Genomic DNA, 47,820 nt, shown 5'->3' with positions numbered 1-47,820 from the left:
CTGCGCTGACACCCCCTGACGGTCGGCCGTGATCGAACGGCCGCCCGCCGTCACCCGGTCACCGGCCGGCGGTCATGGAGGCCGCCGGCCGGCTCCGTTTCGATCCCTTAGACACCGGTGCAGGCAACAGGCCTCCTTCAGCGGGGCGCCGGGATCGAAAGGCTGGCGGTGAGTTGGAACGGGGTTGCGCCGGGGCCGCGGGGCCGGCGGATGCGGGGACTGGCCGGGTTGGCGGCACTCGCGCTCCTCGGCGGCGCGTGCGCCACCGACGCGGCCGCGTCCGACAGCATCACGCTGCTGCACGGCATCACCGGCCCGGACGAGCAGGCGGCCCTGCAGGCCGCGATCGACGCCTTCGAGGAGACGACCGGCAACACCGTCCAGGTGGAGGTCTCGCCGGACTTCGACACGGTGATCATCACCCGCGTCACCGGCGGCAACCCGCCGGACGTCGCGCTCTACCCGCAGCCCGGCGTGCTCGGCCGGCTGGTCGAGCGCGGCGACGTCGTCTCCCTGCAGGAGGCGGGCGTCGACGTCCAGGACCTCGAGGGTTCGCTCATCGACGGCGCGCTCGACCCGGCCACCTTCCAGGACGAGGTGTACGGGACGGTCGTGAAGGTGAACGTCAAGAGCCTGCTCTGGTATGCGGCCGACCCGCTCGAGGAGGCCGGCTACGACGTGCCGGAGACCTGGGAGGACCTGCGCGAGGTCACGGACGGACTGGCGCAGGACTACGCCGACCAGCGCAACGCCGCCCCCTGGTGCATCGGCATGGAGTCCGGCGGCGACACGGGCTGGGTCGCCACCGACTGGATCGAGAACCTCGTCATCCGCATGCACGGCCCGGAGGTGTACGACGCGTGGGTCGCCGGGGAGCTGCCCTTCTCCTCACCCGAGATCCGCGCGGCGTTCGAGGAGGCCGAGGCGGTCTGGTTCGGCGACGGCACGGTCGTCGGCGGTACCACCGGCATCCTGCTGACGCCGTTCCTCGAGGCCGTCGACCCGATGTTCGACGGGCCACGCTGCTACTTCCACATCCAGGCCGGGTTCATCGCGGGCCTCTTCCCCGAGGACGCGGAGATCGGCTCGGACGTCGCCATGACCTACCTCCCGGCCATGGCCGACGCCGACGAGCGTCCGGTCGTCTTCGGTGGTGACACCGCCGCGATCCACACGGAGAACCCGGTCGCCGGCGAGTTCGTGCAGTTCCTCGCCTCCCCCGAGGGGCAGGAGGCCTGGCTCGCCGAGGAGGGCGCGGGTGCGGTATCGGTCCGTGAGGACATCGACACGGGCATCTACCCGTCCGAGGAACTGGTGCAGCAGGCCGAGATCCTCAACGAGGCCGAGGTGAGCCGTTTCGACGCGTCGGACGAGATGCCCGGCGAGGTGGGCGTCGGTGCCTTCTGGCGCGAGGTGGTCGCCTGGCTGGCCGGCGCGCAGGACCTCGACCGGACGCTCGAACGCATCGACGCGGCCTGGCCCGACGACCAAGGGGGCGCGCAATGACGCAGTTGCTGACGGCGTTCACGGCGATCGCCCTGGGCGTCGGTGGGGTCCTGGTGTTGTTCTGGGGGCTCAACGTCGCGGTCGATCGCACCAACGAGAAGACGCAGGACAAGCTGCGTCCGTGGGTCTTCATCGGCCCCGCGATGCTCGTGGTGACGCTGTTCCTGCTGGTCCCGGCGGTGGACACGTTCCGGCGCAGCTTCCTCGGCCCGGCGTCGCAGGAGTTCGTCGGACTGGCCAACTACGAGTACCTGGTCACCGACCCGCAGGTCCGTACGGCCATCTGGAACAACCTGCTCTGGATCCTGATCGTGCCGGCGGTGTCGGTGGCGATCGGGCTGGTCGTGGCCGTGCTCGCCGACCGCATGAGCGAGACGTGGGAGAAGATCTCCAAGTCGCTGATCTTCCTGCCCATGGCGATCAGCTTCGTCGGCGCCAGCACGATCTGGGGCTTCATCTACGCCTGGCGTACGCCCGGCACGCCGCAGATCGGCCTGCTGAACGCGATCTGGACGGCGTTCGGCAACGAGCCGGTCGGCTGGCTGCAGAACTTCGCCATCAACGACTTCGCGCTGATGGCGATCATGATCTGGCTGCAGACCGGGTTCGCCATGGTGCTGCTGTCGGCCGCCATCAAGAACGTGCCGGTCGACACCATCGAGGCGGCCCGGGTCGACGGCGCCAGCGAGATCGCGATCTTCTGGCGCGTCATCGTGCCGCAGATCCGCTCGACGATCGTCGTCGTCGCCACCACGATCCTGATCCTGGTGCTGAAGATCTTCGACATCGTCTACGTCATGACGGACGGCAACTACGGCACCGACGTCATCGCCAACCTCTTCATCCGCACGATGTTCAACTTCGGTCAGTTCGGGCAGGCCGCCGTGCTGGTCGTCTTCCTGATCGTGGTCACCGTGCCGTTCATGATCATCAACATCCGTCGCTTCCGCGAGCAGGAGGCGATGCGTTGAGCAACCAGTCACGCAGCGGGCCCGGACCGCTCGTCCCGGAGGTGCAGCGATGAGCCAGGTGCACGCCACGCCGGCGCCCGACGTCGACGAGCAGGAGAAGGCCGAGGCCGGTGTCGTCCACGGTGCCGACGAGCAGCGCCACTCGTCACCGCTCGCACGGGTCGCCCTGCTGGCGATCGTGCTGCTGTGGACGGTCCCGACCATCGGACTGCTGATCTCGTCGTTCCGCACCGAGGACGCGGTCACCTCGACCGGGTGGTGGACGGTCTTCGCCAACCCGCTCGACTTCACCCAGTGGACGCTGGAGAACTACTCCGAGGTGCTGTTCGGCAACGGGATGGCCAACGCCTTCCTGAACAGCCTCGTGGTCGCCATTCCCGCGACGGTCATCCCCATCGCCGCGGCCGCGTTCGCCGCCTACGCGTTCTCCTGGATGGAGTTCCGCGGCCGCGAGGTCCTGTTCGTGATCTTCGTCGGCCTGCTGGTCGTGCCGCTGCAGGTCGCGTTCATCCCGCTGCTGCAGGTCTACGGGCAGTTGGGCTGGAACGGCACGTTCCTGGCCGTGTGGCTGGCCCATGCCGGCTTCGGCATGCCGCTGGCCGTCTACCTGTTCCGCAACTACCTCGGCTCGCTGCCCGCCGAGGTGGTCGAGTCGGCCCGGGTCGACGGTGCCGGCCACTACCAGGTGTTCTGGCGGCTGATGGTGCCGCTGTCCGTGCCGGTGCTGGCCGCCTACGCGATCTTCCAGTTCCTGTGGGTCTGGAACGACCTGCTGGTCGCACTGGTGTTCCTCGGCGGTCGTGAGGAGGTCGAGGTCGTCACGCTGAACCTCGCCAGCCTCATCGGCGAGCAGGGTCAGGCGTGGCACCTGCTGACGGCCGGCGCGTTCATCACCATGACCGTGCCGATGATCGTGTTCTTCGCGCTGCAGCGCTACTTCGTCCGCGGGCTGACGGCGGGGTCGGTGAAGGGGTAGAACTGTCGCTCGGCCAGACCGCGGGGCGGTTGCGTCCTGCGGCCCGGCCCTGCCGAAACCCGCACCCATCCGCCGCCAGAAAGCGCCGTACCGTTGCGTTTCCAGCTCACCGCACGGACCGGCCACCCGGACTTCCTCGACCTGCCCTGGAACCAGCCGCTGGCCGAATGGGAGTCGCCGCGCCTGGTCGAGATGCCCATGGGCATCCACCGTCACGTCGTGCGCACGGTCAAGTACGAGGACCGCCTGTACCACCTGAAGGAACTGCCGCGCCGCTTCGCCGACCGCGAATGGCGGTTCCTGCGCCACCTCAAGGCCGAAGGGGTGCCCGTGGTGGACGTCGTCGGCGTGGTCAGCCGACGCGAGACCCCCGACGGCGCGCCGCTGGAGGCCGTGCTCATCACCGAGCACCTCGAGTTCTCCGTGCCCTACCGGCTGCTGTTCCTGCGCCAGGAGCACCGCCGCATCCGCGAGCCGATGGTGGACGCCCTCGTGCACCTGCTGGTCCGCATCCACCTGCAGGGCTTCCTGTGGGGCGACTGCTCGCTGTCGAACACCCTGTTCCGCCGCGACGCCGGCCGGCTGTCGGCCTACGTCGTGGACACGGAGACGGGCGAGCTCTACGACGACCTGTCCGCCGGCCAGCGCCGGATGGACGTGGAATTGGCCATCGAGAAGTGCGGCGGCGAGCTCCTGGACCTGCAGGCCGCCGGCGTGCTGTCCGCCGACCTGGACCCCTTCGAGCTCGGGGCCGAGCTCCAGGAGCGCTACGACAACCTGTGGGCCGAGTTGACCCGTGACGAGCTGTTCAGCGACGACGAGCGCTACCGCATCCACGACCGTCTGCGGCGGATCAACGAGCTCGGCTACGACGTCGAGGAGCTCGAGCTGGTCCAGGACAGCGTCGACCCCGGCCTCACCCGCATGGTGTTGAAGACGTCGGTGCTGGAGCCGGGCCGCTACCGGCGCATCCTGCGCGACCTGACCGGCCTGGACGTGCAGGAGAACCAGGCGCGCCGCCTGCTCAACGACATCCACAACTTCGGCGCCTGGCTGCAGGCCGAGGAGGGCCGCCAGCTCCCCGAGGGCGTGATCGCCCGCCGCTGGATCGAGAAGTCGTTCGACCCGATCGTCGCGATGGTCCCCGAGGACCTGCGCGGCAAACGCGAGCCCGCCGAGCTGTTCCACGAGGTGATCGACCACTGGCACCACCTGTCCGAGCTCAAGGGCGCCGACGCCGGACTGTGGGACGCGGCCCGCAGCTACGTCGACACGGTGCTGCGCTTCGAGCCCGAGGAACGGCGGGTGACGCCCGCCGAGGCCGAGGACGCCCTGGAGGGCCTGATCCCCGACGCGATGGCCGACTTCGACGCGGCCCCCGAGACGGCGAGCGTCGACGGGGCCGGCGAGCCCTGACGCCGGGCGCGGCGCGCGCGGGGTGCGCCGTCGGCGGGGTGCCGGTGCACGTCCGACGGCGCGCGTGGCGTTACGGTCGCTGCCGACACGCACCGAAGGGGGACCGGTGACCGTCGAGCCGAGGGCGATGGACGAGGCCGCGCGCCTCGACGCCCTCGCCGCGCACCTCGACGACCTGCGCTTCGACCTCAGCGCGGACGCGGCCGACGGCCTCCGGCAGGAGGCACGCGCCACCGCCCGTCTGCTGCGCGCGACCGTGGCCCGCACCGCCGACCCGGACGCGCCGCTGCTGGTGGTCGTCGCGGGCGGCACGGGCGCCGGCAAGTCCACGACGGTCAACACCCTCGCACGTGAACGGGTGGCCGCCACCGGCGTCGTGCGCCCGACGACGCACGCGCCCGTCCTGGTCTGCCATCCCGACGACGCCGACCGTCTGGCGGCCTCGCCGCTGTTGCCGCACCTGCCCCGGGTGCACGGGGACGACGGCGCCGGCGGCGGCCGGCGGCTGGTCCTGCGCACCACCCGGGGGCTGCCACCCGGACTGGCGCTGGTCGACACCCCCGACGTCGACTCCGTGGAGACCGCCAACCGGCGTCTGGCCGAGGACGTCCTGGACGTGGCCGACGCGTGGCTGTGGTTCGTGACCGCCCGCACCTACGCCGACGAGGCCGGCGCCCGCTACCTGCGCCTGGCCCGCGACCGGCAGGTGCTGACGGGCGTCGTGGTCACGCAGGTGCCCGACCGTGACCGCGCCGAAGTGGTCGACGACGTCGCGCGCCTGCTCGCGTCCGAGCACGTCGAGGTGTCGGCGCTGCTGCACGTCCCGGCCACGCAGGTCGTCGACGAGCACGTCGGCGAGCAGGACGTCGCGCCGCTGCGCACGTGGCTGGCGGAGCTGGCCGCCGACGACGCCCGCGCCGAGGTGCGCCGCCGTGCGCTCGCGGGGCTGCGGGCGGCCGTCCCCCAGGAGCTGGCGCCGTTCGTTGCGGCGCTGGAGGCGGAGGACGCCGCGGCCGAGCGGCTGGTCCTGGCCGTCGACCAGGCCTACGCCCGGGTGCCGGCCGAACTGGCCACGGAACTGGAACGCGGCATCCCGCTGCGGGCCGACGTGCTGGCCCGCTGGCGGGACCTGGTCGGCGGCGGCGAGGCGATGCTGCGCATCCAGACCGCCGCCGCCCGCGTACGCGAGATGGTCCGCGAGATGCTGGGCACCACCGACGGCGAGACCGCCAGCCCCCGGCAGGTCCGCGCCGAGGTGGCCGACACGCTGACGGAGACGATCGTGCGGCTGCTGGAGCGGGCCAGCTGGGACGCGCGCCGCCGTTTCGAGGCCGACCCGGTCGGCCGCGACCTGCTCGACCACCAGCCGGCGCTGCGGCGTGAGGACGACCAGCGCCGGCACCGGGTCCGCGCGGCCGTCGACGCCTGGGGCGAGTACGTGGCCGAGCAGGTCGCCACGGTCGGTGCCGACCGGCGTGTGCAGGCCCGGGTCTGGTCCACGGCCCTGAACGCGGTCGCGACCGGTGCGATCCTGGTCGTGTTCACCGTCAGCGGCGGGCTGACCGGCGGTGAACTGGGCATCGCCGCCCTGGCCAGTGCCGGGAGCCAGGCGCTGCTGGTCCGGCTCTTCGGCGAACAGAACCTCCGCAACCTCCTGGCCGATGCCCGCAGCGACCTCGAGCAACGGGTGGGCGAACTGATCGACCAGGACCGTCGGCGGTACGACCTGGTGGTCGACGCGTCCCGACCCGACCCGGCGGCCGCGGCCGCCGTCCGGGCCGTCGCCGGACGACGGACGTGACCGGCCCCCGCCGCACGCGTGGTCGCCGGCGCCCCGCCGGCAGCGGGCCGGGTGAGGTGGCCGACGCCCTCGACACGGTCGTCGCACTCGGGCCGGGCCGCGTCGACGAGCCGACGGTCACCGATGCCGTCGCCCTGCGGCGCCGACTGGACGAGCGTCTGGCCCGGGGCGAGGGCCTGACCGTGGCGGCGCTGGCGGGCGGCACCGGGGTCGGCAAGTCCGCCCTGGTGAACGCGCTGTTAGGGCACACCGTCACGGCCGAGGGGGTGCGCCGGCCCACCACCGCCACCACGCTCGCCGCGGTGCGGACCCACACGCCGGAGACCATCGCGTTGCTGGACTGGCTCGAGGTCCCGGCCCGCGCCGAGGTGGGCGACGACCTGCCGGACGGGCTGGTGCTGCTCGACCTGCCCGACCACGATTCGGTCGTCGAGGACCATCGCCGCACCGCGGCGCGGCTGGCCGGGCGCGTCGACGTGGTCGCGTGGGTGGTCGACCCGGTCAAGTACGCACGCGACGACGCGCACGGCGGCCCCCTGGCGTCGTTGACCGCCCACGCGGACGTGCTGCTGGTCGTGCTCAACCGCGTCGACGAACTGCGGCCGGAGGACGTCGAGGTGTGCCGGGCCGACCTGCGCGAGCGGTTGGCCGCCGGCGGGCACCCCGAGGCGCGCGTGCTCACCACCTCGGCACGGACGGGCGACGGGGTGGACGCGCTGCGCGACGCCCTGCACGACATCGCGGCGCGCCGCACCGCGGCGACCGCGCGGCTGGTGGCCGACGCGCACGTGCTGGGCCGGCGGGCGGCGGCACGGCTGGATGCGGCGCCGCAGGCCGACCCGCAGGTCGACGACCTGCTCGACGAGGTGTTGGTCGCGGTCGACGGGCACCGAGCCGCGGCCGAGGCCGCCGGTCTGTACCGGCGGGAGGCGGCACGACGGATGCGCTCGCCGTTGGGCCGCGCCGTCCGGGCGCCGGTGCGGGCCGTGACCGGCGGCTGGATCGGCCGCACCACCGCCGCGGCGGCCGAGCCGCCGCCACGGGCCAGCACCGTCGAAGGCGTGGAGACGGCGTTGCTGCGGGCGCTGGACGTCGGCGCGACGGTCGGGCGCACCCACGACGCGCTCGACCGGGCCGTGCGCCGGGCGGCGACGCAGGCCGCGCCCGCGCTGACCGACGCCGTCGCGACCGCGGAACTCGTCCCGACCCGTAGACGGTGGTGGTCGGCGATGGCCGGTCTGCGGACGGTCGCCGAGGTGGTGGCCCTCGCCGGCCTGTTCTGGCTGATCGCCCTGGCGGTCATCGACTGGCTGCGCCTGCCGGAACCGCCGCTGCCATACGCGGTCGGCGAGGTCCCTTGGCCCACCGCCCTGCTGCTGGGCGGCCTGCTGGGACGGCTGTTGCTGGGGGTGGTCTCCCGACTGTCGGCGCGGGTCGGTGCACGCCGCCACGCCGGTGCGGTCCGGCGCCGCATCGAGCAGGCGCTGCGCGCGGCGGTCGACCGGGACCTGCTCGCGCCGGTACGTCAGGAGCTCGACGACCAGCGGCGTCTGCGCGACGCCATCGCGACGCTCGGACGATCCGGGTGATGATGGCGCCGGCGCGGGACCGCATGCCCGGCAGCGTCCGGCTGCTCACCCTGAACCTGTGGGGCACCAACGGTCCCGTCGAGCGGCGCATGGCCGACCTCGTCTCGTACCTCGACGTCATCCGCCCCGACGTCGTCGCGCTGCAGGAGGTCCGGCCGTTGCGGGGCCGGCCGCAGTGCGTCCCGCTGGCCGAGGCGGCCGGGTTCACCCACGTGCGTTTCACGCGGTCGTGGCGGCGTGACGGCGACGAGGAGGGGCTCGCCGTCCTGACCCGCTGGCCGATGGAGCCGCTGAAGCCGGTGGCCCTGCCCGGCGAGAACGTCGACATGCCTCGGCAGCTGCAGCGGGTGGTGGTCGACCTGCCGCCGGGACCGCTGCTGGTCGCCAACACGCACCTGACCTGGCGGCGGCGCCACGGCGGGGTCCGGCTCGAGCAGGCCCGCACGATCCGTCACGTGTTGGCGTCGGACCCGGGCCCGAAGGTGCTGCTCGGCGACCTCAACGCGACGCGGCGTTCGCGGGCGCTGAGGGCGCTGGTGGCGCCGTTCCCGCCCGACAGCGCCCTCACCGACGTGTTCGACGTCACGGGTGAGGACGCGCCCGCCACGTTCGCGTTCGGCAACCCGTTCGCCCGGCAGCCGTGGTTGTTGGGCCGCCGGGTCGACCACGTGCTGGTGGGCGAGGACCTCGAGGTGGTCGACGCCCGAGTGGTCCTGACCGGCCTCGACCACCGGGTCGTGTCGGACCACTACGGCGTCCTCGCCGACGTCCTGGTGCAGGAGGCGGTCACCGAAGACGACGGGCCCATGATCGCGTGACCGGTGGGACGCCGCCTCGCGGCGTCGGCCGGCTCGCCGCGGCGCGTTCGGACGGCCGAGGCACTGGCGGGAGGGAGCCACCGTGCCGTTCCTACGCTGCCGCGTCCGACACCGACGACGTTCCACCAGCGGCGGGAGCCCGACCATGATCTTCATCACCGCGAAGTTCCGAGTGAAGCCCGAGGACGCCGACGCGTGGCCGGAGATCGCTCGCGAGTTCACCGAGGCCACCCGGGCGGAACCCGGGTGCCTGTGGTTCGACTGGTCGCGTAGCATCGACGACCCGAACGAGTACGTCCTGGTCGAGGCCTTCCGGGATGGGGACGCCGGAGCCGCGCACGTCCAGTCGGACCACTTCAAGGCGGCGCAGGAAAACCTTCCGCCCCACCTCGTCGAGACGCCGCGGATCGTCAGCGTCGGGGTCGACCAGGACGACTGGTCGGAGTTGGGAGAGCTCGCCGTCGACCGCCGCGGCTGAAGCCGCCGAGGCGAGGCGACCCGTCGGGCGCCCCCGCTCGGTCAGGATCGGTTCATCCGGCCGCTCCGGCCAGCACGGTGGCCTCGATGAGTTCGTCGAGCAGCTCCTGTCCCGGCGGCTGCACGCGTGGCTGTCCGGCCAACTGCTTCACGCGACGGAAGGCGTCGGGGATCGCGCCGCCGCGCAGCACCGGGCCGTGCGAGGAGGTGACCACGCTCGGACGCAGGCCGGCGATCGTGTCGACGTGGCGGGCGTAGCGCACCGGGTCCAGCCACTGGTGCCACGGCGAGATCATGCTGTTGAACGCGTGGAAGGTGTCGTCGTACACCTCGGGCGTCACGTCGCCGGCCTCGTAGCCGTCGCCGGTGAGCAGCGCCGCGAAGGCGTCGACGGCCCAGAGCACACCGCTGCGCTCGTCGAACAGCCCTCGGGTGGTCGGCCCGTCGAAGATCGGCGGCGTGACGAGCCGTAGCTGGCGGTCGCCGGCATCCAGCGTGTCGCCGTCCTCGAGCCAGCGCTGTCGGTGCTGGGGGAGCGGCCGTTCCAGGGCCTCGCGTTCGTCGAGGAAGGCGCAGGCGACCAGGGTCGCGTTGGGCGCCAGGTCCAACAACTCGTGCAGGTTGCCCTTGTGGTCGCCGTCGTCGTGGGACAGGAAGATCCAGCGAATCTCCTCGGGGTCGACCAGCGAGAAGATCTGCTCGAACCAGGTCTGGCGGTGCACCGGCGCGCCGGTGTCGACGACGATCGGCTGCTCGCCGCGGATCAGCAGGCTGCTGACGGGCAGGTAGGCGCCAGGCTCGGCTTCGACGGTGTGCGGGATCAGCCAGGTGTCGTCGGTGATCCGGTGGGGCGAGGGCTCGTAGGGTGTGCGGTCCATGTCGGTCACCTCTTGGTCGTGGGTGTCGAAAGAGGTGTCGCACGGCGGACTTGAGAGTGACTTGAGCGCGCCTTCGCCGACCATCTCGCTGGGTCCGGAGGATCCCGCCTCGGGGTGGAGGAGCGGGGGAGACCCGGTCAGTCGTGCGGAGCCCAGGCCTGGCCCGCGGTAGCAATGCCCCACCAGGCGTCCCGAGCCAAGGCAATGCCGCCTGCCCGAGGGCTCTCGGGCAGGCGGAAGTTGCTGAAGGTGGCGCGGCTGGCGGCGATCGCGTCGCCACCCACGGCGTGCGGGCGTCCCGGCGATCGAAAGTTGCCGCGGTTACCGTTTCGGGCTCGGTCGGGCGGTCGACGGATGTCGCCGCAGGTTTGGTCAGGCGGTGACCGGTTGTCGCCGCAGCGGCGGGTCGGAGGTCGCCCGTCTTCGGCCACGTTTGACGGTGACGGTCCCGTCGGCGGTCATGTCGAGTTGCCAGCGGCCTTCGGTGACGGCGGTGTGATGCCGGCGGCAGACCGCGACCAGGTTGTGCAACACCGTGTGGCCGCCGTGTTCGCGTGGGATGACGTGGTGCAGGTCGGTCCAGGCGGCCGGCATCCGGCAGCCCGGGAACCGGCAGCCCTGATCGCGGGCCAGCACCGCCTGACGTAGCCGGGCCGGGATCGACGCGGTCGGGGCGCTGATGCCCAGCACCTCGTGCCCGTCGGTCAGCACGAACTGCATCCGGCAGTCATCCGCCAGCCGTCGTAGCGCCAAGGGTGTGAGTGCCGGCGGCGCGCCTGGCAGCCGCCACAACAGTCGCGCCCGACGGGCCTGCTCGGAGTCGCCGACCAGGGCGTGGATGTCGGTGATCACCGTCATCGTGGGGCGGGCACGCACCATGGTGCCGTCGGCCCGGTGGCCGGACAGGAACACTTCGGCCAGCTTGACGAACGCATCCGCCAACTGCCGGCCCCGCGGCCGATCGAACCCCTCGCCCAGCGGATCCGACACGTCGCCGTCACCGTTGGTCGCGTCGGCGCGGCCGCTGGCGGAGGCGTGGTGATCGGCTTCCGTCTCTGCAGTGCCACCGGCGGGGGCTTCGCCCGGCCTGCCGGCGCAGCTGCCGTCGGTGCCCTCGCTTCGGCTCGCGGCGTCGGTCGCGTCGTCCGGCATGGGGTCGAGGGCGTCGCGGGTCACGTCCCGATCACCGGTCGGCGGTCCGGCGGCGGCCTCGAGCGCCTCCCGGATCAACGCCCCGTCGGCGGCCGGGAACGCGAAACTGCCACGCACCCCACCTTCGAGGTCGGGTTGGACGTGCAGATAGCGCCGCTCCACCCGCCGGACGCTGCGGGCCTGCTCCAAGTCTTCCCGCAGCCGTCCGGCCGCGACCCGCACGTGGTCGACCAGCTCGTCCGCCTGCAGCCGGTCCAGCTCGTCGAGATCGGCAAACCGCTGGTCCAACTCAGCCCGCAGCGCGACCGTCAACGGGCCGGCTTCGCATACGATCGCGCGGATCTGCCCCCAGCCGAGCGCACCGGCGTGGAATGCGGCCTTGACGTTGGGCATACAGGCGAGCACGTCCCGGACGGTGTGTAGGAAGCGCCGGTCCCCGAACGTGGTCTTGGACTGCAACGCCAGCAGCCCTTCCAACGGCAGACCGGCCCGGCGTTCGGCCAGCGAGCCGTCTTCGATGCGGTCGACCAGCTCCACCACTGCGGCCTGGCAGGTGTCAGCGGTGGCGAGCAGTTCCAGCAGCCCGGCCAGCTCCCCGTTACCAGTCACGGCCCGGTCGGCCGCCAACACCCGGACCCGCTCCATCGCGGCGGCCGCGTGCCGGATCGCCACCCGCAGGTCGCCGCCGCCACGATCGGTGTGGCCGGGCACCGGAGCGGCGTCGGTCGTGTAGTCCGGGGCGTGTTCGCGGGCGACGCTGTGGTGCGGCCGGACTCCTCGATACCCCGCGCGAGACGTGGTCGCGGGCACCGCGCTGACGGTGCTGGGCGGGGCGGCGGGGGGTGTGGGCATGGTGCGTATGGTATGTGGCGGGTTGGCGATTCAGCGGCTGGATCTGCAGTTCCTTGTGGATTCGGCGGTCAGCGTTCCACAGCCTGCAGCACCGCACGACCAAGACGACGACCGAGCCACGCGGAGCCATCCGACGCCGACCGGCGACCCGCCCCGAGGGCGACGCCGGCCGGCGACCGCGGCACCTCGATGTCGAGGTGGTGACGCACGGTCGAGCCGATGACGCACCGATGCGACGTAGGGCCGACCGTGCGCCGCTGCGCCGACCGTGCGCCGGCCGTGCGCCGCTGCGCCGACCGTGCGCCGGCCGTGCGCCGCTGCGCCGACCGTTCGACACCGAGCCGACGTCTCCTCTGGGCCCGCGGCAGACCGGCGACCGCGGCACCTCGATGTCGAGGTGGTGACGCACGGTCGAGCCGATGACGCACCGATGCGACGTAGGGCCGACCGTGTGCCGCTGCGCCGACCGTGCGTCGCTGCGCCGACCGTGTGCCGCTGCGCCGACTTTGCGTCGCTGCGCCGACTTTGCGTCGCTGCGCCGACTTTGCGTCGCTGCGCCGACTTTGCGTCGCTGCGCCGACCGTGCGCCGCTGCGCCGACGGTGCGAACCGCGTGGCGGTCAGGCGGTGGCGGCGAGCCGCACCACCTCGGTCACGGCCTCGACGGCGGCCGAGAACTGCTCCAGCGGAACGCGCTCGTCGTGGCCGTGGAAGGTGGCCAGCAGCTCCGGGTCCAGGACCAGCGGCACCCACCCGATCCCGGTCGCGCCAGCGGCCCGGAAGAAGCGCAGGTCGGTGGCTCCCGGCGTCAGCGAGGGCACGGGCACCGGCGACGTCGGCAGCCGTGCGGAGACGTGGGCGACGGCGTCGAAGAGCGGCGTTCGATCGCTGGTGCCGCCAGCGAGCCGCTGAACCTCATCCACCTCGATGCCGAGGCGCCGTCCGGCCACACGCAGCTCGAACAGCACGCGGTCGGGGTCGGCGTCCGGCAGCAGCCGGCAGTCGAACTGCGCCGACGCCTCGCCGGGCACGACGTTGCCCGCGTAGCCGGCCTGCAGCATCGTCGGCGTGACCGTGTCGGCGACGACGTGGCCGATGGCGCCGGCGCGGGCGCGCAGTACGGGCGCCAGCGGACGGATCAGCCGAGGTCCCAGCGGCCCGGCGAGCAGCTGGAACAGCCGACCCTGCGGGCCACCCGCCGTCTCCGCCAGCACCGTGAACTGCTCGCGCATCACCGGATGCAGCCGGGGGTTGCGCGGGCCACTGACGGCCTGCACGAATCGGGCGAGGTTCCGGATCGCCTGCCGGTCGGGCGGCAAGGCGCCGTGACCGGGGGTCGCCACGGCGCGGGCGCGCACCTGCAGCGGCGTCTTCTCGCCCAGCACGATCGGCATCACCGGCCGCGCGAGGAGCCCCGACAGCCCGTACGCACCCTCGCCCAGCACCTCCGGCGGCGGCTGCCCGTCGCGGAGCCCGACCAGCTCGGGCCGTTCGCGGACGAGCCAGCCCGCGCCCTCCTCGCCGCCGGCCTCTTCGTCGGCGACCGCGACCAGGACCACCTCGCGGGAGCGCTCGCCGGGTCTGGCGGCCAGTGCGGCGACGGCGTGCGCGTGCATGACCGCGACGCCCTTCATGTCGAGGGCGCCGCGGCCCCACAGCGCCCCGTCGACGACTTCGCCACCGAAGGGGTCACGAGACCAGGCGGACGCCTCGACCGGCACCACGTCGGTGTGGCTCAGCAGCACGAGCGGAGGACGGTCCGTCGGCCCTTCGAGGCGGGCGATCAGCGACGGCCGCCCGCCCGGACTGACCTGGATGTCGGTGAGGACCCCGGCGGCGTCGAGCTCGGCGCGCAGCCGCTCGGCCACCGCGCCCTCCCCGTCGGCGTCGGGGTTCACCGACGGCGTGCGGATCAGGTCGGCGAGCAGTCCCACCGCGTCCACGACGGCCCCTCGGTCGGCAGCAGCCGCGAGCCTGCCACGGCTACCGTGCGTCCGGGGTCCCGACACCTGCACCTCCGGCGGTACGGCGACGGCCGCGCCGCCTACCGGCACACGAGCAGGAGCCGTCATGTCCCACGTCAGCCTCGTGACCCTAGGGGTGCGTGACCTGCCCCGCGCCGAGGCGTTCTACCTCGCCATGGGCTGGCACCGCTCGTCGGCCTCGGTGGAGGGGACCGTCACGTTCCTCCGCGGCGGCGCGCTGGTGCTTGCCCTGTTCGTCCGCGACGACTTCGCAGCGGACGCCGCCCTGGCCGACGACGCACTCGCCGAACCGCCAGGCCCGATCGCGCTCGCCTGCAACCTCGAGACCGAGGAGGCCGTCGACGACGCCTTCCGGCGCGCCGAAGCCGCCGGCGCCCGCATCGTCAAGGCCCCGACGCGAGCGGACTGGGGCGGGTACTCCGGCTACCTCGCCGATCCCGAGGGGCATCTGTGGGAGTTCGCCCACAATCCCGGCTTCGGGCTGCGCGACGACGGTGCCGTGGTGCTCCCCGACGAATCCTGACCCCGCCGGGGCGTCCGGCGGTCGGGGGATAGGCTCGGGTGCATGAGCGCATCCGACACCGCCCCCGCACGCCATGTCCTGGTCGCCGTCGCCTGGCCGTACGCGAACGGACTGTCGCACCTCGGTCACATCGCCGGGTGCTACCTGCCGGCGGACATCTTCGCTCGCTTCCACCGCATCGGCGGCAACCGTGTGCTGATGGTCTCCGGCACGGACGCGCACGGCACACCCATCACGGTGAAGGCGGACCAGGAGGGCGTCGAGCCGGCGGAGATCGTCAACCGCTACAACCCGAAGTTCCACGAGCAGTGGGAGCGGCTGGGGATCTCGTTCGACCTGTTCACCACCACGATGACGGACAACCATCGTGAGGTGACCTGGGAGCTGTTCCGGGCGCTGCACGCCAACGGCTACATCGACACGAAGACGACCGAGCAGTTCTACGACCCGGAGGCGCAACGGTTCCTGCCCGACCGCTACGTGGAGGGCACCTGCCCGCACTGCGGCTACACCGAGGCGCGCGGTGACCAGTGCGAGAACTGCGGCAAGACGCTCGATCCGATCGACCTGATCGAGCCGCGCAGCAAGTTCACCGGCGCCACGCCGGTCCCGCGCGAGACCGAGCACTACTTCATCCTGCTGCCCAAGCTGCAGGAGGAACTGCTCACGTGGCTGGAAAGCCGGCAGGGGTGGCGGGGACACGTCATCAACTGGGCGCTCGGGTTCGTGCGCGAGGGGCTGATCGACCGGGCCATCACCCGCGACCTCGCCTGGGGTGTGCCGCTGCCGCCGGAGCTCGACATCTCCACGCCGGCCTCGGAGAAGCGCATCTACGTCTGGTTCGAGGCCGTCATCGGCTACCTGTCGGCGTCGAAGGAGTGGGCCCAGCGCTCGGGCGACCCCGACGCCTGGAAGGCCTGGTGGCTGGACCCCGCGGCGGAGAGCTACTACTTCATCGGCAAGGACAACATCCCGTTCCACGCCGTGTTCTGGCCGACCTACCTGCTGGGTGCGTCGACCGACGGCGAGCCGCCGCTGAACCTGCCGACCAACGTGCCGGCCAACCAGTACGTCACCTTCCGCGGCGCGAAAGCATCGAAGTCCCGGGGGGTCGGCAAGTCGCTGCTCGACTACCTCGACGACTACCAGCCCGACGAGTTGCGCTACGCCCTGGCGACGATCCTGCCGGAGTACAACGACACGGACCTCGCCGAGGAGGAGCTCGTCCGGCGCATCAACGGCGAGCTGGTCGCGGCCTGGGGCAACCTCGTCAACCGCGTGCTGGCGATGACCCGGAAGAACTTCGACGGCGTGGTGCCGGAGCCCGGCGAGCTCGACGAGCGCGACCGGCAGATCCTCGCCACCGTCGACCGCCACCTGGCGGCGGAGGCCGAACTGCTCGAGCAGGTCGAGCTGCGCCGGGCCCTGAAGGAGGCGCTGGCGGCGACCCAGGAGGTCAACGCCTACCTCAACGCGACCGAGCCGTGGAAGACCGCGAAGACCGACCGCGAACGTACGGCGACGACGCTGTGGACCGCGCTGCAGGCCATCAGTGGCTGCAACCTCGCCTTCGCGCCCTACACGCCGTTCGCCGCGGCGACGGTCAGCGGCTGGCTCGGTCACGACCCGGACCTCGACGGCACCGGCTGGACCCGCCGCGAGGTCGCGGCCGGCACGACCCTTGGCACCCCGAGCCCGCTGTTCCGCAAGATCGAGCCGACCGACGACGCGGCCACGAGCTGACGCAGGCCGGACGGCGGCCGCGCACGGCCCCTTCGGTGGTGGCCGGGGCCGGCGGGAGGGGGGTCAGGACCTCTTCCCCCTACCACTCGTACGGGTCGTGGCGGGCGCGCCCACAGCACGATGACGCGTCCCCGACGTGGAGAAGATCATGGATCTGGGTGCTCTCGGCCTGCTCGAGTGGATCATCGTGGCCGTGGTCGTCGTACTGGTCGTGCTGACCATCGCGTGGCTGATCACCCGGAAGAAGCGGCAGGAACGGGAAGAGACCCGGCGTCGGCTGAAGGAGCGCTTCGGCGCGGAGTACGACCGCACCCTCGGCGCGGCCCGCAACCGCCGCGCCGCCGAGGAGGACCTGCTCGCGCGCGAACGGCGCCGTCAGAGCTTCACGATTCGTCCCGTGCCCGCCGAGCAGCGCACTGCCCTCCGCACCCGCTGGGAGGAGGTGCAGGCCAGCTTCGTCGACGCTCCGAACGCTGCCCTGCGCAAGGCCGACGAGTTGCTCGACGAGGTGGCGGAGGCGCGGGGCTACCCGGACGCCGCGCGCGAGCAGCGCCTGGCGGACCTCAGCGTCGACCACCCCGCGGCGGTGGAGCGCTACCGCTCGGCGCGGGCGGAGGGTGACGACGACCAGTCGACCGAACAGCTGCGGGGGGCGCTGCTGGCCTCACGCGACCTGTTCGAGACCCTGGTCAGCCAGGGCGAGTCCGGTTCCACCGACACCCCGCCCACGCCCTTCCAGCAGCTGGTCAGCGAGGAAGCGCCCGCGGACGGCCCCGCCTCGACCGGCTCTGCTCCGACCGGCCCCGTCTCGACCGGCCCCGGCTCGAACGGCCCCGGCTCGAACGGCCCCGCCGCGACCGGTACCACTACGACCGGACCCGGCAGCAGCCCGGTGAACGGGGGGCCGAACGGCGCCCCGCCCAGGACGGGCGAGCCGATGCCCGACTCGCCGGGTGAGACCTCGGCCCGCTCGGAGACGCACGACCTGCCACCCGAGCCGCGCTAGCCGGTGGCGCTCACGTCGGGCTGCGCTTCACCGCCGCGAGCTCGATCGCCAGCCCCGTCTCGCGCAGGTCCCCCACCAGGTCGGGGTCGGCGTTGCCGTCGGTCAGCAGCAGGTCGACCTCGTCGAGATCGCAGACGTGGGCGAGTGCGACGGCGCCCAGCTTGGTGTGGTCGGCGCAGACGACCCGGCGCTGGGCTGCGGCGAGGATCATGCGCTTGACCTGCGTCTCGGGCAGGTTGACGTTGGTGACGCCGGCGCTGACGTCCACGCCGTTGCAGCCGAGGAAGGCCACGCCGGCATGGATCTTGGCCAGTACGAGGCCGGCCAGCGGCTCCACCAGCGAATGCTGCGCCGGACGCAGCGTCCCGCCGGTCACGACGACCGTGAACCGCGGCGTGGCGACCTCGAGGGCCATCGCGATCGTGAGCGAACTCGTGAAGACCGTGACGTCGGTGAGGTCCTCGCGGGCCGCGAGGGCCTGGGCGACGGCGGTCGTGGTGGTACCGACGTCGAGGATGACCGTGTCGCCGGACGCGATCATCGCCGCGGCGGCGTGGCCGATGGCCGTCTTCTCCGCCGCGGCCGTGATCCGCGACTCCTCGAACCGACGCTCGACCACCGGTGAGGCCCCGGGCACGGCGCCGCCGCGCACGCGGCGCAACAGCCCGCGGGAGGCCAGCGCGTCGAGGTCGGTGCGCACGGTCACCTCCGAGACGTCGAAGCGCTCCGCAAGGTCGGCGACGCGTATGAACTCCCGGTCCCGGACCAGCGAGAGCATGCGGTCGCGACGGATCCGGGCCGGTACGGGCGTTGCATCGGTCATGGCGTGCTCCCCGGGCGCGTATCCCGGTCCGGTCAGGCCAGCGCGCCGGCTTCGCGCCAGGCGTCGGCCACCAGGTCGTGGAGGTCGGTGTGCCGCGGCTGCCACCCCAACAGCTCGTTGGCGCGGCGGGATGATGCCACCAGTTCGGCCGGATCTCCTGGTCGGCGCGGGGCTTCCTCGGCGGGAATCGGATGTCCGGTGACCTCGCGTGCCGCCTCGACGACCTCCCGGACGCTGAAACCGCGCCCATTGCCGAGGTTGCAGATCAGGTGACCGTGGTCGTCGAGCGCCTCCAGGGCGCGCACGTGCGCGTCGGCCAGGTCGGCGACGTGCACGTAGTCGCGCACGGCGGTGCCGTCCGGCGTCGGGTAGTCGGTGCCGAAGATGGCGACGTGGTCACGTCGCCCGGCCGCGACCTGCAGCACGATGGGGATCAGGTGGCTCTCCGGGTCGTGCCGCTCCGGGCGGCCGGGGGTCGCACCGGCGGCGTTGAAGTAACGCAGGCTGGCCGTCCGCAGTCCGTGGATGCGGTGGTGCCAGGCCAGCATGCGTTCGACGAGCAGCTTGGACTCGCCGTAGGCGTTGGTCGGCGCGAGCGTGTCGTCCTCGTCGATCGGCACGCGGTCTGGTTGGCCGTAGACCGCGGCCGTGGAGGACAGCACGAAGCGTGACACGCCGTGCTCGAGCAGCACCTGCAACAGCGTGGCGCTGCCGCCGGTGTTGACCGTGAAGAACCGCTCCGGTGCCCGCATCGACTCGCCGGCCTCGATCAGGGCCGCGAAGTGCAGGCAGGCGTCGACGGGCCGGGCGCCGACGATGCCCGCCACGGTCGCGGGGTCCCGTAGGTCCCCGACCACCAGTTCCGCACCGTCGGGCACGGCGTCGGCGTGTCCGGTGGAGAGGTCGTCCAGCACGACGACGTCGTGGCCGGCCTCGAGGAGCGCGGCTGCGGTCGTCGCGCCGATGAAACCGGCGCCGCCGGTGACCAGCACGAGCACGGTGAGACCTTTCGTTGTCTTGCTCTAGGCTTCGAACACCTTACGGACATCGCACCCCTCGAAGGTGGTCGCCGTGACCCGCTTCCTCGCCCCCGGCCGCGCCAACCTCATCGGCGAGCACACCGACCACACCGACGGTCTGGTCCTGCCGGTCGCGATCGACCGCGGCGTCACCCTCGAGGCGGACCTGGGCGGCGACCGGATCGTGCTGCGCTCCGCCGACGCGGACGGCGAGGTCGACGTGGCGGCCGACGGCAGCGAGACCCCGACCGAGGGCTGGGGCCGGTTCGTCGCCGCCGTCGCCGCGGAGTTGGCCGAGGCCGGCTGCGCGCCGGTCGGGATGCACGGCGAGTTGCACAGCGACCTGCCGCAGGGCGCAGGCCTGTCCTCGTCGGCGGCCCTCGAGGTGGTGCTGGCGACGGCGCTCGCCGACGCCGCCGAGTTCGACTGCCCGCCGCTGGAGCTGGCGGCGCTGTGCCGACGGGCGGAGCGCCGCGCCGTCGGCGTGCCGTCGGGGATCATGGACCAGGCGGCTTCGATCCTGGGCCGCGCCGACCACGCCGTCCTGCTCGACTGCGGCACGCTCGAGTACCGCCACGTCCCCCTCCCGACCGACCACGTGCTGCTGGTGGCCGACTCGGGCGTGCGCCGCCAACTGGAGACCTCCGGCTACGCCGCGCGGTCCGAGGAGCTGGCGGCCGCCCTGCCGGTCCTCGACGGACGCAATCCCAGCACGGTCGGCGTCGAGGAGCTCGACGAACTGCTGGCGGACCTGCCCGAGGTGCCCGCCCGGCGGCTGCGCCACGTGGTGACCGAGAACGAACGCGTGCGGCAGACCGAGGCGGCGCTGCGCGAGGGGCGGCTGGACGACCTGGCCGTACTGTTCGCCGCCGGCCACGCCAGCCTGCGCGACGACTACCAGGTCACGATCCCCGAGCTCGACCGGCTGGTGGAGCTGGCCAGGGACGGCGGCGCCACCGCGGCCCGCATGACCGGTGGCGGCTTCGGCGGCGCGATCATCGCCCTCGTGCACCACGACCGTGTCGACGCCGTCGAGAAGACGATCCGCGACGGGTACGGGACGGCGTTCCCGCAGCACCCGCTGCAAATCCACCGCTGCCGGATCGCCGACGGGGTCCGCCGCCTGGACGGCTGACGCCCCGGGAGACGTGTCCCTGCCGGTCCCTCCGCCCCCGGGCAAGCTCGGTGCCCAGCCGCCGACGCCGTTGCCGGCGGCCAGCAGGAAGGCGGAGTGGTGCGACTCGGAGTGCTGGGCACGGGCATGGTCGGCCGCACGCTGGCGGCACGGTGGGCGGAACTCGGCCACGAGGTGACGGTCGGGACCCGCAACCCCGCCTCGCAGCTGGCCCGCAGCGACCGGGCCGAGGCGTTCTCGGCCTGGCTGGCCGAGCATCCCGGCGTCCGGCTGGCGACGTTCGCCGACGCGGCGGCGTCCGCGGAGATCGTCGTCAACGCCACCGCCGGGGGGTCGTCCCTCGACGCACTGGCACTGGCCGGCGCCGAGCACCTGGGCGGCAAGATCCTCATCGACGTCGCCAATGCGCTCGACCCGTCGCGAGGGATGCCGCCGTCGCTGCTGGTCGACAGCCACGAGTCGCTGGCCGAGCGCATCCAGCGCGCCTTCCCCGACGCCCGCGTGGTGAAGACGCTCAACACGCTCACGGCGGCGCTCATGGTCGACCCCGGCCGGCTCGCCGACGGTGACCACACGGTGTTCGTGTCCGGCGACGACGCCGATGCGAAGGCCGAGGTGACCCGGCTGCTGACCGAGCTCGGTCACCGTGACGTGGTCGACCTCGGCGACATCAGCACGGCCAGGGGCCCGGAGCTGTACCTCGTGCTGTGGCTGCGGCTGTGGGGCGCGCTGGGGACGGCGGTGCTCAACGTGAGGGTCGTCCGCTGACACCGGTGACGAGACGGCTCCGGCGGCGGCCACGGCGTCACTCGTCCGTGGCCACGGCCGGCGCCGGCTGTTCGTCGGCCTGCGGCGTCATGCCACCGCGCACGCGCGGCCAGCCGTCGTCGTCCCACTCGAGCGCGTCCAGCATCAGCACGCGACGTGGGGCGCCGCTGGGCGCAGTCGGGCGGTCCTGCTCGAAGGCGTGGTAGAGCAGCCACTCCTGGCCGTCGTCGTCGACGACCAGGTCGTGGTGGCCGGGCCCGACGAACTCCTCGCCGCCTTCGAGCAGCAGCGTGCCCTCGGACTGCTCGAGGTCGTTGCCGTCCCGGTCGAGGTACGGCCCGGTCAGCGTGTCGGCGCGGCCGACGGCCATGCGGTAGGTGCTCTGCAGGCCCTCGCAGCACGACCCGAGCGAACCGAAGAACCAGTAGCCGTCCTCGCGCGGCTCGATCTTGACCGCCTCCCAGGCGTCCCCGGCGATGCGTACGGGCTCGGAGACCACCTCGAGGCCGTCGTCGGACAGGTCCACGACGTAGATGCCGTGGAACGAGCCCCACACCAGGTGCAGGCCGGCGTCGGTGGTCACGATCGACGGGTCGATGGAGTTGGCCACACCGATCTCGTCGCTGAAGAACAGCGGGCCGAGGTCCTCGTAGGGGCCCTCGGGGGTGTCCGAGGTGGCCAGGCCGATGCCGGGGTTCGGGTCACCCCAGACCGACACGGCGTAGTACAGCAGGTAGCGCCCGTCGTGCTCGATGACCTCGGGGGCCCACAGGTAGCCGTCCTTCCAGCGTGGCCGGCGTTCGAAGGCCTCGCCGAGGTGTTCCCAGGTGACCAGGTCCTCGGAGCGCAGGACCGGCACGGGGCGACTGCCGGCGCCGTCGCCCCAGTCGTCCTCGGTCCCGAACGCGTACCAGGCGCCGTCCTCGGCCCGCACCACGCCCGGGTCGGCCAGGATCGGCTCGAAGACCGGGTTGGCGAATGTCGCCTCGGGCGCGGGGCGCCAGAACTGCGGTCCCGAGGCGCCGCAGCCGGCCGCCAGCAGGCCGGCCACGGCGAACGACACCAGGGCCCGGGCACGTCGCACGCTCATCCCTTCAGGCCCGAGCGGGCGACACCCTCGATCACGTAGCGCTGCGCGAACACGAACAGGGCGATCACCGGCACGGAGGCGATGACGCCGCCGGCCATGATCACGGGATAGTTGACGGTGTAGGCGCCCTGCAGCCGGGCCAGGCCGGGCGGCAGGGTCAGGCTCTCCGGGTTGAACAGCACGTAGACCGGCCACAGGAAATCGTTCCAGTTGGTCAGGAACGCGATCACCAGCAGCGTGGCGAGGGCCGGCTTGGACAACGGCAGCACGACCCGCAGGAAGATCTGGAACTGGTTCGCGCCGTCGATCAGCGCGGCCTCCTCCAGTTCGTCGGGCAGGCCGAGGAAGAACTGCCGCAGCAGGAACACCCCCAACGCGCCGGCGGCCTGCGGGACGATCACCGACCACAAGCTGTCGAGCCAGCCGAAGGTGTCGACGATGAGGTAGTTGGGCACCAGGAAGATGATCGGCGGGATGAACAGCGTGGACAGGATCACGCCGAACATCAGCTTCTTGCCGCGGAAATCCATGCGGGCCAGGGCATAGGCCGCCGGCGCCGCCGTGGCGACGACCAGCACCGCGTGGGCGGTCGCGGCCAGCATGCTGTTCATGAACCAGCGCAGCACCGGCGTGTCGGTGCCCGGACGGAACAGCAGCTCGTAGGCGGCCGTGGTCACGTCGGACGGCAGGAACTGCAGCGGCCAGCGTGTCGCCTCGGGGTTGGTCTTCAGCGAGGTCGACAGCATCCACAGCAGCGGCGCGATGTAGATCAGGCTGAGGACGACCAGCACCGTGTAACCGAGCGGCTTGGCCCAGGGACGGCGGGTCTGCACGCCGCTGTCGGGGGTCTCCTCGGCGGTGGTGTCGTCGGGTCGGTGGTCGAGCGCGGTCATGCGTCGTCCTCCCAGCGGCGGAAGAACCACCACATCACGAGGCTGGTCGCCATCAGGAACAGCGCGAGGATGTAGCTCATCGCCGCGGCGCTGCCGAGCCGGAACTGGCCCAGGCCCTCCTCGGCGATCAGCATCACGGCCGTGCGCGTGCGGTTGCCGGGCGCGCCCTGGGTCACCAGGAAGGCCTGCCCGAACATGTTCGCCGACGCGAGCACGGTGACGGTCACGACGAACACCAGCACCCGCCGCAGGCCCGGCAGGGTGATGTGCCAGAACCGATTCCAGGCGTTGGCGCCGTCCACCGACGCCGCCTCGTACTGGTCGCGCGGGATCTCCTGCAGGCCGGCCAGGTAGATCACGGTGTTGAACCCGAGGGTCCACCACACCGTCAGCACGACCAGCAGGATCCAGCCCCACGGCAGTGCGGTCGTCCACGGGATGTTGCTCGACAGCCCGAGACGCCCGAGCAGGAAGTTGATGGCCCCGATGTTGGGGTCGCCGAGGAACCGCCACAGCAGCCCGACAACGGCCACGCCCAGCACGTAGGGGGTGAAGTAGACCGCGCGGAAGAACGTCCGGCCGCGCAGCCGCAGGTTGAGGACCAGCGCCACCAGGAGGGGCAGGACCAGCAGCAGCGGCACGCTCAGGACGACGAAGATCCCGGTGGCGCGCATGCTCATCCAGAAGGCGGCCCCCCGCTGGGAGCCGGCCTCGAACAGCCGCGCGTAGTTCTCCAGCCCGAGGAAGATCGGGGCGCCGAAGAACTCCCACTGGTGCAGGCTGATCCACAGTCCGTAGATCGCCGGGGCGGCGACGAAGACGAGGAAGAGCACCAGGTAGGGCGCGAGGAAGACGTATGGCGCCCACCAGGCCCCGTGGGTGCCGCGCCCGGTGGGCGCGGCACCCGAGGCACCGGTCGACGGTCCGCTGGTGGTGTCGGACGTCGTCGCGGTCATGGCCGGCTCACGCTTCCCGCTGGGCGGACTCCAGCAGCTCGTTCGCCCGCGCCACGCCGTCGGCAAGTGCCTGTTCCGCGCTCTTCTGGCCGAGGACCGCCTCACCGACCGCCGTCTCCAGCTCGCCCTGCGCGTCGCCGACGCCGGGGACCGGCGGTGCGAAGCGGACGTAGTCGAGCTGCTGGGCGAAGGTGGGCTGGAACTCGAGCTGCTCGAACTCGCTGCTCTCGCGGACGCTGGCCCGCGCCGGGATCTGGCCGGCCTCGGCCCACTGCAGGGAGTGCCCCGAGATCCAGTTCATGAACGCCGAGGCGGCGCGGATCTTGTTCTCGTCCTGGCCCTGCTTGTTCATGAGCACGAAGTTGTGGCTGGACCCCCACACGGCCGGCTCGCTGCCGATCTGGGGCACCTCGGCGACGCCCCACTCCAGGTCCGGGTCCTCGCCGTAGCCCTGGATCATCCAGATGCCGTTCCAGATGAAGGCGTTGTTGTCGTTGGTGAACGCCACGTGTTCGGCGTCCTGACCGACGTCCGACGGGCTGTGGCCCTCCTCGATGAGGCTGAGGTACCACTCGAGCGCCTCGACGTTCTCTGGTGCGTCGAAGGTCGCCTCGCTGGCGTCCTCGTTGTAGAGCTGGCCACCGAACTGGTAGGCGAGCGACTGGAAGGTCAGACCGCCGGTGAACATGAACGGTGACACCCAGTGGCCCTGGATGTCGTTGCTGCGCATCGCGTCCAGCGCGTCCATGAGGCTGTCGCGATCGGTCGGCGGCGACTCCGGGTCGAGGCCGGCCTGCTCCATGACCCGCTTGTTGTAGTAGAAGCCCAGCGGGTGGATGTCCAGCGGCACGCCGTAGCGACGGTCCTGGTAGATGCCCGCCTGCCACACCGCCGGGTCGAAGTCCGACTCCTCGAGTTCGAGAGCTTCGGTGACGTTGTCGAGCGGCAGGATCACGCCGCGGGCGGCGTTGGTGCCGAGCTGGTCGAGGTGCATGACGGCGATGTCGGGACCCTCACCGCGGCTGACCGCCGGCGGCACGCTGCTGTAGAAGTCCTCCCACTGCAGCGTGTTCATCTCCACCGTGACGTTGTCGTGCTCCTGGTTGTACTGGTCGACCAGGTCACGCAGGAACGGCCCGTCGGCGCCGGTGAAGCCGTTCCAGAACGCCAGTGTGACGGCCGGCCCGTCGTACTCGCGTGACACGTCGATCTCGGCGGCCTCCTCGCCGGCGCCGCCGTTGCCGCGCCCGCAGGCGGACAGGGCGGCGGCCGCGCCGGCTCCGAGGCCGACGCGGATGAAGCCGCGCCGCGACAGGAGCGGCATGGTGCTGCGCAGATGGTTCATGAGCGTGCTCTCCCTTGGCTGCTGGTGCTCACGTCGTCATCACGTGGTCGTTGCCGCACGGGCCGACGCCGGGTCCACCTTCGGGCGGCGGTCGAAGGTCAGCAGGCCGTTGGCCTCCTGCTCGACGTCGGTCAGCTGCGTGTAACAGAAGCCCTGCACCACCTCGGAGGCGGTGACCGCCGCGATCAGCTCGCGGTAGCGCTCGAGCAGGGCGTCGGTGCTGTCGACCGTGTGGTAACCCCACGTGTCGCCCGCACCCACCAGTGCGATTCCCCCGAATTCGGTGACGAGGACCGGTTCACCGCGGTGGGCATGCCCAACGGTGTAGAGCGGCCGGCCGGCCGGTTGGGCCCGCAGCGTCGACGCGAGGTCCTCGTAGTGGCCGCGGACCGTGTCCGCGTCGCCGTAGTCGTGGATCGTGAGCAGATCCGTGGCGGCCTGCTCCCAGCCGTCGTTGGACACCACCGGGCGGGTCGGGTCCAGCGAGCGCGTGAGGTGGTACAGCGCCTGGACCAGGTCGCGGTGGCGCGGGTCCGACGCCAGCCGGGGCACCCCCCAGCTCTCGTTGACGGGCACCCAGGTCACCACGCACGGGTGGTTGCGGTCGCGGGCGATCACCTGCTGCCACTCGTCCGCGACCCGCTGGGCCATGGCGGCGGAGAACGCGTAGGCGCTGGGCATCTCGTCCCACACGAGGAAGCCCAGACGGTCGGCCCAGTACAGCCAACGCGGGTCCTCGACCTTCTGGTGCTTGCGGGCGCCGTTGAAGCCGAGTTCCTTGGCCAGTTCGATGTCGCGACGCAGGTCGTCGTCACTGGGGGCGGTGAGCAGGCCGCCCGGAAAATAGCCCTGGTCGAGCACGAGCCGCTGGTAGTAGGGCCGCCCGTTGAGCAGCACCCGCCCGTCGCGGGTCTCGATCGAGCGCATCCCGAAGTAGCCGGCGACGCGGTCGCCGATCCGGCCGTCCTCGTGCTCCAGGCTCACCTCGAGGTCGTGCAGCCGCGGGTGCTCGGGCGACCAGGTCGCGACGTTCTGCCAGTCGGCGACCGCGCCGGTGTGGCGGCCGCGTGGCGGTGCGACGGAGAAGCGGCGGGTGAGGGTCGGTTCGGTGACCCGCACCCGGTCGTCGACCAGCGTCACGTCGTCGTGACGGACGACGACGCGCGCCGTGGCACCCACCGCCGTGGGGTCGAGGTGCAGCGTGATCTCCACCTCGGCGCTGGGCAGGTTGGGGGTCAGCTCCCAGGCGTGCAGGCGCGCAATCGGGACCGGCTCGAGCCAGACCGTCTGCCAGATGCCGGTCGTCGGCGTGTAGAAGATGTTCTCGCTCTTCGGCTGCCAGAACTGCTTGCCGCGCGGGATGGTGAGGTCGTCGAGCGGGTCGAAGGCGCGCACGACGACGACGTGCTGATCGGCCGCCCCGAGCGCGTCGGTGACGTCGGCGGTGAATGGCGTGTGCCCGCCGACGTGGTCGGCGACGCGCTGGCCGTCGACCCAGACGGTGGCCTCGTAGTCGACCGCGCCGAAGTGCAGCAGCAGGCGTTCGTCGCCATCGGTGCGGGGGTCGGTGAAGGTGCGGGCGTACCAGACGACGTCGTGGCGGCCGGTGTCCCCGATCCCCGACTGCTCGCTCTGGAAGGCGAACGGGACGGTGATCCGCTGCGTGAACGGCCCGTCGTCCAGGTCGTCGACGGTCCGCTGGTACCACCGCTCCGCGAGCCCGGCGTCCTTGTCGTCGAACGCGAACGACCACACGCCGTTGAGGTTCTCCCAGCGCTCGCGGCGCAGCTGCGGGCGCGGGTACTCCGGACGCGGGATCGTCATCGGGCCTCCTCCAGCGGACGTACCTCGGGCACGGCCAGGCCCGTCCAGTCGGTGGCGGGCGGGTCGGTGGCCCGCAGCGCGGCGGCGGTGGTCTCCGGCAGCGTGTCGTTGATGAACAGGCCGGTGGCGGTCTCCACGGAGGCGCGGATCTTCAGCTTGTCGGGGCCCCGATGCGGGGGCAGGAACTCGAACGACAGGTGCCAGTCCGGCTGGTCGTGCGGCGCCTCGTGGGCGACCATCATGTAGGGCAGGTCGTGGTCGAAGAGCCGGTCGTAGCGCAGCACCAGCTCGCGCAGCGCCGCCGCCAGGTCGAGCCGCTCCACGGCGGTGAGGTCACCGAGGCGGCGGGCGCCATGGCGCCGGGCGCGAACGTGGACCTCGTACGGCCAGCGTGGGGCGAACGGGACCGTCACCGCGAAGCTGTCGTTCTCCATGACGTGGCGATCGTGCGCGGCGTCGTCGGTGGCGACGATCCGGCAACCGAGGCAGTCGCCGTGCTCGGCACGATGGGCGTGGTGGCGGTCGTTGCGCAGGGCGATCTGCGGCGGCAGGTGGTCGAACGCGTAGATCTGCCCGTGCGGGTGCGACAGCGTGGCGCCGACCCCCTCGCCGCGGTTCTCGAAGATCAGGACGAACGCGACGTCGTCCTGGCTCCAGAGGTCGCGGCTGCGGTCGGTCCAGACGGCGATCACCTCGGCGACCTGCGAGGGCTCCAGCGTGGCCAGCGATCCCTCGTGCTGCTCGGTGTAGAGCACCACCTCGCAGCGGCCCTGCGACGGTGCCGTCGGCGCGGTGACGGGGTCCTCGCCGGCGGCCGGTGTCGGCGGCTGCGCCATCAGCGACGGGAAGCGGTTCTCGAAGACGGCGGCCTCGTAGGAGAAGGGCAGCTCCGGGCCGCCCGGGCACAGCGGACACGACGGCGTGCCGTCGGGCGCGTCGGCCGAGCCGGCCACCGGCTTGGTCTGCGGGCGGGTGTTGCGGGCCGGGGAGACCGCGATCCACGTCCCCGTGAGGGCGTCCAGGCGCATGTGGAGTTGCGGCGGCTCCGCGGCGGCAGCCGGTCGGTCGTCGAGGGAGCCGCGCAGTTCGCCGTAGACGTAGAGGCGGCGGCCGCCGGGATGGCGCAGCGTGTGGCGGGGCAGGGCGGGCGAGTCTTCGACGGGGTGCGGCTGTGCGGACATGCGCCCTGTGCTCCTCGGTGCGCCGGCTCCCTGGACGCGGCCCGCGTCTCTGCGAGCCTCGATGCCGACCCTACGAGGGCTTTCGAAGACTTGTCAATACCTACGTTGGTTTACGATTCGCGGTCTGGTCCGTTCAACGCCCCGGGGGTCGGCCGATCGGCCGCAGGAGGTCGCCTGACCACCCCTGAACAGGGGAAACGCCCGGCGAGGGCGGGCCGCCACTCGCCGGGCGTGTGGGTGCCCCCGGCAAGAATCGAACTTGCGACGCACGGTTTAGGAAACCGACGCTCTATCCACTGAGCTACGGGGGCGGGCCTGTCGGGAGTCCGCGTCACGGGAACGCCGGGCCTGGGATCACCCAGGAACGGACCCGTCCGGCCCCTCCGGCGCGTATCTCGACAGGGCGGTCAGGGTAGCGGCGGCAGGGGAGGCCCCCTCGAAGCCGCTCGGCGTCGCGGCGTGTCGGGTGCCCACCCGGAAGGCGCCGGGGCGGATCCACCCGTCCCTGCCTCGAACGGCGAGGCTTCGGCCGAGATCACGGCGACCGTCCGTTCGGCACCCGGCCGTCGGGCCCGAACGGTTCCTCGCAGGCGTCGTAGCGTGGGATCGCGCCCCCTGAGGCGACCCGGGGCGCGAGGGAGCATGCGATGGCGGAGACCATGAACGCGCTCGACCTGCTGGCCAGGGACCACCGCGAGGTGGAGGACCTGTTCACGCAGTACGAGGCGACGACCGACACCGAGCGCAAGACGGAGATCGCGCACCAGGTCGTGCACGACCTGGCCGTCCATGGCGAGATCGAGGAGCTGCGGTTCTACCCGCGCCTGCGGGAGGTGCTCGACAACGGCGACGCCCTCGCCGACGAAGCCATCGAGGAGCACCTCGCCATCAAGAACACGCTCAACGATCTCGATTCGATGACGGCGGAGGACGACGGGTTCGACGACCGCATGCGCGAGCTGATGGCCGAGGTGCGCCACCACGTCCAGGAGGAGGAGGGCGAGCTGTTCACCGGACTCCGACAGGCCCTCGACGAGGAGGAACTGCAGACGCTCGGGGAGAAGCTGGAACGGGCGCGGTCGATGGTGCCCACCCGTCCGCACCCCGGCGCCCCGACCTCGCCGGGCGCCAAGGCCGCGGCCAGCCCACCGGTGGCGCTCATCGACCGCATCCGCGACGCCATCCGCAACGCCGGCGACTGACCCCCCGGCCGGCTGGCCGCGCCGACGGCTGAGCGGCGCCGGCCGGATCGGCTGGGAACCCTGTGGACGCGGCTCGCCCGCCAGCCGCTGCAGCCTGCCCGTGCAGCGGCTGCGCGGGGGCTGCCTATCCGCCGCGACGCGGCGGATAGTGCAGCTGCGGACATTTCGCCGATCCGGGGGGAACCAGATGCGAGCGTCCAGCAGTGCCGCAGTCGTCGCCCTCGTCCTCAGCGCGTCGCTGCCAGCATCGAGCGCCGTGGCCGCGCCCGAGCGACCGGGGCAACCCCGCTTCGTCGAGGGAGCCCCGGGCGTCGGCGACGAATACTTCCCGCTCGCCGGCAACGGCGGCTACGACGTCCAGCACTACCACCTGGAGCTGAGCTACGAACCCCTGGACCCCGAGGGTCCCGTGGAGGAGGCGACCGGGCGCCTGGACGGCGTCGCCACGATCGAGTTCACCGCCACCGCCGACCTGTCGCGCTTCAACCTCGACCTGCGTGGCCTGGAAGTGGAGTCCGTGACGGTCGACGGCAAGCGGGCACGCTACGAGCACGAAGGCCAGGAGCTCATGATCTCGCCGCGCCCGAAGCTGCGCGTCGGCGAGGACTACACCGTCGTCGTGACCTACGGCGGCACGACGGGCCGGCCGACGGACGTCACCGGCGAGCTCTACGGCTGGGTGTCGACGCCCGACGGCGCCATGGTCGTCAACGAACCGGACGGAGCGCCGACTTGGTACCCGGTCAACGACCACCCGACGGACAAGGCCACGTACTCCTTCGAGATCACGGTGCCCGAGGGCAGCGTCGCCGTCGCAAACGGCCTGCTGGTCGACCAGCGGACCGCGTCGGGCTGGTCGACGTTCGTGTGGGACGCGCCCGATTCGATGGCCAGCTACCTCAGCACCGCCACCATCGGGAACTTCGTCCTCTCCCAGCGCACCACCGCCGACGGCCTGCCGATCATCGACGCGATCGACCGGGACCTGCCGCCCGATGCCGCCGCTGGTCTCGCCCGGACCGACGAGATGATCGCCTTCTTCACCGACCTCTACGGGCCGTACCCCTTCGTGGCGTACGGGGCGATCATCGACGACGACTCCGTCGGCTACGCGCTGGAGACCCAGACGCGGCCGATCTACTCGGGTCCGCCACCGGAGACGACCGTCGCCCACGAGCTGGCGCACCAGTGGCTCGGCAACCTCGTCAGTCCGGCCCGCTGGCAGGACATCTGGCTGAACGAGGGGTGGGCGACCTACAGCGAGTGGCTGTGGCTCGACCACACCGATCAGCAGGACATCCAATCGTCGTTCGACGAGGCCTACGCGGTCCCGGCCGAGAGCCCCTTCTGGAACGTCGTCATCGGCGACCCCGGACCGGAGGACCTGTTCGCCGGCGCCGTCTACGACCGGGGTGCGATGACGCTGCACCTGCTACGGGAGCAGCTCGGCTACGACGCCTTCTTCGCGTTCGTCCGGGACTGGATCGAGACGTACGCCGACTCGGCGGCCACGACCGACGACTTCATCGCGCTCGCGCAGAAGTACACCGACGACGACCTCACCGCGTTCTTCGACACCTGGCTGTACTCGCCGGGCAAGCCGTCGCTGCCCTGAGGTTCCGACGAGCGCCGGGCGCGCCCACGCGGGCGCGGCCGGCGCTCGCGTGTTCGCGGCGCTGATCGGCCTCCAAGGCGCCGGGGTCACCGTCGTCCTGCCACCCCGGGTGGTCGCCCGGCCAGTGTCGCGAGATGCGGCGCGCACCCCACGGTTGTCGCACCGGTCCGACGATGAAGGAGATGCCATGTCCGTCGCACGCGTCACCGAGATCAGCGCGAAGTCCGACACCAGCTTCGAGGACGCCATCAACCAGGGCATCGAGCGGGCGACCCGCACCCTGCGCAACGTCCGCTCCGCCTGGATCAAGGAACAGCGGGTCACGATCGACGACGGATCCGTCTCGAGCTACCAGGTCAACATGATGATCACGTTCGAGCTGGAGGACTGATCACACCGGCGGGCCGCGCCGTCCTGGACGGCACGGCCCGCGTGCACGCCGGCGCCGCCGCCTCCGGTGGACGGCGCCGGCGTCCCGCTCACGGCACCTCGACCGTGACCCGGTCCCCGGTTGCGACCGCCCTCAGGCCGTCGCCGCGGATGATGGCCGTGTTGCGATGCCCGTCCCCGGCCTCCGCCCAGTTGCCGTCGTTGCCGAAGATCTGCGCGGTGTTGCGGTTGCCGTCGCGGGCGAAGGCGTTGTTCAGGTTGCGGCCGACGACGCTGGCGACGTTGCGGTGGCCCCGCTCGGCGAACGCGCCGCTGCGGTTGCCGTCGACGGTGGCCAGGTTGCGGTGGCCGGAGCGCGCACTCGCGTAGTTGTCGAAGCCGCCCCCGACCGTCGCACGGTTACGGTTGCCGTCGCCGGCCAGCGCGGTGCTGTTGCGGCCCTCGGCGAGCGCCACGTTGCGGTTGCCGCCGGTCGCCTCGGCCCGGTGGATGCCGCCACCCGCCGCGACGGCCCGGTTCCGATGGCCGTCCCCGGCGACCGCGAACGTGGCGTCGCCCACGGCACGGGCGCGGTTGTGGTCGCCGTCGCGTGCCGTCGCCCGGCTGTCATCGCCCCGAACGACCGCCCGGTTGAGGCGCCCGCGGACGGCCGCCGCCTCGCTGCGGTCACCCACCACCGAAGCGCGGTTGCCACGCCCACCCGTGGCGGTCGCAGCGCTGCCGTCACCGGTGACGACCGCCCGCGTGTCGCGTCCGCGAGCGACGGCGGCGCTGTGCTCACCGCGGGCACGCGCGAACGAGCCCGGGCCCGTCGCGGAGCAGGTCGCGGTACCGCGCTGGACCTGCACCCGTCCCTCGGCGGCGACGCAGAGGCTGTCCGGCGCCGCTGGCGCCACGCCCGTCCCGAAGCCCACCGACCACAGCAGGGCTGCGGCTCCGACCGCCCCCGCGCGCCTGCCCGTTCGCCGACCACCCATGTCCATCCCCCGTCTCGGTGCGTCGTCGCGGCGGAGCCTGCCGCCCACCGGGTCGATCGCACAGAGGCGGCTGTCCCGTGGCGAAGCGGGCCCCCGGCGTGCGCGTGGCTACGGTCCGAGGCACGGACGGCCTGGCAGGGCGTGACCGTGCAACCCAGACGTCGAGTACGCCATGAAGGAGCAGCGCATGCGCGCGGTGCAGGTCACCAGCTTGGACGGCCCCGACGCGGTCGAGGTGAACGACATCGATGAACCGGGTGCCGCCGACCGCCGGGTCGTCGTCGACGTGCATGCGGCCGGCGTGACGTTCCCCGACGTCCTCGTGACCCGCGGGCAGTACCAGGTCAAGCCGCCGCTGCCGTTCGTGCCCGGTTCCGAGGTCGCCGGCGTCGTCCGCGAGGCGCCGGAGGGCGCGGCCGTGCGGCCCGGCGACCGGGTGGCCGCCTTCCCGGGCTTCGGCGGCTTCGCGGAGACGGTCGCGGTCGACCCGCGTCTGGTCTTCCCGCTGCCCGACGAGCTTCCGTTCGCGGCCGGCGCCGGCCTGCCGATGAACTACCTCACGGTGCACTTCGCGCTCGTGCGCCGCGGTGCGCTGCAGCCGGGCGAAACCGTGCTGGTCCACGGCGCGGCCGGCGGCGTCGGCACCGCCGCGATCCAGCTCGCCAAGGCGCTCGGGGCGCGCGTCGTCGCGGTCGTGTCCAGCGACGCCAAGACCGCCGTCGCCCGCGAGGCCGGCGCCGACCAGACCGTGCCGGCCGACGGGTTCAAGGAGGCGGTCGCCGACCTCACCGACGGTCGCGGGGTCGACGTCGTGGTCGACCCCGTCGGCGGCGACCGGTTCACCGACTCGCTGCGCAGCCTGGCGACGGAAGGCCGTGTGCTCGTGATCGGCTTCACCGGCGGCGAGATCCCCACCGTGAAGGTCAACCGCCTGCTGCTCAACAACATCGCCGTCGTCGGCGTCGGCTGGGGCGCCTACTGGCTGCGCGAGCCCGACTACCCGCAGCAGCAGTGGGCGGAGCTGAGCCCCCACGTCGAATCGGGGGCGTTGCGCCCGGTGCTCGGCAGCAGCTACCCGCTCGAGCACGTGGTCGAGGCACTCCGCGAGCTCGACGAACGCCGCGCCCAAGGCAAGCTGGTCCTCGAGGTCCGTTGAGGACTGTGGGCGGCGACGTCGCCATCCACGCCGGACGTGCAGGAGTCGGGCATGGCGGTCGAGCTCGTCTCGATGGAGCGGCTGCAGTTCGGTCCCGGGGGCCCGGTGCGGGCGGCATCCGCGCTCGCGCGGTTCGGGGACGGCTGGCTGGTCGCACAGGACGATGCGAACCACGCCGCCTGGTGGCGACCCGACTCGGGGACCATCGAGCGGATCCGTCTCCTGCCGGCCCGTGATGGCCTGGACGTCTTCGGTGACGCGGACGGCACCAAACACCTCAAACCCGACTTCGAGGCCGCCTGCGACGTCGCCACGGATCCGGCCGGCGCCGTCCTGCTGCTGGGGTCGGGCTCGCTGCCGCGACGGACCCGGGGGGTCCTCGTCCGCGCCATGCCCGACTGCCCGCTCGTGCGATCGGCCGACCTCGCACCGCTGTACGAGCGGGTCCGCCATGCCCTGGGGCTCCGCCCGACACAACTCAACCTCGAGGGGGCGTGTGTCGTCGGCGACCGGATGCGCTGGTTCCAGCGCGGCCACGGCCCGACCGGTGTCGCCTCGGCCAGCGTCGACCTGCCACTCCACGACCTGCTCGCGACCATCGAGGAAGGGCGGCCAGCAGCGTCGGTCGAGATCGGCGACGTCCGTCGCTACGAGTTCGGCACGCTCTGCGGCCAGCCTCTTGCCATCACCGACGCCGTGCTCCTGCCGGACGGCCGGATCTGTGTGTCGGCGACCGCAGAGGACGCGCCGGACGCCATCGCCGATGGCCCCGTCGCCGGCTCGGTCCTGGGCCTGCTCGACGGGGGCGGCGGGTCCGTGGAGATCCTCCCGTTGGACGAGGCGGTGGCGGGCTGCAAGGTCGAGGGCCTCGCGGTACTCCCGACGCACCGGTCCCAGCTGCGTCTGCTGGCAGTCGTCGACGAGGACGATCCGACGGTCGGGTCGATCGCGCTGACGCTCGGCCTCGGCGAGGTCGCACCCGGCTGACGGCGAAGCTCAGACGAAGGGGCCGGGCGGACGCAACGGGACCGCCGTGGCGTAGAAGAGCAACCGGCCGACGAGTTCCGAGGCGCCGAAGGCCAGCAGCATCGACCAGACCATCGGCGCGGTGCCGCGCAGCGTGTCACCGCGGCGCAGACGCCACAGCAGCATCACGGCCAGGACCACACCGAGCACCCAGCCGGCACCGCGCAGGACCAGCAACCACCGATGGTCGACCGTGAACAGCGCCAGGCTCGCCTCCCCCTCGAGGCCGAGGGACGACAACCTCGACAGCTTCCAGGCCAGCGACCCGGCTTCCAGGCCCGCCCCGGCCAGGACCGTGACCGCGCGCCCCGTACGGGCAGAACGTGCACATCTTGCAGCCGATGCACACGTCGGGGTCGACGAGTACCACCCCGTCGTCGCGCTTGGTGTACGCGCCGGCGAGGTGGCGAGCAGCCGTCCCCCGAATGGCACGGCACCGGGAGCGGTCAGCCCGAGTCCGGCCGTACCCGTCAGTTGCAGGAACCGGCGGCGGTCCATGCCGAACAGGCGGTCCGCTCGGCGCTCGCCGCCGGTGGTCGGTGACGTGGCGGCATCGGCCACGGCGGCTCTCCTCCGTCGTGCCGTCGCATCGCACGTCCGGGCGGCTCGACGAGAAGGATCGGCCGTGGCCGTCGACGCCGGCAGCGAGGGAAGGCCCGAGTCGCGGGTACCTGTGCAGGACCGGTCCGAGACGTCGGCCCTGACCGGCGTCGCCACGCGCCGAGCCTCCGGGTCAGCCCTCTTCCGCGAGCACCTCGTCGATCCAGCCCATGGCGGCCACCGCCGAGGGGAAGCCGGCGGTCGTGATCGCCAGCACGGCGGCGTGTCGGATGGCGTCGGGGGAACAGCCCACGCCCAGGGCCTTGCGGACGTTCGAGCGCACCGCTCCCTTGGCGAGCGCGCCGATGGCGATGCCGAGCGTCGCCAGGCGCTGCTCGCGCTCGTCCAACGGTCCGGCGGCCTCGCCGGCCCGGCCCAGCGCGTCCAGCGCGGCGGCAACGTCCGGATACCGCTCACGGATGCCGACGTAGACGTCCGGCAGGTACTCGACGTCAGGGGCCTCGTCCACGGCCGTTTCCTCGTCTTCGGCGTGCGGCCGACCCTACTGGCCTCGCGGGTGGCGGCGCCGAAGCGCCGGTCGTGGCCCACGCCGATCCCGCCGGCTGCTCAGGCGGCGGCTCGGCCGAGGAAGTGCCGCAGGTCGCGTACCGCGATGCGGGCCGCCCGGTTGGCGCCGATCGTGCTGGCCGACGGGCCGTAGCCCAGCAGATGGATGCGCGGGTCGCCGGCCACGTGCGTTCCGGCCATGCGGATGCCGCCGGCGCGGTCGCGCAGGCCCAGCGGGGCGAGATGGTCGAGGGCGTGGCGGAACCCGGTCGCCCACAGGAGGACGTCGGCACGCACGACGCGGCCGTCGTCCCAGGCGACGCCCTCCGGCGTGATGCGGTCGAACATCGGCAGCCGCTCGAGCGCGCCCCGGGCGCGGGCCTCTTCCACCGGCGGCGTCGCGACCAGGCCGGTCACGCTGACGACGCTGGACGGGCGGCGCCCCGCGGCGACGGCTTCCTCGACCCGGGCGACGGCGGCGCGGCCCGCATCCTGGTCGAAGGGCGCGTCGCGCCAGCGCGGCGGCCGGCGGGTCACCCAGGTCGTCGAGGTGACCGCCGAGATCTCGGCCAGGTGCTGGATCGCGGAGTGCCCACCCCCGACCACGACCACGTGGTGCCCGACGAACTCGTCGGGCCCGTGGTAGTCGGCGGTGTGCAGCTGCCGTCCCCGGAAGCGTTCCGCGCCCGGGTACACGGGCCAGAACGGACGGGTCCAGGTGCCGGTCGCGTTGATCAGGGCGCGGGTCCGCAGCTCGCCATCGTCGGTCGCGACCAGCAGCCGGCCGTCGCCGGCCTCACGTACCGCCCGAACCGGCTCGGGCCGGTGGACGGGCAGGTCGAAGTGGCGCTCGTAGCGGGCGAAGTAGTCGGCGACGACCTCGCTGGCCGGGGCGTCCTGCGGCGCCTCCGCTGCCGGCGGAAGTCCCGGCAGCGGATGCAGCCCGTGCACGGCCTGCATCGTCAGGGTCGGCCAGCGGTGTTGCCAGGCGCCGCCGGCCCGATCGGCGGCGTCCAGCACGACGAAGTCGCCCTCCCTCGCGAAACCGCGCGCCGCGAGGAAGTACGCCGCGGACAGGCCCGCCTGCCCGGCACCGACGACGACCACCTCGACGTCGCGCACGGTCACGAACCGCGCAGCAGTTGCTCGAACGGGACCACCTCGTCGAAGGGGTCGGCGCGCCGAGCCGCCGACTCGTGCACCGGCGCGCCGGCCAGCAGCTGCGCCAACTGATCGGCCGCGCGCTCGATCCGGGCGGTCAGCCCGCCATCGACCTCGCCGCCGGCGCCCCAGTCCTCCGAGGCCGCGAAGACCGCGGTGGGCACGACCAGCGCCTTGAGGTACGCGAACAGCGGCCGCAGGGCGTGTTCCAGCGCCAAGGAGTGCCGGGCGGTGCCGGCGGTGGCCGCGATCAGCACCGGCGTGCCGGTCAGGGCGTCGGGCTCCAGCACGTCGAAGAACGACTTGAACAGCCCGCTGTACGAGGCGCTGAAGATCGGCGTGACCGCGATCACGCCGTCGGCACCGGCGACGGTGTCCTTGGCGGCCTGCAGCGGACCGCTGGCGAACCCGGTCAGCAGGTGGTTGGTCAGGTCGTGGGCGAGCTCACGGACCTCGACGATCTCCACGACGACGTCGTCGCCGCCGCGCCGCACCGCTGCGACGGTCGCTGCGGCAAGACGGTCGGCGAGCAGGCGCGTCGACGACGGCTGGCTGAGACCCGCCGTGACGACGGCCAGCGTCCGGGTCGTCATCGCACACCTCCTTCGACCTCGTCGTGGGCCGGCGCGAGCACGTCGCCCGCCGCGGCGTCGCGCGCCGCCGTCAGGCTGGCGTGGGTGGGCGCGTCGGGCACGTGGGCCGGTCGCCCGACGGCGAGCTCGCGGCGCAGCGCCGGCACGACCTCGCCACCGAGGATCTCGAGCTGCTCGAGCACGGTCTTCAACGGCAGCCCGGCGTGGTCGATCAGGAACAGTTGCCGCTGGTAGTCACCGACGGCGTCGCGCATGCCGGCGTAGCGCTCGATGACCTGCTGGGGGCTGCCGACCGTCAGCGGGGTCTCGGCCGTGAACTCCTCCAGGGACGGTCCGTGGCCGTAGACGGGTGCGACGTCGAAGTACGGCCGGAACTCGCGCACGGCGTCCTGCGAGTTCGGCCGCATGAAGACCTGGCCGCCGAGGCCCACGATCGCCTGGTCGGCGCCGCCGTGGCCGTAGTGCTCGAAGCGGCGGCGGTAGAGCCCGACCAGCCGCCGGGTGTGCTCCATCGGCCAGAAGATGTTGTTGTGGAAGAAGCCGTCGCCGTAGTACGCGGCCTGCTCGGCGATCTCCGGGCTGCGGATCGAGCCGTGCCACACGAACGGAGGGGTGCCGTCCAGCGGGCGGGGCGTCGAGGTGAAGCCCTGGAGCGGGGTGCGGAACCGGCCTTCCCAGTTCACGACGTCCTCGCGCCACAGCCGGTGCAGCAGCGCGTAGTTCTCCACCGCCAGCGGAATGCCCTGCCGGATGTCCTGTCCGAACCAGGGGTAGACGGGCCCGGTGTTGCCACGTCCCATCATCAGGTCGACCCGCCCGTCGGCGAGGTGCTGCAGCATCGCGTAGTCCTCGGCGATCTTGACCGGGTCGTTGGTCGTGATGAGGGTCGTCGCCGTGGACAGGATCAGTCGCGAGGTACGCGCCGCGATCCAGCCGAGCATCGTCGTCGGTGAGGACGGCACGAACGGTGGGTTGTGGTGCTCGCCGGTGGCGAAGACGTCGAGGCCCACCTCCTCGGTCTTCTGCGCGATGGTGACCATCGCCTTGATCCGCTCCGCCTCCGTGGGCGTGCGGCCGGTGGTGGGGTCGGGGGTGACGTCCCCGACGCTGAAGACCCCGAACTGCATGTGGGTGCGCCTCCGGCAGATCCGTGAAGTGGTTTCTCGTGCAATCAACTGGCCAACGCCCGCCGGCTGCCGCGCATTCCTCCCGGCTATCGTGCGCGCCGCCAACGCCTGGGGGAGACATGTCGGCATCGGGACGGGACCGCGGACCACGCGCGATCGCGCTGCTGCTCGCCGCGGGTCTGGCCGCAGCCTGCAGCGGCGGTGCCGGCCAGGACGAGGTGTCGGCCGGTGACGTGATCGTCGCCCGGGCGGACCGCGAGGTCGCGGACACCCACGCCGAGGTGGCGCCCGACGGCGCCGATCCGGCCGCCACCGCGGAGGGCCGGGCCGCAGGGCCCGGTCGCTCCGACGCCGCCAGGGCGGAAGGCTCGACCGGACCCGACGACGCGCCGAGCGAGGCTCGCCGCAGCCGCCCGCGCCCGACCGAGCCGCCGACGTTCCGCGAGGGCGGGGTGCTGGAGGAGGCCTTCGACGAGGACAACCCCTTCCCGGACTTCGAGATGGACTGTCTGACCGAGGAGGACTTCGAGGTCGTCGGCCAGGTGCTCGGTCCCGATGCCGTGGAGGAGTTCGAGGACCTGGTCGAGCAGGGCTACCTGGAACGTTGCTGACATCGCACGTTCTTGCCAGCCAATGACGCCAACGGCAGTTGATACTGATTAGTCTTCACGCGCCGGACGGCTACGTGCGGGGACTCGGGAGGTTCCCACGGGGGCACGAGGGGGCGTCCGGGTCAGGGGAGCCTTCGCGTGAAGACCATGTTCCGTGGCCTGCTGGCGGCCGTCGCCGCCGGCAGCCTGCTGCTGCCGGGCGTCGCCGCGGCAGCCGACCAGATCGGCGGCGTCACACCCGCCGTCGCGATCGCCGGACCACCCGCGTCCGTCGCGGTCCTCGGTGACTCGATCTCGGCGGGCACCGGCGCCGACGGGCGCAGCCTGTTCGACACCATCTCGCCGTTGCCCGGCACGGAGCGGCCCAACCGCTCATGGGCGACCGGGGACCAGTACAGCGACCTGCAGAGCGTGTTCCAGCGCACCCGGGCCCTGCGGCCCGGCCAGGCGACGACACGCGCCAACCTCGCCGTCAACGGCGCCCGGGCGCAGAACATCGTCGGGCAGGTGCAGGGTGCGCCGGGCGACGTCGGCCTGATCCTCATCCAGATCGGTGGCAACGACCTGTGCCGCTCCACGGTCGAGGACATGACGTCGATCGCCGAGTACCGGGCCCAGATCGACGCGACGCTGGCCTGGGTGGCGCAGAACCGTCCCGACGCGCGGGTGCAGATCAACTCGGTGCCGGACATCTACCGTCTGTGGGAGATCCGGCGGACCAACGCCGTCGCGGTCACGTTCTGGGCACTCGGCCTGATCCCGTGCCAGTCGCTGCTGGCCAACCCCACGTCCGAGGCGCCCGCCGACATGGCCCGTCGCGACGCGGTCCGTGCCCGCGGGCTGGCCTACAACGAGCAGTTGCGCGAGGCGTGCGCCCAGTATCTGCGCTGCCGGTACGACGACGACGCGACGTGGCTGTTCAGCAACGACCCAGCCGGGTTCGTCAACGGCGACATCTCGAGCCAGGACCACTTCCACCCCTCCTACCAGGGGCAACAGAAGCTCGCGGCCGTGTCCTGGCAGGCCGGGTTCGACTTCACCGACGCGAAGGCGCCCACGGTGTCGGTCGCGACCGTGCCCGAAGCCAACGATGCCGGTTGGCACGCCGCGCCGGTCGACGTCGAGGTGAGCGCCACCGACGACGCCGGCGTGGCCGGGTTGGAGATCCGTGTCCACGCGCCGGACGGCACGGTCGGGCCCTGGGCTCCGGTGTTCGACGACCGCGCGCGTGTGACGGTCGAGCTCGACGGCACCACGCATGTCGAGGCACGTGCCGTCGACGTGAACGGCAATGTGTCGGGCAGCGTCGTGCAGACGGTGCACCTCGACCAGGTGGCGCCGACGGTGCAGGTCCACGCACCCACCGACGACCTGGAGGTCGTGCTCGGTGACGAGGTGTTCGTCGAGTACGGCTGCGACGACGACCGGTCGGGTGTGGTGGCGTGCGAGGGCACGCGAGCCAACCTCGCCACGCTCGACACCTCGCGTGTCGGGGCGCACGAATTCACGGTCACCGCGACGGACGCGGCGGGCAACGTGACCACGCTCACGCGTCGCTACCGGGTCGTGTACGCCGTGGCGGCCGCCGCCGACCGGCTCGAGGTGGACGGACCGATCCGCGTCAACCGCAACGCGACCCTGCCGGTGCGCGTCGCGATCGAGGACGTGGCCGGCGCCGCCGTCGCCGGGCTGTCGCCCGCGCTGCGCCTCGTGGCCGAGGACGGCACGAGCCGGCCGGCCGGGGCGCTGGCGTTCGATGCCGTCGAGGCGCGCTACGCGGCGCAGGTGAGCCTGCGCGGGCTCGGTGTCGCGGCCGGTGACCACCGGCTGGTGGCCGACCTCGACGACGGCACCGAGCGCGTCATCGCGCACCTCGAGGTGCGCTGACACGCCGTCACGGTGTGGCGGGCGGGGGGCCGCCCGCCCCACCCACGGCGAGGGCCACGGTCAGCGGCGCGCGCGGCGGCGCGTGCTGGGCGCCGAGGGCACGCCGGCACGGTTGCGGTCGCCCGCGCGCTGCCGGCTGTTCCCGGGCGCGCCGGTGTCGCCGCCACTGCCGCCGTTGCCGTTGCCGTTGCGGCCGCGGCCGGACCCGCCGCCGCTGCCGTTGCCGCTGCTGCGGCTGCCGTTTCCGCCGCCATGCTCATCGGCGCGCCCGCTGCGCCCGCTGCGAGCGCGGCCGCGGGTGTTGCCGCCGTTGCCGTTGGGCCGGCCCCCGGTGCTGGCCCGCCGCCGTCCGTCCCGGACCGTGGCCATGGGCGCCGGCAGTACCTCGGCGTCCAGCAGCCCGAGGTCGAGCTCGTGCAGACCCTCCGGCAGACGCAGGGTGCGCTGGAGCTGGTGGAGGTCGGCGTGCTCCTCGGCGCCCACCAGGGAGACCACCAGCCCGTCGGCGCCGGCGCGGCCCGTGCGCCCGGATCGGTGCACGTAGTCCTTGTCGGTCGCCGGCTGGTCGTAGTGCACGACCGCGGCGACGTCGTCGACGTGGATGCCCCGGGCCGCGACGTCCGTGGCGACGAGCACGCGCACGCTGCCGTCGGCGAAGCGGGCCAGGGCCGACTCGCGCTGCTTCTGGCTGCGGTTGCCGTGGATCGCCGCGGTCGTGACGCCCTCCCTGGCCAGCTGCTTGGCGAGCCGGTCCGCACCGTGCTTGGTGCGCGTGAACACGATCGCCGGGCCGGTGCGACGCACGATCTGGGCGGTCAACTGGCGGCGCTCCGGGCGCTCGGCGGGCCAGAAGACGTGGCGCACGTCACCCCGCTCCTCCGCGGGCGCGTCGAACTCGTGGCGCGCCGGCCGCTGCTGGTATCGCCGCACGAGCACGTCGACGTCGCCGTCGAGGGTCGCGCTGAACAGCAGGGTCTGCCGCTGGTCGCGGGTCTGGTCGAGCAGCCGACGCACGACCGGCAGGAAGCCCATGTCCGCCATCCGGTCGGCCTCGTCCAGCACGACCAGGTCGACGTCGGCCAGCGACAGGGCCCGCTGCTGGAGCAGGTCCTCCAGCCGTCCGGGAGTCGCCACGACGACGTCGACGGCCGAACGCAGTCGTTGCCGGTCGCGGTTGATGTTGGTGCCGCCGTAGAGCGTGACGACCCGACGGTCGGTCACCTGGAGCAGGGGGGTGAGCACCTCGGCGACCTGGGCCGCGAGCTCCCGGGTCGGGACGAGCAGCAGGGCACGTGGCCGGCCCGCGCGGCCGCGGCCGACGCGGATGGCGACGGGCAGGGAGAACGCCAGGGTCTTGCCGGAGCCGGTCGGCGCCCGTCCGCACAGGTCGCGGCCGGCGAGCGCGTCCTCGAGCGTGAGGCGCTGGATGGGGAAGGGGGACGTGACGCCCAGGCTGGCCAGGCGGTCGACGAGCCCGGCGGGCACGCCGAGCTCGGAGAAGGTGATGGTCACGAAGTGCGCTTTCGTCGCCCTTGGGATCGGGCGGTGGTCGTGCGCGCCGGGCGGTCGCCGCGGACGCGTGCACGGAAGCCTCGACGCGAAGGGTCGGGCTGCCGGTGCGTGTCGAACACGCAGCCGGGGCGTGGGGGCGGCGTTGCCGTGGCCCACGTCCGAGGTGGCCTCTGCTCACCCGCTTCGGTTGCGGACACCGCGGTGGTGCCGCCGGGGTGACGACGTGTTCCGAGGTGACGCAGGTGACACCTCGTGCCACCAGCCTACCGGTCGATCACGCCGATCACCGTGACCAGCGGTCCACGAGTGCGGTGACGGTGGCGATCACCTGCCCGCGTTCGACATCCGTCGTGCGCTGGCGGGCCGCCCGGCCGCCCCTCGCGTGGGAGTCAGTATTCTCGCCACGGATGAGCGAGAGTGAAGGCGCCGACGGGCGCGAGGCGGAGCTGTCGGCGTGGGAGCGTGAGCTCGACGCCCGACAGTCGGCGCTGCGTCGACGCGAACTCCAGGCCGACGCGCGGCACCGCGACGCCGACGCGCGGGACCGCGGGCACACGCCGGAGCGTACGCCAGGTGGTTCCGGAGCCGACCGGCCCGCGCCGGGCACGCTGATCGGCGGGCGTTGGCGCCTCGAGGCCTTCCTCGCACGCGGCGGCGCCGGAACCGTGTGGCGCGCGACCGACCTGCGGCTGCAGCGGCCGGTGGCGGTCAAGCTGCTGCGCACCGACCTGCTCGACGACGGCTTCGCCGTGGAGCGGTTCCGGCGCGAGGCGCAGCTGCTGGCCCGGGTCGAGCACGAGCACGTCATGCGGCTGTTCGACGTCGTGACGCTGGGTTCACAACTCTGCCTCGTCTCCGAGTACGTCGGCGGCATGAGCCTGCGCAGCCTGATGGAGCGTCACGCACGCTTCCCGGCCGCGGTGGTGGCCGCGGTCGGACTCCAGCTGGCCAGCGGTATCGCGGCGATCCACGCCCGGGGGGTGGTCCACCGCGACCTCAAGCCGCGCAACGTGATGCTCACCGAACGCGGCACCCTCAAGATCGTCGACTTCGGTACCGCGCGTCACATGACCGCCGAGCTGACCCCGACGCCCGACGGCCAGGTCGCGGGCAGCCCGGCCTACCTCGCCCCCGAGCAGGTCGAGGGCCACCTCGGCGACCCGCGGACGGACCTCTACACGCTGGGCCTCATCCTGTGGGAGGCCGCGGCCGGCCGGCGGCCGTTCGCGGGCGACACGTCGACGGCCACGGCACTCGCCCGCCTGAGCGCCGAGGTCCCGGACCTGCGTGACGCCGGCGCGGTCGTTTCCCGCGGGCTCGCGGACGTGGTGACGTGGCTGACCCGGATCGACCCGCGGAAGCGGCCGCGGTCGGCCGCAGAGGTGGTCGACGCGTTGGGCCGGTTGACATCGACCCGCACGATCGACCTCGTGGCCGCGCTGGACCCGCGTTGACGGCGCGCTCGGCGGCCGGCGTTGCCGGTTCGCCGGTGTCTCAGGACGAGGTCGGCTCGGAACGTCGGCGCAGCGACGAAGGGGCCACGACGTCCTCGCCACCGAGTGCCCGCTGGAACAGCGCCAGGTCGTCGGCGATGAAGCGCGCGAGGGCGCTCAGCATCGTTTTCTCGTAGTAGACGAACGCCCCGGCCCGCAGCGCGTTGAGCTCCTCGAGCTCCGCCGGCACCGACGTCATCATCGCGATCATGGTCCGCGGTGCGGACTTCAACAGCGGCACGATCAGGTCCGTCCCGCGTTCGGCGCCGAGCATGAGGTCCAGCAGCACCGCGTCGGGCTGCTCCTCCTGCACGACGTGCAGCGCTTCGCCGCCGTCGGCCGCCAGGCCGACGACCTCGATCTGCCCGCTGCTCCGCAGCGTCAGACTGACGACGTCACGGATCGTTCGGTCGTCGTCGACCACGACGATACGTGGCAACTCCGTGGATGCGTGCACGAGGAACCCAGTGACGATGAAAGGGCCAACGCGCGCTCGTTGTCTGAACGGCGGACAGGTGCCCAACGTAGCCCACCCCCTGCGCCGGGCGCGACCGGAGTGGTGAGTGGGGTTCGTCGGTCGACCGGCACTCTAGCCGACCACCCGGTCACCGGCCGGCCGATCCGGCCCTGCGCGACACTTGGTCGCCCGCTCCCTACGCTGTGTCGGTCGGGGGAGTCCAACCCGGGCCGGCACGCCGGCCAACGGGTCGGTGGATGGGTCGCCGATCCGCGATCTGGTGGGAGCCCGTGCAAGCACTCGCGGCAGTGCTGAGGAACCTGCTCCTGGTGGCCTACGGCCTCCTCGCGGTCGCCGCCCTGCTGCAGTTCCTGCGACGTCGGCAGCGTCCGGCCGCCTACCTCGCCGCTGCCTTCGGGGTGCTGGCGCTCACGCTGGTCCTGGGGCGGGTCACGGCTCTGCTGCCCGACACCCAGCAGGCGGCACCGCAGACGCTGACCGTGATCGGGCTCCTCGCCTTCCCCTGGCTGCTCGCAGCGTTCGCCTGGTCCTTCGCCGGCGCGCTGCCCCGCTGGCTGCGCTGGTCGTGGGTCGCGGTCGGTGTCGTCGCCGTGTCGTTCGTGCTCGTGGACCTGGCGCCGCAGCGGGGCGAGCGTGACCTCGACGACTACCTCTTCCTGGGGGCGTTCCTGGCGGCGTGGCTGTTGCCGAGCGTGGCCACGGCCGTGCGGCTGTGGCGGGCCGGCGGCAGCTCGTCCCGGGTGGTGCGCTCGCGGATGCGGTGGCTGGCGAGTTCGCTCATCCTGCTGACGGCCGGCCTGGTCGTGGCGGTCATCGGGCCCTCCCGCGAGGGCATGCCCGTGCTGGCGGTGGCGACGAGCACCGTGTCGCTGGTGGCGGCCGCCCTGGCCCTCGCCGCGTTCGCACCTCCGCTGCCGCTGCGTCTGTGGTGGCGCCGCCAGGGCACCTACGACTTCCAGCGCATGCAGCAGCAATTGATCTCCGCGGTGACGCCGCAGGACGCGGCGGATGCGGTCGCGCCGATCCTCGCCGGCCACATCGGGGCCGGGGTGGTGGTCCTGTCGGGCGAGCACGAGGTCCTGGCGCTGGCCGACCTGGACCCGTCCGACGCCGAGGAGACCATCCGTCGCCTGCGCGAGGGCCGTCCGCTGCGTCCCGGTACGGAGGTCGTGGCGCTCCGCCACGGCACGCTGGTGGTGCGCATGACGGCCTACAGCCCGTTCTTCGGCGACTACGAGCGCGAGCTCGCCTCGGCGTACGCCTGGCAGCTGCAGCTCGCGCTCGACCGGAGCGATCTCGCCGCCAAGCACCTCGAGGCACGCCGGAGGATCGAGCGCTCGAGCCGCGAGCTCGAAGCCATGCTGCTCGGCCTGTCCCACGACCTGCGGAGCCCGGCGGTCGCCATCGGCGGCTACACGGTCCTGCTACGCGCCGCCCGCGACGACGACGAGCGTGAGCACCTGCTCGACGGCATCTCCGCCAGCAGCGACTATCTGAACGGCCTCGTCGACGCCCTGCTCGAGCTGTCCCGGATCGGGCGGACCCAGACCGACGCGGAACCCGTCGACCTGGCGGAAGTCGGTCGCGTCGTGCGCAAGCGCATCCGTGTGACGCATCCGGAGGCCACGGTCGACGTCGACGACCACCTGCCGGTGCTGTGCATGAACCCGGTCCGCGCCGAGCAGTTGGTCGACAACCTCGTGACCAACGCCGTCAAGCACGGCGGTCGTCCCGACCTGCAAGTGCGGGTGGAAGGGCATCGGACCTCCTCCACGTTCGAGCTGGTGGTCGCCGACGACGGCCGCGGCATCCGGGAGGAGGACCACGAACGCATCTTCGACCTGTTCCAGCGCGGCCGTGACGTCGGCGCGCGTGGCAGCGGGATCGGGCTGGGCATGGTCCGGCGGATCGCCGAGCAGTACGGCGGCGACGTGCGGCTGGACGGCAGCGAGGTCGGGGCCAGGTTCGTGGTCACGCTGCCGGCCTCGCTCGTGGAGCCGCCTGCGGTCGACCGCCCCGGCGACCGGATGGCCGACCCGCCGCGCGCAGAGGCGTGAACGGCGCCTCCGACGCCGGTTGCGAGGCACGGTGCCGGGCGGCGGCCGGCTAGCGTCCCGCCGTCTTCCCGGACGACCCCCCCGAGGGTGCAGCCGTGTCCGCATCACCGCGTCGCTGGACCTTCCTGACCAATCACGGTCACACGCTGGTCTGCATCGCGCGTGACCCCGACGCGCGCCTGCGCGACATCGCCGAGCGCGTCGGCATCACCGAACGGGCGGCCCAGACGATCGTCGCCGATCTCGTCGCCGAGGGCTACCTCGTGCGTCACCGCGTCGGCCGCCGCAACCGCTACGAGGTGGTCCACGGCCGTCCGATGCGGCACGCGCTGGTGGCCGGCTCGGCCGTCGGCGACGTCCTCGACGCCCTCGACGCCGTGCCGGCCGGTGGCGCGAAGGCGCAGTCGGCCCCCTCGCTCAGGCGTCCGGCGTCGGCGTGAGCAGCTGGTCGACCGGCGCGTAGTCGTCGGTGAGGATCCGCGCGTCGCCGGTGAACGTCACGAGTTCGTCGCCGTGGAGCAGCTCGTCGACGTGGCCACGGCTCCGGTTGGCCGCCTCGACCGCGTCCACGGGCAGCGGCGCGTCGGAGCCGATCACGACGTAGTTGCCGCCGAGACCGCGGGCGTCGCGCGGTCCGAACGCGTCCGGGCGTCCCAGTACGGCGACGTGGTCGAACACCGACGTGGTCGTGGCCAGGTACGA

The 47,820-nt window shown here is 72.6% G+C and carries 43 protein-coding genes and 1 tRNA gene (1 of these 44 running past the window's edge); 23 read left to right on the top strand and 21 right to left on the bottom strand.

Annotated features, from left to right (window positions below):
* Positions 1-210: 210 nt before the first annotated feature.
* The 8 genes from ACERM0_RS18750 to ACERM0_RS18715 all read left to right on the top strand — a co-directional run bounded on the left by ACERM0_RS18750 (position 211) and on the right by ACERM0_RS18715 (position 9,555).
* On the top strand, positions 211-1,506 hold the full coding sequence (locus tag ACERM0_RS18750) for an ABC transporter substrate-binding protein (protein ID WP_373680151.1): 1,296 nt from the start codon (positions 211-213) through the stop codon (positions 1,504-1,506).
* Positions 1,503-2,477, top strand: a complete 975-nt coding sequence (locus tag ACERM0_RS18745) for a carbohydrate ABC transporter permease (protein WP_373680150.1) — start codon at positions 1,503-1,505, stop codon at positions 2,475-2,477. The genes ACERM0_RS18750 and ACERM0_RS18745 overlap by 4 nt, the downstream gene beginning before the upstream one ends.
* A gap of 49 nt (positions 2,478-2,526) precedes the next feature.
* Positions 2,527-3,453, top strand: coding sequence for a carbohydrate ABC transporter permease (locus ACERM0_RS18740; protein ID WP_373680149.1), 927 nt, complete (start codon positions 2,527-2,529; stop codon positions 3,451-3,453).
* Positions 3,454-3,546: 93 nt separating this feature from the next.
* Positions 3,547-4,869 carry a DUF4032 domain-containing protein gene (locus tag ACERM0_RS18735; protein ID WP_373680148.1) on the top strand — a complete coding sequence of 441 codons (1,323 nt, stop codon included), beginning with the start codon at positions 3,547-3,549 and terminating at the stop codon, positions 4,867-4,869.
* Between the two features lie 106 nt (positions 4,870-4,975).
* Positions 4,976-6,670 carry a hypothetical protein gene (locus tag ACERM0_RS18730; RefSeq protein ID WP_373680147.1) on the top strand — a complete coding sequence of 565 codons (1,695 nt, stop codon included), beginning with the start codon at positions 4,976-4,978 and terminating at the stop codon, positions 6,668-6,670.
* Positions 6,667-8,259, top strand: coding sequence for a GTPase (locus tag ACERM0_RS18725; protein ID WP_373680146.1), 1,593 nt, complete (start codon positions 6,667-6,669; stop codon positions 8,257-8,259). The genes ACERM0_RS18730 and ACERM0_RS18725 overlap by 4 nt, the downstream gene beginning before the upstream one ends.
* Positions 8,259-9,077: an endonuclease/exonuclease/phosphatase family protein gene (locus ACERM0_RS18720; RefSeq protein ID WP_373680145.1), complete on the top strand. Its 819-nt coding sequence runs from the start codon at positions 8,259-8,261 to the stop codon at positions 9,075-9,077. Before ACERM0_RS18725 ends, ACERM0_RS18720 begins: the two co-directional genes overlap by 1 nt.
* 145 nt (positions 9,078-9,222) lie before the next feature.
* Positions 9,223-9,555: a putative quinol monooxygenase gene (locus ACERM0_RS18715; protein WP_373680144.1), complete on the top strand. Its 333-nt coding sequence runs from the start codon at positions 9,223-9,225 to the stop codon at positions 9,553-9,555.
* Between the two features lie 52 nt (positions 9,556-9,607).
* Here the strand turns inward: ACERM0_RS18715 and ACERM0_RS18710 are convergent, their stop codons facing one another.
* From ACERM0_RS18710 to ACERM0_RS18700, 3 genes are all read right to left on the bottom strand, one after another.
* Positions 9,608-10,432, bottom strand: coding sequence for an MBL fold metallo-hydrolase (locus ACERM0_RS18710; RefSeq protein ID WP_373680143.1), 825 nt, complete (start codon positions 10,430-10,432; stop codon positions 9,608-9,610).
* Positions 10,433-10,804: 372 nt separating this feature from the next.
* Positions 10,805-12,436 (bottom strand): HNH endonuclease, encoded by a 1,632-nt coding sequence (locus tag ACERM0_RS18705; RefSeq protein ID WP_373680142.1) that lies wholly within the window; start codon positions 12,434-12,436, stop codon positions 10,805-10,807.
* 619 nt (positions 12,437-13,055) lie between these two features.
* Positions 13,056-14,378 (bottom strand): M20/M25/M40 family metallo-hydrolase, encoded by a 1,323-nt coding sequence (locus ACERM0_RS18700; RefSeq protein WP_373680141.1) that lies wholly within the window; start codon positions 14,376-14,378, stop codon positions 13,056-13,058.
* A 127-nt stretch (positions 14,379-14,505) separates the two neighbouring features.
* Between ACERM0_RS18700 and ACERM0_RS18695 the strand changes: the two genes are divergently transcribed.
* From ACERM0_RS18695 to ACERM0_RS18685, 3 genes are all read left to right on the top strand, one after another.
* Positions 14,506-14,943 (top strand): VOC family protein, encoded by a 438-nt coding sequence (locus tag ACERM0_RS18695; RefSeq protein ID WP_373680140.1) that lies wholly within the window; start codon positions 14,506-14,508, stop codon positions 14,941-14,943.
* Positions 14,944-14,985: 42 nt separating this feature from the next.
* A complete protein-coding gene (metG, locus tag ACERM0_RS18690; protein WP_373680139.1) occupies positions 14,986-16,686 on the top strand; it encodes a methionine--tRNA ligase in 1,701 nt (566 codons plus the stop codon).
* Between the two features lie 148 nt (positions 16,687-16,834).
* On the top strand, positions 16,835-17,692 hold the full coding sequence (locus tag ACERM0_RS18685) for a hypothetical protein (RefSeq protein WP_373680138.1): 858 nt from the start codon (positions 16,835-16,837) through the stop codon (positions 17,690-17,692).
* Positions 17,693-17,702: 10 nt separating this feature from the next.
* On the opposite strand, the gene ACERM0_RS18680 is transcribed toward ACERM0_RS18685, so the two are convergent.
* On the bottom strand, positions 17,703-18,515 hold the full coding sequence (locus tag ACERM0_RS18680; RefSeq protein ID WP_373680137.1) for a DeoR/GlpR family DNA-binding transcription regulator: 813 nt from the start codon (positions 18,513-18,515) through the stop codon (positions 17,703-17,705).
* A gap of 32 nt (positions 18,516-18,547) precedes the next feature.
* Positions 18,548-19,513 carry a UDP-glucose 4-epimerase GalE gene (galE, locus tag ACERM0_RS18675; protein WP_373680136.1) on the bottom strand — a complete coding sequence of 322 codons (966 nt, stop codon included), beginning with the start codon at positions 19,511-19,513 and terminating at the stop codon, positions 18,548-18,550.
* A 73-nt stretch (positions 19,514-19,586) separates the two neighbouring features.
* Here galE and galK point away from each other — a divergent pair, with 73 nt between their 5' ends.
* Together galK and ACERM0_RS18665 are read left to right on the top strand one after the other, a co-directional pair.
* Positions 19,587-20,669, top strand: a complete 1,083-nt coding sequence (galK, locus tag ACERM0_RS18670; protein WP_373680135.1) for a galactokinase — start codon at positions 19,587-19,589, stop codon at positions 20,667-20,669.
* A gap of 99 nt (positions 20,670-20,768) precedes the next feature.
* A complete protein-coding gene (locus ACERM0_RS18665) occupies positions 20,769-21,437 on the top strand; it encodes an NADPH-dependent F420 reductase (protein ID WP_373680160.1) in 669 nt (222 codons plus the stop codon).
* A 37-nt stretch (positions 21,438-21,474) separates the two neighbouring features.
* Here ACERM0_RS18665 and ACERM0_RS18660 read toward each other — a convergent pair whose 3' ends face one another.
* The 7 genes from ACERM0_RS18660 to ACERM0_RS18630 form a co-directional block, all read right to left on the bottom strand.
* A complete protein-coding gene (locus ACERM0_RS18660; RefSeq protein ID WP_373680134.1) occupies positions 21,475-22,527 on the bottom strand; it encodes a family 43 glycosylhydrolase in 1,053 nt (350 codons plus the stop codon).
* Positions 22,524-23,420, bottom strand: a complete 897-nt coding sequence (locus ACERM0_RS18655; RefSeq protein ID WP_373680133.1) for a carbohydrate ABC transporter permease — start codon at positions 23,418-23,420, stop codon at positions 22,524-22,526. The genes ACERM0_RS18660 and ACERM0_RS18655 overlap by 4 nt, the downstream gene beginning before the upstream one ends.
* Complete coding sequence (locus ACERM0_RS18650) at positions 23,417-24,376, bottom strand: carbohydrate ABC transporter permease (RefSeq protein WP_373680132.1); 960 nt, start codon at positions 24,374-24,376, stop codon at positions 23,417-23,419. The genes ACERM0_RS18655 and ACERM0_RS18650 overlap by 4 nt, the downstream gene beginning before the upstream one ends.
* A gap of 7 nt (positions 24,377-24,383) precedes the next feature.
* Positions 24,384-25,721 (bottom strand): ABC transporter substrate-binding protein, encoded by a 1,338-nt coding sequence (locus tag ACERM0_RS18645; RefSeq protein WP_373680131.1) that lies wholly within the window; start codon positions 25,719-25,721, stop codon positions 24,384-24,386.
* Between the two features lie 39 nt (positions 25,722-25,760).
* The gene (locus tag ACERM0_RS18640; protein ID WP_373680130.1) at positions 25,761-27,545 is read right to left on the bottom strand and encodes a glycoside hydrolase family 2 protein; all 1,785 of its coding nucleotides are present in this window, start codon (positions 27,543-27,545) and stop codon (positions 25,761-25,763) included.
* Positions 27,542-28,726 (bottom strand): galactose-1-phosphate uridylyltransferase, encoded by a 1,185-nt coding sequence (galT, locus tag ACERM0_RS18635; protein WP_373680129.1) that lies wholly within the window; start codon positions 28,724-28,726, stop codon positions 27,542-27,544. Before galT ends, ACERM0_RS18640 begins: the two co-directional genes overlap by 4 nt.
* A gap of 238 nt (positions 28,727-28,964) precedes the next feature.
* Positions 28,965-29,037 (bottom strand) — tRNA-Arg (locus ACERM0_RS18630).
* A 336-nt stretch (positions 29,038-29,373) separates the two neighbouring features.
* Here ACERM0_RS18630 and ACERM0_RS18625 point away from each other — a divergent pair.
* The 3 genes from ACERM0_RS18625 (at position 29,374) to ACERM0_RS18615 (ending at position 31,934) form a co-directional block, all read left to right on the top strand.
* A complete protein-coding gene (locus ACERM0_RS18625) occupies positions 29,374-29,928 on the top strand; it encodes a hemerythrin domain-containing protein (RefSeq protein ID WP_373680128.1) in 555 nt (184 codons plus the stop codon).
* Positions 29,929-30,184: 256 nt separating this feature from the next.
* On the top strand, positions 30,185-31,543 hold the full coding sequence (locus tag ACERM0_RS18620; protein ID WP_373680127.1) for a M1 family metallopeptidase: 1,359 nt from the start codon (positions 30,185-30,187) through the stop codon (positions 31,541-31,543).
* Between the two features lie 187 nt (positions 31,544-31,730).
* On the top strand, positions 31,731-31,934 hold the full coding sequence (locus ACERM0_RS18615) for a dodecin family protein (RefSeq protein WP_373680126.1): 204 nt from the start codon (positions 31,731-31,733) through the stop codon (positions 31,932-31,934).
* 88 nt (positions 31,935-32,022) lie between these two features.
* On the opposite strand, the gene ACERM0_RS18610 is transcribed toward ACERM0_RS18615, so the two are convergent.
* Positions 32,023-32,847: a hypothetical protein gene (locus ACERM0_RS18610; RefSeq protein ID WP_373680125.1), complete on the bottom strand. Its 825-nt coding sequence runs from the start codon at positions 32,845-32,847 to the stop codon at positions 32,023-32,025.
* A 250-nt stretch (positions 32,848-33,097) separates the two neighbouring features.
* Between ACERM0_RS18610 and ACERM0_RS18605 the strand changes: the two genes are divergently transcribed.
* Both ACERM0_RS18605 and ACERM0_RS18600 read left to right on the top strand, forming a co-directional pair.
* Entirely contained in the window at positions 33,098-34,066 is a 969-nt protein-coding gene (locus tag ACERM0_RS18605; protein ID WP_373680124.1) for an NADPH:quinone oxidoreductase family protein, read from the top strand.
* Between the two features lie 51 nt (positions 34,067-34,117).
* Positions 34,118-35,053, top strand: coding sequence for a hypothetical protein (locus tag ACERM0_RS18600; RefSeq protein WP_373680123.1), 936 nt, complete (start codon positions 34,118-34,120; stop codon positions 35,051-35,053).
* Positions 35,054-35,062: 9 nt separating this feature from the next.
* Here the strand turns inward: ACERM0_RS18600 and ACERM0_RS18595 are convergent, their stop codons facing one another.
* From ACERM0_RS18595 to ACERM0_RS18575, 5 genes are all read right to left on the bottom strand, one after another.
* On the bottom strand, positions 35,063-35,653 hold the full coding sequence (locus ACERM0_RS18595; protein WP_373680122.1) for a hypothetical protein: 591 nt from the start codon (positions 35,651-35,653) through the stop codon (positions 35,063-35,065).
* Between the two features lie 172 nt (positions 35,654-35,825).
* Entirely contained in the window at positions 35,826-36,161 is a 336-nt protein-coding gene (locus tag ACERM0_RS18590; RefSeq protein ID WP_373680121.1) for a carboxymuconolactone decarboxylase family protein, read from the bottom strand.
* Between the two features lie 98 nt (positions 36,162-36,259).
* Entirely contained in the window at positions 36,260-37,321 is a 1,062-nt protein-coding gene (locus ACERM0_RS18585; RefSeq protein WP_373680159.1) for an NAD(P)-binding domain-containing protein, read from the bottom strand.
* 2 nt (positions 37,322-37,323) lie between these two features.
* Positions 37,324-37,953, bottom strand: coding sequence for an FMN reductase (locus ACERM0_RS18580; RefSeq protein ID WP_373680120.1), 630 nt, complete (start codon positions 37,951-37,953; stop codon positions 37,324-37,326).
* Entirely contained in the window at positions 37,950-39,080 is a 1,131-nt protein-coding gene (locus ACERM0_RS18575; RefSeq protein ID WP_373680119.1) for an LLM class flavin-dependent oxidoreductase, read from the bottom strand. The genes ACERM0_RS18580 and ACERM0_RS18575 overlap by 4 nt, the downstream gene beginning before the upstream one ends.
* A gap of 119 nt (positions 39,081-39,199) precedes the next feature.
* Here ACERM0_RS18575 and ACERM0_RS18570 point away from each other — a divergent pair, with 119 nt between their 5' ends.
* On the top strand, positions 39,200-39,691 hold the full coding sequence (locus tag ACERM0_RS18570; RefSeq protein WP_373680118.1) for a hypothetical protein: 492 nt from the start codon (positions 39,200-39,202) through the stop codon (positions 39,689-39,691).
* Between the two features lie 147 nt (positions 39,692-39,838).
* Positions 39,839-41,578 carry an SGNH/GDSL hydrolase family protein gene (locus ACERM0_RS18565; RefSeq protein WP_373680158.1) on the top strand — a complete coding sequence of 580 codons (1,740 nt, stop codon included), beginning with the start codon at positions 39,839-39,841 and terminating at the stop codon, positions 41,576-41,578.
* A 60-nt stretch (positions 41,579-41,638) separates the two neighbouring features.
* Here the strand turns inward: ACERM0_RS18565 and ACERM0_RS18560 are convergent, their stop codons facing one another.
* Entirely contained in the window at positions 41,639-43,090 is a 1,452-nt protein-coding gene (locus ACERM0_RS18560; RefSeq protein ID WP_373680117.1) for a DEAD/DEAH box helicase, read from the bottom strand.
* Between the two features lie 407 nt (positions 43,091-43,497).
* On the opposite strand from ACERM0_RS18560, the gene ACERM0_RS18555 reads away from it, so the two are divergent.
* The gene (locus ACERM0_RS18555) at positions 43,498-44,544 is read left to right on the top strand and encodes a serine/threonine-protein kinase (RefSeq protein ID WP_373680116.1); all 1,047 of its coding nucleotides are present in this window, start codon (positions 43,498-43,500) and stop codon (positions 44,542-44,544) included.
* 40 nt (positions 44,545-44,584) lie between these two features.
* Here ACERM0_RS18555 and ACERM0_RS18550 read toward each other — a convergent pair whose 3' ends face one another.
* Complete coding sequence (locus ACERM0_RS18550; RefSeq protein WP_373680115.1) at positions 44,585-45,022, bottom strand: response regulator; 438 nt, start codon at positions 45,020-45,022, stop codon at positions 44,585-44,587.
* A 275-nt stretch (positions 45,023-45,297) separates the two neighbouring features.
* On the opposite strand from ACERM0_RS18550, the gene ACERM0_RS18545 reads away from it, so the two are divergent.
* Both ACERM0_RS18545 and ACERM0_RS18540 read left to right on the top strand, forming a co-directional pair.
* Positions 45,298-47,118 carry an ATP-binding protein gene (locus ACERM0_RS18545; RefSeq protein ID WP_373680114.1) on the top strand — a complete coding sequence of 607 codons (1,821 nt, stop codon included), beginning with the start codon at positions 45,298-45,300 and terminating at the stop codon, positions 47,116-47,118.
* Between the two features lie 95 nt (positions 47,119-47,213).
* Positions 47,214-47,558, top strand: a complete 345-nt coding sequence (locus ACERM0_RS18540) for a helix-turn-helix transcriptional regulator (RefSeq protein ID WP_373680113.1) — start codon at positions 47,214-47,216, stop codon at positions 47,556-47,558.
* Here the strand turns inward: ACERM0_RS18540 and ACERM0_RS18535 are convergent.
* Positions 47,536-47,820: the 3' portion of a fused MFS/spermidine synthase gene (locus ACERM0_RS18535; protein WP_373680112.1), read on the bottom strand. 1,203 nt of this gene lie beyond the right edge of the window; the window shows 285 of its 1,488 coding nt (coding positions 1,204-1,488); its start codon lies off the right edge, out of view; it ends in the stop codon at positions 47,536-47,538. The two genes, ACERM0_RS18540 and ACERM0_RS18535, sit on opposite strands and share 23 nt — an antisense overlap.

This window comes from Egicoccus sp. AB-alg2, from assembly GCF_041821065.1.
Taxonomy (GTDB): Bacteria; Actinomycetota; Nitriliruptoria; order Nitriliruptorales; family Nitriliruptoraceae; genus Egicoccus.
Note: the sequence above shows the minus strand (reverse complement) of the source record. Positions and strands in the feature narration are given on the sequence as shown.

Coding starts and splice junctions, on each gene's coding strand:
- ACERM0_RS18605 (WP_373680124.1), top strand. CDS start 33,098: ATGCGCGCGGTGCAGGTCACCAGCTTGGACGGCCCCGACGCGGTCGAG.
- metG (WP_373680139.1), top strand. CDS start 14,986: ATGAGCGCATCCGACACCGCCCCCGCACGCCATGTCCTGGTCGCCGTC.
- ACERM0_RS18600 (WP_373680123.1), top strand. CDS start 34,118: ATGGCGGTCGAGCTCGTCTCGATGGAGCGGCTGCAGTTCGGTCCCGGG.
- ACERM0_RS18640 (WP_373680130.1), bottom strand. CDS start 27,545: ATGACGATCCCGCGTCCGGAGTACCCGCGCCCGCAGCTGCGCCGCGAG.
- ACERM0_RS18740 (WP_373680149.1), top strand. CDS start 2,527: ATGAGCCAGGTGCACGCCACGCCGGCGCCCGACGTCGACGAGCAGGAG.
- ACERM0_RS18615 (WP_373680126.1), top strand. CDS start 31,731: ATGTCCGTCGCACGCGTCACCGAGATCAGCGCGAAGTCCGACACCAGC.
- ACERM0_RS18655 (WP_373680133.1), bottom strand. CDS start 23,420: ATGACCGCGCTCGACCACCGACCCGACGACACCACCGCCGAGGAGACC.
- ACERM0_RS18710 (WP_373680143.1), bottom strand. CDS start 10,432: ATGGACCGCACACCCTACGAGCCCTCGCCCCACCGGATCACCGACGAC.
- ACERM0_RS18570 (WP_373680118.1), top strand. CDS start 39,200: ATGTCGGCATCGGGACGGGACCGCGGACCACGCGCGATCGCGCTGCTG.
- ACERM0_RS18680 (WP_373680137.1), bottom strand. CDS start 18,515: ATGACCGATGCAACGCCCGTACCGGCCCGGATCCGTCGCGACCGCATG.
- ACERM0_RS18695 (WP_373680140.1), top strand. CDS start 14,506: ATGTCCCACGTCAGCCTCGTGACCCTAGGGGTGCGTGACCTGCCCCGC.
- ACERM0_RS18705 (WP_373680142.1), bottom strand. CDS start 12,436: ATGCCCACACCCCCCGCCGCCCCGCCCAGCACCGTCAGCGCGGTGCCC.
- ACERM0_RS18650 (WP_373680132.1), bottom strand. CDS start 24,376: ATGACCGCGACGACGTCCGACACCACCAGCGGACCGTCGACCGGTGCC.
- ACERM0_RS18750 (WP_373680151.1), top strand. CDS start 211: ATGCGGGGACTGGCCGGGTTGGCGGCACTCGCGCTCCTCGGCGGCGCG.
- ACERM0_RS18685 (WP_373680138.1), top strand. CDS start 16,835: ATGGATCTGGGTGCTCTCGGCCTGCTCGAGTGGATCATCGTGGCCGTG.
- ACERM0_RS18580 (WP_373680120.1), bottom strand. CDS start 37,953: ATGACGACCCGGACGCTGGCCGTCGTCACGGCGGGTCTCAGCCAGCCG.
- ACERM0_RS18555 (WP_373680116.1), top strand. CDS start 43,498: ATGAGCGAGAGTGAAGGCGCCGACGGGCGCGAGGCGGAGCTGTCGGCG.
- ACERM0_RS18660 (WP_373680134.1), bottom strand. CDS start 22,527: ATGAGCGTGCGACGTGCCCGGGCCCTGGTGTCGTTCGCCGTGGCCGGC.
- ACERM0_RS18720 (WP_373680145.1), top strand. CDS start 8,259: ATGATGGCGCCGGCGCGGGACCGCATGCCCGGCAGCGTCCGGCTGCTC.
- ACERM0_RS18745 (WP_373680150.1), top strand. CDS start 1,503: ATGACGCAGTTGCTGACGGCGTTCACGGCGATCGCCCTGGGCGTCGGT.
- ACERM0_RS18625 (WP_373680128.1), top strand. CDS start 29,374: ATGGCGGAGACCATGAACGCGCTCGACCTGCTGGCCAGGGACCACCGC.
- ACERM0_RS18715 (WP_373680144.1), top strand. CDS start 9,223: ATGATCTTCATCACCGCGAAGTTCCGAGTGAAGCCCGAGGACGCCGAC.
- galT (WP_373680129.1), bottom strand. CDS start 28,726: ATGTCCGCACAGCCGCACCCCGTCGAAGACTCGCCCGCCCTGCCCCGC.
- ACERM0_RS18565 (WP_373680158.1), top strand. CDS start 39,839: ATGTTCCGTGGCCTGCTGGCGGCCGTCGCCGCCGGCAGCCTGCTGCTG.
- ACERM0_RS18645 (WP_373680131.1), bottom strand. CDS start 25,721: ATGAACCATCTGCGCAGCACCATGCCGCTCCTGTCGCGGCGCGGCTTC.
- ACERM0_RS18545 (WP_373680114.1), top strand. CDS start 45,298: ATGGGTCGCCGATCCGCGATCTGGTGGGAGCCCGTGCAAGCACTCGCG.
- ACERM0_RS18575 (WP_373680119.1), bottom strand. CDS start 39,080: ATGCAGTTCGGGGTCTTCAGCGTCGGGGACGTCACCCCCGACCCCACC.